Source organism: Pseudomonas sp. Pseusp16, assembly GCF_047324915.1.
Classification (GTDB): Bacteria; Pseudomonadota; Gammaproteobacteria; order Pseudomonadales; family Pseudomonadaceae; genus Aquipseudomonas; species Aquipseudomonas fluorescens_CD.
Genome location: NZ_CP168522.1, coordinates 5,118,908 through 5,176,578, shown reverse-complemented (window position 1 = coordinate 5,176,578; position 57,671 = coordinate 5,118,908). Strand labels below are relative to the sequence as shown.

Genomic DNA, 57,671 nt, shown 5'->3' with positions numbered 1-57,671 from the left:
AAGTTGAAGAAACGCTGCGGGTGGAACGGCCGGCGAGCCCGGTAAGCGCTGGAAGCAATGCCGTATTCTTCGGTTTCCGGCACGTGTTCGCCGCGCAGTTCCTGCAACCATCCCGGTGCCTGGGCCGCCTTTTCGAAGTCAAAACGACCAGTGTTTAGAATCTTATTCAAAGGGATTTCGCCCATTGCCATCGGAATGATTTCCGCTTGGGCGTTGAGCCGTTGAAGTATGGCGATCAGTTCCTCGCGTTCGTGGCTGCTGATCAAGTCGACCTTGCTGAGCAAAATCACATCGGCGAACTCGACCTGCTCAATCAACAGATCGGTGATCGAACGCTCGTCTTCTTCTCCAAGTGTTTCGCCTCGGGAGGCCAGGCTTTCGGCAGCCTGGTAATCGAGCAGGAAGTTCATGCCATCGACCACCGTGACCATGGTGTCCAGACGTGCGATGTCGTTGAGGCTCTGCCCGTTTTCATCGCGGAAGGTGAAGGTTTCCGCCACCGGCAGCGGTTCTGAAATACCGGTGGACTCGATCAGCAGATAGTCGAAGCGACCTTCCCTGGCGAGCTGACTCACTTCCTCCAGCAAATCTTCACGTAACGTACAGCAAATACACCCGTTACTCATTTCCACCAACCGTTCTTCAGCCCGATTAAGACTGACATCACGCTGGACTTCGGTGCCATCGACGTTGATTTCGCTCATATCGTTGACGATGACTGCAACCCGCAAACCATCGCGATTACGTAGTATGTAATTAAGAAGTGTACTTTTTCCGGCACCAAGAAAGCCGGAGAGAACGGTCACGGGGAGTCGATTGGACATCTGCATATTCCTCACAGGGATGCCCGGTCGCTGTGCCGGGCCTACATAATGTTATACTGTAACGATTAAAATAGACCATCCCCTCTTGCTCAGTAGGGCAAAGGACAGGATGCTGAACGCCGCTCCCCTCGTGAGAAAGCTCATGCGCAACGCCCTTAAACCCGCATTGATAACGCTGTCCCTGCTGGTGGCTGCCGACGCGATGGCCCAGGTCCCGAGCCTGGCCAGGTGCACTCGTAGCGCCAACCTGTTGGCCTGCGTGGATGCGGATGGCAACGCCTACAGCGTCAACACCGCCGGAAGCACGATCTATCTGCGTGGGTTCGAAACGGCCGGCAAACGCTATTGGGTGCAGACCAACAGCCGCTACGGCCAGTTCACGTTCTTCACCGGTATCGCTTCCGATGGCGAGGCGTGGGTTGGCTACAACCAGCGCGTCGGCTGGACCACGATCAACCGGTTTTCCAGCTCCGGCGGCAGCAGCGCCAAGTTCACCTGCAGCCGGATCGCTGGGTGTTAGGCCAGCCTGCTCCACGCGCCTCTGATGCAACGTGGTGATACCCGCCAGGCTGCCAAGTACGGTACTGCCCTGGGCCAACGACTGAGATCACCGCTGAGGCTGGTGCCACGGTGGTCGATGAAGACCTGTTCATGAAAAAGGCATCGTCGATTTAATTGTTATACTATAACATGTCAAATCAACTCCCACGATGGACCTGCTCATGAATGCGCTGACTCTGCCGGATATCGCCACGCAGGCCTCACGCCAAGCCCTGCCACTGGAGTGGGTGGGCATGTGCGGCATTGCTCTTCCTGTTTTGTTTGATGGCCAACGATTGAATGCAAAGGCCGATGCCGGCGTGAGTCTCGACGACGGCAATGCGCGCGGCATTCACATGTCACGGCTCTATCTGGCACTTGAACTGTTGGAGCAGGAAAGCCTTTCACCGGCCTTATTGCGCCGGGTTTTGCAGCGCTTTCTTGAGAGTCATGAAGGGCTGTCCAGCAGCGCTCACTTAACCATTCACGCCGATGTGCTGCTGAAAAGACCGGCGCTGATCAGCCCACTGGCGGGCTGGAAAAGTTATCCGGTGAGCATCGAAGCGCGTTTGAAAAATGCGATGTTCCACGTGGAACTAAAAATCGACCTGCTTTATTCCTCAACCTGTCCGTGTTCTGCGGCCCTTTCTCGACAGCTGATTCAGCAGCAATTCGTCGATGATTTCGCCAACAAACCGCTGCAACACGCTGACGTTTTGGCGTGGCTCGGCTCCACCAACGGCATCGTCGCCACACCTCACAGCCAACGCAGCAGCGCAAAGTTACGCGTACGGCTGGCTGATTTTCTGGATGAGTTGCCTCTGATCGCCGTCATCAACGACGCCGAAGCCGCACTCGGCACAGCCGTTCAAACAGCGGTAAAACGCGCCGACGAACAGGCCTTCGCCCTGGCCAACGGTCAGAACCTGATGTTCTGCGAAGACGCCGCACGCCGTTTGAATCTGGCCCTGAAGCGTTCTACGGGCATTAACGCCTTCCACATTCGCGTGATCCACGCCGAAAGCCTGCACGCCCATGACGCCGTAGCGGAAAGCCGATTCAACTGGGAGGCAGCATGATTGGTTGCCAATCCTTGCGTTGGGGCGCACCGGGACAGCCACTCACGCCGGCGCTGGACTTCGAACTGCCGAAGGGCAGCCTGACCGCCATCATCGGTGCGAACGGGTCCGGTAAAAGCAGCCTGTTGAAGGTCATCGCCGGCCTGCAGAAACCCTTGGCTGGAAAAGTACGGCTGGGTGTTCCACGCAGGGGCGGTGTGTCGTTCCTGCCTCAGCAACAACACCTGGACAGACAATTCCCGATCAGCCTTCAGGCATTGGTCGCTGCCGGTTTCTGGGGCAACAGACAATCAGCGGAAATCCGCAGCCAACGACTGAAAGCCGCCCTCGAAAACTGGTGCCTGAACGGCCTCGAAGATTGCCCCCTGATGGCCCTTTCCGGCGGTGAGTTGCAACGCGCCCTGCTCGCCCGATTGAGCCTGACCGAAGCGCCCTTGCTGTTGCTCGACGAACCCCACGCGGCCCTCGATGAACGCGGCCAGGCATTGCTCTGGAAGCACATACATCAGTGGCACTTCGAAGGCCGGACGCTGGTGGTTGTGTGCCACGACCTCGCCGCTGTCCGCGAGCACATCCCACACACATTGCTGATCAAAGGCAGCGGTTGTGTATTCGGCCCGAGCTCCGAACTGATCCGCCAACAACCTCAATCGCAGGTGGCCTGATGATCGCTGCAACGCATCTCTGGCAACCGTTCCACGAGTTCGTCTTCATGCGTCGGGCGTTGCTCGGTGGTTTGCTCCTGGCGTGCAGCACGGCGCCCTTGGGCGTGTTTCTGATCCTCAGACGCATGAGCCTGATCGGCGATGCCGTCGCCCACGGCATCCTTCCCGGTGCGGCACTGGGCTTCTGGTTTGCCGGATTGAGCCTCCCGGCGTTGACCATCGGTGGCCTCGGTGCCGGCCTGAGTATGGCGGGCCTCGCTGCCTGGATTACCCGACGCACCGGCCTGCGAGAGGATGCCAGCCTCGCGGCGATTTACCCGATTTCCCTGGCCAGTGGCGTGTTGATTCTCGGCATTGCCGGCAAACGCCTGGACCTGTTGCACCTGCTGTTTGGCTCGGCGCTGGCGGTCGATGGCCCCACTTTGACCGGCATGCTTTGGGTCTCGGGCCTGAGTCTGATGGCCATGGCATTGATCTACAGACCGCTGCTGCTCGACACCCTCGACCCACTTTTTCTGCAAACCGTCAGCCGACTTGGCCCACTGGCCCACGGCGTGTTCCTGACACTGGTGGTGTTGAATCTGGTCATTGGTTTTCAGGCGATCGGCGCATTGATGGTGGTCGGCTTGATGATGTTGCCTGCCGCTGCAGCGCGTTTCTGGAGTCGCCGTTTGCCGGTACTGATCGTCGTCGCCGCTTTGCTCGGCAGCCTCTCGGTGTGGCTCGGCCTGTTGATCTCGTTCTACTACTCGCTGCCCAGTGGCCCGGCAATCGTGTTGGTCGCAGGCGCTGGGTATCTGTTGTCCGTGGTATTCGGACCGGTGCACGGCTTGCTGCGCCGCCCGCCTTTGCTCACATCCCAATGAGGTGTTATCCGATGCGCGCTTTACTCGTGCTGCTCAGTTTGATGGTGTCGATGTCGCTGTCTGCTGCTGAAAAACTTCAGGTGGTCACCAGCTTCAGCATCCTTGCCGACATGACCCGTCAGATCGGCAAGGATCACATTCAGATCACCAACATGGTCGGCCCGGACGCGGATGCCCACACGTACGAGCCGACACCGGACGACGCCAAAGCGCTGCTCAAAGCCAGGCTCATCATCAAGAACGGCTTGGGTTTCGAACCCTGGCTGGATCGTCTGGTGACCAGCACCGAGACCCGGGCACCGGTCATCAGCGCGAGCCACGGTGTCATTCCGCGTAGCCTGGATGAAGACGGTGAAACCGTTCCCGACCCGCATGCCTGGCATAACCTGGCAAACACCGAACTGTACATCGCCAACATCACCAAGGCGCTGATCGCCGCTGACCCGGCGAACACCGCCGACTATGAACGCAACAGCCAGGCGTATCTGAAACAGGTCTACGCCCTGCTCGCCGAAGCCAAGGCCAAACTCGGTTCATTGCCAGCGGGCAACCGCAAGATCGTGACGTCCCATGACGCCTTCGGTTATCTCGGCCAAGCCTACGGCATCGAGTTCATGGCACCTCAAGGCCTGTCCACCGAGCGCGAACCTTCGGCCGCCGAGGTGGCCGCACTGATCACCCAGATTCGTCAGGCCAAGGTCAAGGCGGTGTTCATGGAAAACATCAAGGACGCCCGCCTGCTCAAGCAGATCGCCGATGAAAGCGGTGCGCAGATCGGCGGCACGCTGTACTCCGATGCCCTTGCGGCGAGCGGCCCGGCCAGCACCTTCACCGGGTTGTTCGAGTACAACCTCAACACCCTGTACAACGCGTTGAGCAAGCCATGATCCGCAAGAACCCTTCCGGCGATTTACCGCTGATTGCCGAGTCTGCCTACGTCGACAAAACGGCAATCATCTGCGGCAAAGTGGTGATCGGCGAGAACGTGTTCGTCGGCCCCTACGCGGTGATACGCGCTGACGAAGTCGATGACTCGGGCGACATGCAGCCGATCACCATCGGCGCCAATTCGAACATCCAGGACGGCGTGGTGATCCATTCAAAATCCGGTGCGGCGGTGACCATTGGCGAATTCAGTTCCATCGCCCACCGCTCGATCGTGCATGGCCCCTGCACCGTCGGCAATCGAGTGTTCATAGGCTTCAACAGCGTGCTGTTCAACTGCGTGGTCGGTGACGGTTGCGTGGTACGGCACAACTCGGTGGTCGACGGGCGTGACCTGCCTGCGGCCTTCTACGTGCCTTCCACCACGCGGATCGGTCCCAACACCGACCTCTCGCAATATCCGCCGGTGAGCGTCAGTGCCTCGGAGTTTTCCGAAGACGTGGCGCGCACAAACGTCGATCTGGTGCGGGGCTACAAAGCCCTGCAAAACGAGTTCTGACCATGAACAGCGTACTGATTCGCAATGCCCGCGTTGCTGGAACTGGTCGCGGAACAGATTTTGCCGATCACCACACTGGAGGCCAAAACCAGCCATCGTGTCAGTACAAATTGCCTGGCACGACAAACGTCTTAATGACAGAACCCCTACGGTTTATGCGATAACGCTCGTTAGAAGCACCAGAGTACGCCGACCATGATCCAGATCACCCTGCCCGATGGTTCATTGCGTGAGTACGACCAGCCGCTGTCCGTGCACGAGGTGGCCGCCAGCATCGGCCCCGAACTGGCCAGCGCAGCCGTAGCGGGCCGAGTCGATGGTGTACTGGTGGACTGCGAATACATGATCGAGGCGGATGCCCGGGTCAGCATTGTCACCCCCCGGGAGCCGGACGGCCTGGAGATCCTGCGGCGCTCCTGTGCATTGATGCTGGCCATGGCGGTCAAGCAACTCCACCCCCATGCGCAAATGCGCGCGGGAAAGGAATTGGGCGACGGTTTCTTTTACGAGTTTTCAGTCGAGCGACCGCTGACCCCGGCAGACCTGCCCCTCATCGAAACGCGCATGCAGTCACTGGCAGCGACCAATCACTCGATCCGCCGTCGGCCGCCGCGCGAAGAGGTGCCGCTATACCGCCTGGGGGACACCGAATACCAGAGCCATGGACCGCATGTCCCCACCACCAAAGTCTTGCAGGCGTTTGCCCTCGATCACATCAGCGGAACGTTGCAACAACGGATCTACGGCACATGCTGGTCCAGCCACCAGGAACTGCAGCACTGGCGCGTTCCACCCCACGTGGTCGTCGTGAGCATGGATGACCGCCAGGCGACTTATGCACAAGCGGTGACCGAATCCTTGCGCCAACGGGGTGTGCGTGCCAAGGCCGACCTGCGTAACGAAAAAGTCCGCTACAAGATTCGCCAGCACAGCCAGACCGTGCCGTACCTGGTGGTGGTTGGCGAAAAAGAACAGGCCGGGGGGTTTGTCAGTGTGCGCAGTCGTACGGGGGAGGATTTTGGCCGGATGGCCGTCGAGGCGGCGTGTGAATGGTTGAGTCGGCCGGGGATCTAGGGAGGCTGGATGGACGCTTTCGTCGGATCGCCGCCCGGAGCAAGCCCGCTCCCACACTGGATCTGTGGTGTTCACAAAACCAATGTGTGGGCTTGCTCGCGAAGACGATCCGACGAAGCTTTTAGGCTCTTGGCTTCACCGTGCCGCAGTCCTGACCCAACCAGACGGCGCGGGATTCGAGGCTACCTTTCTGCTGAATGCCGGTGGCGTTGAACGTCCCGTTGACCTTGGTGGTGAATTCGCGATCACTGACGAATGTCGCCACGCCGGCACCCTGGGCTCTCGGGCAACTGAAGCGGAATTTCCACTGATTGCCGGAGCGGTCGGTGATTTCCTGCTTGCAGCCCGACTGCGGATCGGTCAACGGAATGTTATCGGTCCTGACCTGCTCTGGGGTCAGGCACGCCCGGATCCCTTTGCCCCCCATGGTGATGCCCTGCTTTTCCAGCTGTGCGCGCTGCTCAGGGGTCATCTGGCTCTGAAGCTGACCCAGGATCAATTGCAGGTCCGGCATATTCTGCTCATCGACCTTCATGTTGCTCGTGGTCAGCTCCCACAATCCTGGTTGCAGCATTTGCGCGTGAGCCGCCACAGGAAGTGCCAAACCCAGTGCCATGGCCAAACCCAGCAGACGAACGTTCATCGAGTAACTCCTGATCAGTTGTGGCCGTTAGACGTCGGCCACGCGCTTCGGTTCATGGGTCAATTAATTAGCGACATTCTGCACGGAACATGGTCTGTTAAGCACTGAATCTCCAGGAGCAAGGCAGCCCCCATGGATTATTTCGGACCGCATATTTTCGGTTATACCATCGCCCTGCTGCACTCGCTGGGCATGATCGCGGCCATACACGCGGTGTTGACCGTCCGTACCGCCCAAGGCTCGATCGCCTGGGCCCTGTCGCTGTTTTTCATCCCTTACTTCACGCTGATCCCGTACCTGGTGTTCGGCCGCAGCACCTTTGATGGTTACATCAAGGCCCGGCGACAGGCCAACGAGGAAATGCGCAAGGCCGTCTCCGAACTCAACTGGCGCCCCTGGGTGGAAGAAGCACTCACCGCCCGCGCTTCGGCCGCATACGCCTCACTCAGAGCAATGCCCAAGCTCGGAACCATGCCTTGCCTGGCCAATAACGAGATGCGCCTGTTGATCAACGGTCAGTCGACATTCGAGGCCATTTTCGATGCCATCAGCCGGGCGAAGGAAGCCGTGCTGATCCAGTTCTTCATCGTTCACGACGACCGGCTCGGCCAACGCCTGCAATCCCTGCTGTTGAAGAAAGCCGCCGAAGGCGTGGCGATTTACCTGCTATATGACCGAATCGGCAGCCACTCCCTGCCCCACGGCTACGTGCAGGCCTTGCGTGATGGCGGGGTCGAGGTCAAAGCCTTCGCCACCCGAAGTGGCTGGCTCAACCGCTTTCAGGTGAACTTTCGCAACCACCGCAAGATCGTGGTGGTGGACGGCATTCTCGGCTTCGTCGGCGGGCACAACGTCGGTGACGAATACATGGGCGAGAAGCCGCCCCTGGCCCCTTGGCGCGATACCCACGTACAAGTGCGCGGGCCAGTGGTGGCGTGCATGCAGGAGTCTTTCGCCGAAGACTGGTTCTGGGCGGCTCGTGCATTGCCGCCGCTGATCCTGCCCGAGGTTTATCCGGAAGGCGGTGTGCTGTGCCAGTTACTCGCCAGCGGCCCGGCCGATGCCTGCGAAACCTGCTCATTGTTCTTTGTCGAGGCCATCCACGCGGCGACCGAGCGGGTCTGGATTACCAGCCCGTATTTCATCCCCGACGAAGCCGTGTTCGCGGCGTTGCGCCTGGCGGTACTGCGCGGAGTGGATGTGCGCCTGCTGTTACCGTCCCGGCCCGACCACCGAATCGTCTACGCTGCCTCCAGCCTCTACGCCTTCGAAGCAGTGCGCGCCGGTGTGCGGGTATTCCGTTACGAACCCGGGTTCCTGCACCAGAAAGTGGTGTTGATCGACAGCGAAATCAGCGCCATCGGCAGCGCCAACATGGACAACCGTTCGTTCCGGCTGAATTTCGAAGTGATGTTGCTGACCGTCGACAGCGCGTTCGCCGCCGAGGTGGAACAGATGCTCAACGATGACTTTGCCAACGCCCACGAAATCGCCAAAGAAGAAAGCCGGGAGACCCACCGCGTCCAACAGCTCGGCATGCGGGTCGCCCGGCTTATTTCACCGATTCTCTAGAGGTAGATATCGTCCCGGGTCCATGGCAGTTCATGACTGCCATCGGCGTGGGCCTTCACGGCGAGAATCTGGTGCAGGTTGATCCAGCCGCGGGCGAACGCGTAAGCGCAACCGGCCAGGTAGAGCCGCCAGATGCGCAGGACTTGTTCCGGTACGAGTCTGGAGGCCGCTTCGAGGTTGTCTTCCAGGCGTTCGCTCCAGTGATCGAGCGTGCGCGCGTAGTGCAGGCGCAAGCTCTCGACGTCAACGATTTCCAGCCCGGCCTCACTGATCTCGGCAGAGATCATCGACAGGTGTGGCAGCTCGCCATTGGGGAACACATATTTTCCAATGAAGTCACCGGCACCGCGTCCGACCGGACGGCCATCGGTGTATTTGGCGGTGATCCCGTGGTTCATCACCAGGCCGCCGTCTTTCACCGCGCCGAACAGGGTCTTGCAGTACTCGGCAAGATTGGCGTGGCCGACGTGTTCGAACATGCCGACGCTGACCACTTTATCGAAACGGCCATCCTGCGGCAGATCGCGATAGTCGAGCAGTTGCAGTTCGACCAGGTCCTCCAGGCCTTCCGCTTTTACGCGTTCCCGGGCCAGGGCCAACTGCTCCTTGCTGAGGGTGATACCGAACACTTTCGCGCCAAATTCTCGCGCCGCGTAACGCGCCAATCCGCCCCAACCGCAACCCACATCCAGCAGATATTCGCCGGGTTGCAGGCGCAGTTTGCGGCACAAATGACGGAATTTAGCCTGCTGGGCCTGCTCGAGGCTTTCGCTGCCAGTCTCGAAGTAAGCGCAGGAATACGCCATGTCGCTGTCGAGCCACAGCTGATAGAACGCGTTGGAAAGGTCGTAGTGGTAGGAAATCGCCTTGGCATCCATCTCTTTGTCGTGGGCGCTACGAACCGGCTGATTGTCGTCGCCTTCATCCAGCAACGCCTGGCTCCATTCATCGCAGACGCGGATCACATCGCTGATGGAGCCTTCAAGCTCAAGTTTGCCTTCGACAAATGCAGCGCCAAGGGCGTCCAGGCTTGGATGGGTAAACTGGGTGACCATTTGTGGGTCCTTGACCACAATCGTGACACTGGGCGTCGGCCCCAGATTGAATTCATGGCCATCCCAGAGTCTCAGGCGAAGCGGTAATTGCAGATTCTGTAAGGCCGGTGGAAGATGCGCGAGCATGGAGAATCCCCCTTGTTTCAGACGTCTAAACAGAGGGTAGACCATCTTTGAAAAATAGCTGGCTATCTAATTAATAGCCGTTTTCAATGATTCGCGACGCCTACACCTGCCGCCGCGAACGCACAAAATGATGTGCCCTCATCTTCAATGACTACGAACCGCGCGCACAGTTCTAAAAAATTGAAGTCCTCGCGACTACCCGGTTTAGAGCAATCGCCTTCAGGCTTCGTCCTTGAGTTTGAGCAGTGGCTCCTGGAACCGCAGCAAACGACCGGCATTGCCCAACACCAACAGGGTGCTGAGGTTATGCAGCAACGCCGCAATCATCGCCCCGGCAGCGCCAAGCCAGCCGAACGCGGCGAAGGCCACGATCGCCAGGGTCCAGCCCAGTCCGATGATTACATTCACCTGCAACGTCTGACGGCACTGACGACTCAGACGCACACAGGTGCCGAGGCGGCGCAAGTCACTGCCGATCAGCACGATGTCCGCCGATGCCAGGGCGATGTCTGCGCCACCGGCGCCCATGGCCACACCGACCACACCGGCCTTGAGGGCCAGTGAGTCGTTGATGCCATCGCCGACCACCATTGGCCGAAAGCCGCTATCGATCTCCTTGAGCACGCGGTTGAGTTTGTCTTCGGGCAGCGCCTGCGCTTCGACGTCACTGATCCCGACATCCCGGGCGAGCGTTTGCGCGACGCTGTGTCGGTCACCGGTGAGCAACAACTGACGGCCCAACCCCAGGTCACGCAACTCGCTCAAGGCAAACTGCGCCTCGGGTTTAACGCTGTCTGCCAGCAACAGCCACGCGAGGAACTCACCGTTGAGTGCCAGCCCAGCAATCGGGCCGTCATGATCGGGAACCGTTGTTGTGCTGATGCCCAGTTGCGCGAACAACTCTGGCCGGCCGAGTGCCGCTTCGCCCTGCCCGGTCATCGCCACCACGCCCAGGCCTTGGCGCTCATGAATGTCGGAAAGCAGCAGGAAATGCTCCTGGGTCACCAGCCCCGCCAACGCACGGCTGACCGGGTGACTGCTGGCCGAGCCGAGGCTGGCAGCCAGCTTCAGGACATGGCTGCGATCCTCAAGCGGACTGTCGATGGATTGCAGGCGCAAGGTGCCGAAGGTCAGCGTGCCGGTTTTATCGACCACCAGGGAGGTGAGGTCCGCCAACTCTTCAAGGAACGCGGAACTGCGGATCAAAATCCCGTGACGTGCCGCCACTGCCACCCCGGCAATCGCCGTGGCCGGTGCCGACAACACCAGAGCGCAAGGACAGGCCGCGACCAACACCGCGAGCATCGCTTGAGCGTTGTTGGTAATGAACCAGGTCACGGCGGCCAGCAGCAACACCAGTACCATATAGCTGCCGGCGTAACGCTCCAGCAGACGAGTGATCGGCGGCTTCGAACGCTCGGCGTTTTGCATCAGGGCGATGACTTTGCCGAGGGTCGATTCCTGGCCGGTGCGGGTCACTTCGATACGCAGCAGGCCGTCGAGGTTGATCGCGCCACCGAACACCGACATGCCGACGCCCGCCTCCATCGGTACCGATTCGCCGGTAATGGAGGCGGTGTCCAGACTGGCCTGCCCGGATAGCACCCGGCCATCCGCCGGCACCCGGTCCCCGGCGCGCACCTCGACCAGATCACCAGCCTTGAGCGTGCCGTTGTCGACTTCGATGATGGAGCCATCCGCCTGCACCTTGCGCGCGTGGCTGCGGGTCAGTTTGCCGAGGGCGTGAATCGCCTCCTGGGAGCCGATCACGCTGCGCTCTTCCAGCACGTGGCCGAAAATCATGATGATCGGCAACAACGCTGCGGTCAGCAGATCGCCGGTGGCCCAGGCACCCAGCATGGCCAGGGCAATCAATTGATCGGTGATGCCGTGCAGGCTCGGATAACGCAAGCTGTACCAGGCCGAGCGCATGACCGGCACGGCGACCAGCAACGAGGCAAAACCCAGCAGCAGCTGGCTGACACCAGTCTGCTCCGGCGCCAGCCATCGCCAGATCAGGCCCAGCGCAAGCAGGCCCAAGGCGAGCATGGCCAGGGTCAACTGGCGCGCGGCGCTACGTTGTTCTGCCGAAGACAACATGCTCGGCGCGGTGGCGGTTTGAGCGGTCATTGTGCTGCTCCCTGAATGATCAGGCGGGAATCGTCTTGGGGATCGACAGTCGTGACCGAGCCGGCCTGGCCGAGAATTTTCGGCATCCGCTCGCGATAAATGCGCAGCAGCATTTGCGGGTCAGTCCCCTGCTGTTGTGCCTTGGCCAGGCTCAACACCGTGGCGGTATCAGCCGAGGCTTTGGCCAGTCGTTCGCTCGCCTGGGCATGGGCTACCTGCAGTGTACGGTCGGCTTGCTCGTTGGCGGTCTGCGTCAACTTCTCGGCTTCGGTGCGCGCATTGGCGACGGCCTTATCGGCTTGCTGGCTGGCCGTGAGTACCGCGTTGAAGGCGTTCACCGCAGGGCTGGGCAAACTCGATTGCACATCCACCCGCGCCACTTCGATCCCCAAGCCTTGCCCTGTTGCGGTGAATTCGGCCAGCCGTTGATTGATGCCCTGCACCAGATCACCACGCAAGCGCTCGCGTCGCTCCGCTGCCTGGCTATCGGCGCCGATCAATTCCGGACGAGCGACCAGAATGGTGTCCAGATCCCGGGCGGCCGTAAGCGCCACCGCGCTACGGGTCACCAGACGATCCAGAGCCGGCAACACGTGTTCGCCCTGAAGCACGAACGCATAAGGCTCGGTGACTTTGTAAAAAACCCGCACATCGAGTTGCACCACTCCGGCATCACCGGTTAACAGATAGCCGGAGCCTGCGAGGGCATCGCTGATGGGCGTGGCAAAACTGGCCACGCGATCTGCCTGCATCGCGGCACCACTGCGCAACAGACTGTCCACTCGCCGCTCGATCACCCGATCCGCCGCCGGCAACAAAATTACCTGTTCGAACGGTTGCGGCCAGGCCAATAACAGCCCGGCATTCTGAATGCGATCCAGCGCGCCAAAATGCAAAACCACGGCGCGATTTTGTGGATCGATCTGCCGCACATTGGAAAACGCCCACGCCAACGCCGCCAACACCGTCACCGCGTACAGGGCAATAAACGCCAATCGCCCGGCCTGAATCCAGGGGCTGCTCAACTCATTTGTTCCACGTGGAACCAAACTCATGGCTGCGATCCGGACTTGTTGTCGAGGCTCGGCGGACCGTCAACCAACACCCGGAACGGGGCGGCGTCGGTGCGCAGAATCAGCTTGGTTCCCGGCGTCACCATCGTGCCCAAGGTATCGAGCGAGCGCAGCAGATTGTAGAGCTGCGGCGACCCAGCATAGGCACGACCATAAATCTGCGCCGCTTCGACCCGTGATTGCGCTTCGATATCCGCCGCTTTAACCGTGGCATCGGCCTGCACAATTCGCGCATCACGCTCGGCGGCGGAACGAATTTGTGCGGCTTCACGCTTTCCGATGGCCGTGCGTTCGGTGGCGATGGTTTCACGCTCGGCGCGCATCCTGTCGACAGTCGCGGTGAGCGTCACCGAAGGCAGCGTCAATCGTTCGATACCGACCTGCAACACGCGCACGCCATAAGTGGTGAGCAGTTGCTGATCGATCTGCTTGCGCAGTTGTGCTTCGAAATCGGCGATGCGCACCTGGCTGGCATCGGTATTCACCAAATTCGCCAGATCAAAACTGCTGGCGGTGGTTTCCAGTGCGGAGCCGACAAAGGTACGAATCTGCCGCGCGGCTTCATCGGGCTGGTTCTGCACCGCACGCATGAAGCGTTGCACGTTGTCTGGATCGCCCTGTACCTGCCACGCCACGTAAGCCTGGACGATGATGCGCAAACCGTCCCGGGTACCGACATCCTGCAAACCGCTGGACGTGGTGCGCAGCCGCAGATCCACCGGGATCGCCGCCTCGAACGGTGCCGGCCAACGCCAGCCCAGCCCTGGTTCCAGCAAGACGCGTGAAGGGTTGCCGAAGCGTGTGATCACCGTGGCCTCACCTGAACGCACCTGCACCAGGCTTGCGGCAGCGACCGCAAACGCCACTAGCAATGCAGCCCACCCCATGCGACGCCAAGGGAATGGACCGGCCTCCTGCGGATCGCCGTGGTGATGATGGTGATGGCCGTGGTGGTGATGCCCGCCATGGCCGTGATCGTGGCCAGCGTGGTCATCGTGATCGTGAGTATGGGACTGGCTCAATTGGCAGCTCCTGGCTGAGCGGTTTTACGCGACGGCGCAGGGTCAACCGGCAGCGTGAACGTACGGAGGTCGATGGTCGGCGCATTGCTACTGCCGCCCAGACGATGATCGAGAACCAGCAACTTGGCATTGGCCAAACCCTGGGACAACTGACTGAAATATTGCTCCAGCACAAAAGCCTGACCAGCGCTGGCGTAGGCTTTCTGTTCGGCGTTGAATTTCAGGTCTGCCGCTTGGGCGCCAGCATTGATTTCACGGGCACTGGCCGTCGCCTGATCGCGGGCGATGCTGGCCTGCAACTGCGCCTGATTGGTGGCCTCGGCAGCGGCACCGCGCTCCCGGGCGATCAACGCTTGTGCACCAATCTGCGCCGCTTGCACGCCGTGATAGGCGTTGGCTGCACCGGCCGGCGGGTGAATTGCCTCGACCACCGTGGCGAGAATTTCCACGCCGCTGTCGAGCTTTTGCAAGTCAGCCTGGACGGCGCGGCCGATTTCTTCGGCCAGCCCTACCCTGTCCTCGCCAAGCAAACCGTCGAGGGTGCGCGAGGCGAAATCGTGAACCAGGATTCGGCTGGCGGTGCTGCGGATCAACATCGGCACATCGGCACTGTTATAGGTCGCGGCCAACGCCGCCTCATCGCTGAGACCAATGCGATAGACGAAGCGCACGTCCATGTTGACGATCTGAAAGCTCTGTTTGTCGGCTCGGCTGCTGGCGATCACCTGGGATTTGTCGTTCACGTGGCTGGCGTCCCACAAGCGGTTGGCAATCGCCGGAGCCGGGCCTTCGGCGGGGTCAGCCTGAGCGGGGGCCGAGGTTTCGCCAACACTGGTGGCCAGTTCGTGAACCACGCCATTCTCGATGTTCAATACGCGGCCCAATGGCCACGGCAAACCCATATGCAAACCTGGGCCAAACACCTCAACTGGCTTGCCGAATCGCTCGTAGATGCCACGTCCTTGCAGTGCAATTTCGTGAATCCCGGTCAGCGACCAGCCAACCAGCGAAACCACCGCCAGCACCGGCAGGAACGCCCGGCGCATATAAGTGAAAGCCCAGATCTGCCGCAGATCGATGCCGAAGCGGTTATGCAATTCGTGCTGCAACGCCAGCAATGGCTGCGGTGGCCAGCGCAGCATGTCAGCGACAAAACTGCGCGCCAGCAGCTGCGGCTCAAGACCTTCGCGGCGCGGGCTGAACAACGACAAAACCGCGCGCAGCAACAGTTCTGCCGCCACCAGCCCCGGCAGCAGTCCGATCAACACCGCCAGGCGTACAGGCCATACCGAGGTTTCATCGGCAAACAGCAGACAAAAAGCACCGAGCACCAGGCTGATGATCACCACACGAATCAATTGAGCCAACGTGGCGGCTTCAGGCCATTGCGCGGTGTTTTCCTGCGCCAGATGACGCTCCATCACCAACAGGCCGAAGGCCAACAGCAAGGAGCACGCGGCACCGACGGTGGCCGCCAGGCCCAGTGCTGCCGGGGGTAACGCAAGGTTCCAGGCCTGTTCGACGCCCAATACCGCCAACAATGCCCAACCGCCAAGCCACAGCGTCGGCGCGCCGATTTGCCCGAGCAAGTGCCGGGATTGCTGGCCGATCCGGTCCAGCAAGCGTTCATACCACCCGGCAGGGGCGGCAGGTTCGTCGACAACGACCACCGGCACCACGGGATTCATGGCGCGGGCACGCCACTGGGCCACCCACCAGGCCGATTGCGCACCCGCCATCAACACGACAAACGCCATGCTCAGGTTCAGCAGCAACGCTGGCCACAATGTTTGCGACGTAAACAGCCCGGCAAAAAGCGCCAGCAGCACACCCACCGTCGCGAGTACGCCCGCACCGATGGCGAACTGGCGCAAACGCCGCCCTTGAATGAACGCCTGCTGAAAGCGCGGCAACCCGGCTAACGGCGTTTCATCAACATCGAGATCGACTTGCATACCACCCCAGAGTGTCTTCGTTTACATGGCAATTCGTTACGATATAACGAAAATGGTGAAATTTCCGTATTCAAGCGCGCTATCTAAAAATGCCCAACCTGTCGCTTACCTGAAGCCTTGACCGAAATGCTGCAGAACGCACATATTACGTTCGTAATTTTATTCAGGAACTACTTTTACCGATCTCTTTCCCTTTCGATCCAGGAGTACATCCATGAGCACTTATGACGTCGTGATACTCGGCGGTGGCCCCGGCGGTTACAACGCGGCGATCCGCGCCGGACAACTGGGTCTGAAAGCTGCCTGCGTGGAAGGACGCGCCACACTCGGCGGCACCTGCCTGAACGTCGGCTGCATGCCATCCAAGGCGTTGCTGCATGCCTCCGAACTGTACGACGCGGCCATGGGCGCAGAATTCGCCAATCTGGGGATCGAGGTCAAACCCGTGCTCAACCTCGCCCAGATGATGAAGCAAAAGGATGAAAGCGTTACCGGGCTGACCAAGGGCATCGAGTTTCTTTTCCGCAAAAACAAAGTCGACTGGATCAGAGGCTGGGGCCACATCGACGGACCGGGCAAAGTCACGGTGACCGATAGTGCCGGCGGCAAGACCGAACTGAGCGCCAGGGACATCATCATCGCCACCGGTTCCGAGCCCACTCCCCTGCCTGGCGTGGACATCGATAACAAACGCATCCTCGACTCCACCGGTGCCCTCGCGCTGACCGAGGTGCCCAAGCATCTGGTGGTGATCGGCGCCGGCGTGATCGGCCTGGAGCTGGGTTCGGTATGGCGGCGCCTTGGGGCGCAGGTAACGGTGGTCGAGTTTCTCGACCGGATCTGCCCCGGTGTGGATATCGAAGCCGGTAAAACCCTGCAGCGCTCCCTGAGCAAACAAGGCTTGAGTTTCAAACTGAGTTCAAAAGTGACCAGCGCCACCACCTCCGCCACCGGCGTGCAGCTCAGCATCGAGCCTGCCGCGGGCGGTGCCGCCGAATTGCTTGAAGCCGATTACGTGCTGGTGGCCATCGGGCGCCGACCTTATACAAAAGGCCTGGGCCTGGAGAACGTCGGCCTCGCCACGGACAAGCGCGGCATGCTCGCCAACAAGGGGCATCGCACCGAAGCCGTCGGGGTCTGGGTGATTGGTGACGTGACCTCCGGCCCCATGCTCGCCCACAAGGCCGAGGACGAAGCCATGGCCTGCGTCGAGCAGATGGTCGGCAAGGCTGGCGAGGTCAATTACAACCTGATCCCCAGTGTGGTTTACACCAAACCGGAGCTGGCCAGCGTCGGCAAGACCGAAGAGCAACTCAAGGCTGAAGGCCGGGCGTACAAGGTCGGCAAGTTTCCCTTTACCGCCAACAGTCGGGCGAAGATCAACCACGAAACCGAAGGCTTCGCCAAAGTGCTGGCCGATGAGCGCACCGACGAAGTCCTCGGTGTGCATCTGGTCGGCCCGAGCGTCAGTGAAATGATTGGTGAGTATTGCGTGGCCATGGAGTTCAGTGCCTCGGCCGAGGACATCGCCCTGACCTGCCACCCACACCCGACCCGCTCCGAGGCCTTGCGTCAGGCGGCGATGAATGTGGAGGGGATGGCGACACAGATGTAAGACTTGAAGAGTTGCAGTGACTGATTTATCGCCTTCGCGAGCAAGCCCGCTCCCACAGGTACAGCGTAAACCTTGTGGGAGCAGGCTTGCTCGCGAAGGAAGGCAACTCGGTCTAAAGCGGCAAATGCTCCAACGGCAACGCCCCCGGCGCCTTCACCGTGTGAATCGCAAAGTTGCTGCGGATGTCGCTCACACTCGGCAGCTTCAACAAGCGCCCGGTGAGAAACCGGTCATAGGCACGCAAGTCCGGCACCACCACCTGCAGCAGAAAATCCGACTCCCCTGACACCAAAAACGCCGAAATGACCTCGGGCAATGCCGTCACCGCCAGGCGAAAGGCTTCGGCTTGTTCGTCGTTATGACGCTCGACCTTGACCCCGACAAACACCGTCAGCCCCAACCCCACCTCATCGCGATCCAGATTGGCCTGGTAGCCGCGAATAACCCCCGCCTCTTCAAGCATCCGCACCCGGCGCAGGCAAGGCGATGCAGACAGGCCGATCTCGTCTGCCAGTTGCACATTGCTCAGGCGGCCATCCCGTTGCAGCGCGGCGAGAATCTTGCGGTCGTAGGCATCGAGTTTCATGGTTTGGCAGATCCTGATGGTTCAAGTGTGAATACATGGCAGATTATGCCAATACAGAAACCGAAAGAAGCTAACAACGCAAGCACCTGCCCCGCCCTCCAGCCCTAGACTGGCACGACCGAATCGACAACGAATGGGGTGCAACATGCAGGGGCTCTGGCTGTTTTTCATGGCGCTGGCGGTGGTCTATCTGTTGCCGGGGCCTGACATGATCCTGCTGTTGCAGACCGGTGCCCGCCAAGGCAAAGGCGCCGCGCTGGCGACGGCCGTGGGGTTGGGCATCGCCCGGGGTTGCCATGTGGCATTGGCGGCGCTGGGGCTGGCGGCACTGTTCAAGGCTGCGCCCTGGACCTTCGATGTGGTGCGCCTGGCAGGCGCCGCGTACTTGCTGTGGATCGGCATTCAATGCCTGCGAACCACGATGCTGCCGAGCTTGACCAGCGCCGACACAACCGGCGAAAAACCGCGCTGGGGCGCAGCCATTCGACGCGGACTGCTGACCAACCTGCTCAACCCCAAGGCACTGTTGTTCTGTTCGGTACTGCTACCGCAATTCATCAACCCACAGGCCGGGCCGGTGCTCGGGCAATTTGCGACGTTGGGCGTGGTGCTGGTCGGTGTCGGTTTTCTGTTCGACAGCGCCTACGCCCTGGTTGGTGCAGCGCTCGGCCGTTGGCTGCAACGCAGCCCCTCAGCCCAGCGCCTGCAACAATGGTTGTTCGGCAGCCTGTTGATTGGTTTCGCCGTCCGGCTGACCTTTGTGCAACAGGCTTGAACCTCACTGCGCCTTGCGGCGGCGATTGAACAACAACAGCGCGGCTGCCGCGACCACCAGTACGCCACCGACCTGTAACGGCGTCTTGTACGGGCGCAAGGCCGAACGCGTAGCGTCGGTGACTTGGGTCACGTAGCGCTTGTCGGCGTTCTCGAAGTCGGGATACGGACACTGGTGGCCGAAATCGGCGGCCCATTCCACGTAAGGCCCTTCTTTGACATAGCGCTGATAAATCGCACTTTGCTCCTCGAGGCTGCTGTTCCACCCCGACGCCTCGCACAGCACCGCCGCAAACGCCTGGCTGGTGTGAGGCAAGTTATCCGCCGCCTTGCTCGCCAACGCCGTGGCCACGAAGCGATAGTGGTAACGCTGATCAGGCCGGGCAGCGCTGGCCTGCTGACGCTTCACTTCGTCATCGGCCACCAAAGGACCGACCTTGAGTTCGGCGTTTTCGAGAACGTAGTTACCGCCGAACGTGGCGTAATCCGGCGCCATTTCATAGCCCAGAATGTCCATGCCCCACTCGCGCGCCGTCCAGGCTGCATTGAACAGCGCTGCGGCGCGACGGGTCGGCCACCAGGCCGAATCAGCCGCCAGACGCTGCTCGCCATACAGCTTGGCCTTGTGCCGCAAGCCGTCATTGTCGAAGTAAGCCAGCGCTTGCTCGTAATGCCCTTCGCGCAACAAACGCCGCCCCAACAAATTGCGCAGGCTCGCCGCCACCGGCAAGGGCACGTAGTTGTCGCGGTCCTGCTGGCTGAGCGGCGGCGGAGCCGGCACTTGGGTGTCGACGTAGTGCTTGAGTTCTTCGAGGGTCAACACGCGCTCGGCCACGGTGGCGGCGTCGAACCAGTAAATGCTTTGGCTGCGATATAACTGATCGAAGGCCTGCAGGTAATCCCCGCGTTGCAAGGCCAGGATCGCACTTTCACCCTCGACACGGCATTTGGGCTGCAGTGTTTCGTAATCGAAGTCCGGGGTCCGTCGCTCGCCCCAGGACTCATTCTGCGGAAAGGCCTGGGCCGCTTTGGCATAGGCTGCGGCGGCCGCGGTTTTATCGCCCTCGCGCACCGCCAGTTTTGCCCGCAGCCACCAGGCCAAACCGCCATCGCCGGCATGTTCGAGGAAAGCCTTGGCACTGGCGTAATCGCCCTGTTGATAATTCATCGCCGCCAGGCGGTCGGCGTTTTCGAGACTGCCACGGGTGCTGTTTTGCAGCAGCTTGATCATCTTCTGTTCATTGGCGGGTTGCTCACCGAACGACCAGCCCAACCGGCTGATCAGCGATGCGGTCACCAATTGCTGCACGGGCTGGCCCTTGAGCAACTCGGCCACTTGATCATCCGGCAGCGTCATCAAGTCCGTCATCAACAGCTTCAGCGAGTCGTAGCCCACCGTGGAGCCGTGCAGATTTTGCGTGGCGTACAGCTCGATGGCGCGGTTCCAGTCGCCGGCGGTGCGCACCACCCGGGCTTCTTCGCCAAGGCTGGCGACACCCAGTTCCAGTGGATCGCTGAAGCCGTCGATGCTCAGTTGCCGGGTTTGCTCAAAGGCCTTGCGGGATTGTTCGAGCAGATCCGGACCCGCATTGGCTTCGGCGCTCATGGCGAACAACGCGCGCCCCAGCGAGTAAGCCGCCCAGGTGCTGCGCGAAGCCCGTTGTTCTGCGGGCAAGGCCAGCACTTGCTTGAAATACCCGGCGGCCAGGGCCGTATCACCCGCGCCAAATGCCACGGCGCCCGCCAGGTACAACCCGAGCTCGGGCGGCAGTTGCGCCCCTTCGGTTTCAACCTGACGGGCATTGGTCAGGCTGCGCAGGTGTTTCACCAACACTTGTTGCTCAGCGGAAAGTCCCGCCTGCTCGGCCTGATCCCGCTGCGCTGCAAGGTCAGGTTCATCGCTGTAGTGGGAGCCAGCGGTGACGTTCTTCAATCCTTTGATGGCGTGGCCGAGGCGGTTGATTTCGAAGCCGAAGTTGCCTTCCGGCAGTTCCGTCAGCGACTGACCTCGGTTGTCCAGCAGACGCATGGGAAAGTCCGGGCCGCACGCCAGCGCCGAACCCAGCGGCAGGCTGAGGCTCAGGCAAAGCAAATGACGCGGCCAGTTACGGGTGAACATTCGAACCTCCTTGATCAATGTGTGCGCAGCGAGCCCAACCAATGGCACGCTGTCCGCCGGCCGGTATTCGACCGTCGCGCAAGCGGGTGAAGGTAAGCAGATCCGGACGCTGTTGCAACGCGTAACCGGCCAGGGCATCAGCCCCCTCACAAGCACTGACGGCCAGTGTCAGGCGTTCGGGCCAGGCGCTGTCGAGATTGCCCTGGTTGCTGATGCCGATGTCATAGAGGCCATTGTCGGCGGAGAGTTTCAGCGTCAATCGACTGTCGAGGACATCACCGCGAGCCACGGCGCGCAAGGTGGTCAGACTCCAGGCCCGACGGTCGTTGGCCAATGGCAGGCGAAACCAGATCAGGCCCGCCAGATGCTTCGGAGGATCGACCCGCAGTTCGCTGCCGAGGGTGCGCAATGACTGCGGATCGGCCAGTAATTCCCGGCGCAGGCCTTCGCGTTCCACGCTCACTTCGCTTTCCACAACAGGCGCGCCACCCGCCGACGGCAGCAACGCCACGCCATAGGCCGGCAGCGCCAGATAGAAAGGTTTTGTCGTAACGCGGCTCCAGGCCTTCGCCCATTGCCGGGCCTGATCGGCATCAAACAAACCGCGACGCGGATCGCTCACCGCATGCACCTGCAACACGCTGCTGTCGACTGTGGATAACAACGCTGGAAGTTCGCGACTGTCGAGCCAGGACGGCAATGCGGTGATGCTCAGCGGCAGCGAAGTCGGCAACGCTTCACGCAAATGCGCAAGAAATTCGCGGTACGCCGGTAGCCGGGCATTACCCGCATCATGGTCGATTTCCACGCCGGCGAGGTTCAACCCTTGTCCCTGCCAATCGCTGATCACCTGGCGGATTTGCGCTGTAATTTCTTCCTGATCCAGCGCCTTGAGTTGCCCATCCAGGCGAACCACCGCAATCACTGGCCGGCCGTCGCGCTTGAGCAACTGCGAATCCACTCGGGCTCGGCTCCAGCCCGCCTTGGGGAAGGCCTGCAAGGCCAGCACCCGCAACGTCGAAAAGTCTGCACGGCTGTCCCTGAGGGCGGCGTCGTGGGCCGGCGTCCACTGCCGCTGCCAGACGTAGAGTTGCTGATCCAGCGGCGGTGCTTCCTGTCTTTCGCAACCGGTGGTCAGCGCCAGCGCCATCAGCAAGGCGATCGAGCGAGTGAAAAAAACCATTAAAACGCCTGTTCCTGAAATGCAGAAAGGGCCTGTGCGGCCCTTGTTGGTTCTGCCCCTACCCTACCCAGCCATCGACCGACGGGCAATGTTCGCCTGCAATCCTCCTTCAGATATCGAGCACCAGCGGCTGCGTTCCCTGCGCCGGAATCGCACAGCAAATCAGCACTTGTCCGTCATCCGGTACTTCCGCTGGCGGCAGTGGGTAATGCACCTGACCGCTGATCAAGCGCGTCTTGCAGGTGCCGCATGAGCCGCCGCGACAACTGAATTCCGGACGCAGGCCACGGCTTTCCGCCAACTCCAGCAAGCTGCCGCCCTCCGGCTGCCAGCGCGCTTCCTTGGCCGAGCGTTGGAACACCACGGGTATGGACGTGGTAGCGGCTGGCGGTTGCTCGATGACCACTGCATCGGGGTCCGGGCGCCGGCGCAAGGTGGACGGGCCGAAGGTTTCGGCGTGAATCCGCGAATCGCGAATGTCCAGTTCGCGCAGGCCGTCGTACAGCGCCTGGGTAAAACTTCCGGGGCCACAGACGACAAAATCCGGCTGATCGTAGTCCTCGATTGTCAACAGTTCCTTGAGCAGCTCGACGTCGATCCGTCCACGGAGGTCGAAGTCCTCTCCTTGCTTCGCCTCGGCTTCCGGTTGGCTGAGCAACCGCACTACCCGCACCGCGTCACCGGCGTCTTCGAGCAAGCGATCCAGTTCACGGTGAAACGGTTGGTCGGCCAGCGTGCGCGAACTCTGGATAAACCATGTCGGGCGGATACGGCGGGTGCGCAATCCCTGGTAAACCACCTCCCGCAGCATCGACAACAGCGGTGTGATGCCCACCCCGGCCGCCAGCAACACCAATGGCCGACGCTCATGGGGCGCCACGGTGAAATGCCCTTGCGGCGCCCGCGCCTCCAACAGGTCGCCGACACGAATCTGCTCATGCAAATGCGTAGACACCCGCCCGTCACGCTTCACGCTGATGCGGAAAAAATCATCGGACGGTGCGCTCGATAAACTGTACGTGCGAATGTGCACGTCACCGTCAATGTTGAAGCGCAGGGGCAAATGCTGCCCGGCCTGAAACAGTGGCAACCCGGCTCCGTCAGCGGGCTCCAGGTAAATCGAGCGAATGTTGTGGCTTTGCGCTTCAATCCGCACCACCCGCAACGGCCGCCATTGATCGCCCAGGGCCTTCGCCTGCAAACGCGCCGTGGCCTGCTCCCATGTACCCGTGAGCAAACTGGTGGGTGACACGCCGTCGAAGCGCCAGCGCAACGCCAGGGCGGCCGGGCGCCGTACGACTTGCTCGACATCGATTGTCCACAGACGCTCGGCTCCCTGGAACGCCTCTACCTGCGGGCCCTCCAGGATGATTTCGGTCCGCCCGCTGAGCTGCAGCAAATCACCGCTATTGAAATCGATGAATAACAACCCGGCCCGGGGGTTGAGCAGCAGGTTGCCCAAGGTGTTGAAATGCAGGTTGCCGGCGAAGTCCGGAATGGTCAGGCGATTGCCTTCCACGTGTACAAAACCGCTCTGGCCGCCACGGTGAGATACATCCACCGAGCGCTCGCCATCGACATCCACATAACTGGCAACGAAGAACGTGTCCGCTTCGGCGATCGTGGCCATGGCCGCGTCATCCAGTTCACTGAAATGTTGCGCGATACGCGTCGAAGGGTCGGCCAGTGGCACCGAGTGAAACTGGCGCAACTGAATGTACTGCGGGCAATTGCCGAAGGACTGATCCACCGTCACCGCGAAACCATCGGTTGTCAGGGCACGAACATGCCCATTGATGCGGTTGCGACGGCGGGTATGCAACTCGATGCCCAACAGGCCGATCGCCGAGCCGTCGCTCAACTGCGCAGGATCATCAAGGGCAGGCAGGCTGTGAAATTGCAGCAGGCCCGGTTCTGGTGATTGTGCGAAACCGGGCTGGCCTTCAAGGATACTGGCCCACGGATGACCGTCGGCATCCACCGCTCCGTACAGCATGAACGGCAATTGCTGATAGAACGTGCGGTGCTGATCCGGCATCTCGCTGCGAATCACCTTGCGACCGAACGCCTCCATTCGCTCGGCAACGCCCACATGGGCCTGCAATTGTTTCTCGCCGGCATGCCAGGGTGAACGGTCCATACGGCTTCTCCCCTGCGCCACTGGCGCAGAACGGGGCGGCCCGGCAATTCCGGGCCGCGGGCATCAGGCAGTTTTTTGCAAACCGGCGATGGTGCGCGGCATGCCGACAAAACCTGGCAGGGCTTCGATGCGGGCCAGCCAGGCGCGAATGTTGGCGTACTCGTCCAGCGACACATTGCCCTCCGGCGCATGGGCGATGTAGCTGTAGGCCGCGACGTCGGCCACCGTCGGCTCGCTGCCAGCCAGATACGGCGTATCGGCCAGTTCGTGATCGATCACTTTGAGCACGGTGTGGGCGTAGGCAATCACTTCTTCAGCGTTGTAAGGCGCGCCAAACACCGTGATCAGTCTTGCCCGGGCAGGACCGAAGGCAATCGGACCGGCAGCCACCGACAACCAGCGCTGGACCTTGGCGGCGCCCACCGGATCAGTCGGCAGCCAGCGACCGTTGCCGTACTTTTGCGCCAGATAAACCAGGATCGCGTTCGAGTCGGCCAGCACCACGCCCTGGTCATCAATCACCGGAACCTGGCCGAAAGCGTTGAGCGCCAGGAACGCCGATTGCTTGTGTTCGCCCTTGGCGAGGTCAACGAAGATCAACTCGGTCGGCAATTTCAGCAGGGACAGCATCAGCTCGACACGATGAGCGTGGCCGGAACGTGGGAAGTTGTAGAGTTTGATCGCTTGCATGGTCGACACCTCGGGTGAGTGGTGCTGTTCAGGGGAAAGATGGGTCGTATCTTCTACCCTCAACCAAAACAACAGAATCACCAGCAAACGCAATCCATTATTTCACCGGGTGAAATAACTCAACGCTTGAGCGCCGGATGCTCGCGCAGCGTGTTCACCGCAAAGTCAACAAAACTGCGCACCCGGGCCGGTGCTTTACGTCCGCCCTGATAGACCACATGGATGGGTAACGGCGGCAGTTCGAAGTCCGCCAGAATGATTTCCAGCTCTCCGGCAGCCACTTTGCTCGCGACTTGATAAGACAGCACCCGCGTGAAGCCCAACCCCAGGCTGGCTGCCGTGATGGCTGCCTGATTCGCCGTCACCACCAGCCGCGGTTCAGCCCGCACGCTCAAGGTTTCGCCGTCCTCCATGAATGGCCAACTCCGCAACTGGCCTATGGCCGATGTCGCGATGATCGGCGCCTGGGCCAGTTCCTGCGGATGTCTGGGCCGACCATGACTGGCGAGAAACTGTGGCGAGGCGCAGATCACCCGCCGCACGTCCCCCACACGGATCGCATGCTGATTGCTGTCAGGAAGTTCGCCAATGCGGATGGCCACATCGACGCCCTCCTCGACCACGCTCACGATCCGGTCCACCAGCAGCGCGTTGATGCAGACTTCGGGGAATTGCGTCAGGTAACTCACCATCAGCGGCGTGACAAACAGTTCGCCAAACAAAACCGGGGCGGTAATGGTCAGTTGCCCACGTGGATGGATGTGGCTGCCTGCAGCCGAGTCCTCGGCTTCCTGCACCTCGGCGAGAATTCTCCGACAGTCCTCCAGATATCGCTGACCAGCCTCACTCAAATACACGCTGCGCGTCGTGCGCGTAAGCAGTTGGGTGCCAATGCGCTTCTCCAGCGCCGCCACCGCTCGGGTGACACTGGCCGCCGACAGACCCAAACGCCGCGCCGCCGCCGAAAAACCCTGTTCCTGGGCGACGGCAGCGAAGACCTGCATTTCCTGGAAGCGGTCCATGGGCATGTCCTCATTTCAGATAGATAAATCGCAATCGAAGGCCGGAATGTTAAGCGCAGGCGTTCAACCATTTAGTTGGGCACCCGACCATCAAGTAAATCAATGGGCTACTGCACTCTAGCGCCTCCACTGTAAAAACGAAGCGTGTCACAAACCTCAAAGAGCGGCCTGGGGATTATTGATAATTATTGAGGATTATTTTCTTGCGACGGCAGCGACAGTTCGCAATTATCCGGCCCAGCCCGCTGCAACGACTAATGCCTGACAGGGAAAAAGCGCCATTGGCTCGGCTCCCCACGCGTTTCCAGGCAAGGGCTCGTCAGCGGACTCCATCCACTGCAGCGCAATTCCAGCCTGTGCAAACAGGCGGAATATACGACTGCTCCTATACTACAAGCCACCCTGTTACCTATTGAGTCTTAGTAGGTACCTCGTTGAATTTTCCCTACGTGAAATACGGCGTTAGTTGATAACGCCTGGACAGCGGCCCATCGATTCTGCTTTCAAGATTCGCCGAGTAGGGAAGAGTGAACTTCAACTAGCTGGCTAACCTGGTGACAACGCAGGGAGTTCGAAAATGTTGCGCACAAACATTTCCGCAAGAGCACTGTCCGGTGGTTTGCTCGATGTACTGATACGCGCCGGGCTGATTACTGTGCTGGTGCTGTTTTGCTTCCAGATCTTCCACCCATTCCTCAACCTCATGCTCTGGGCGATGATACTGGCCATCACCCTGTATCCGCTGCATGCACTCATCAAGCGCAAGCTGGTCAACAAGGACGGGCATGCCGCCACCCTGATCGTGGTGGTCGCCCTGGCCTTGCTGATGGTGCCGATCTACCTGCTGGGCACTTCGATCAGTGAGTCGGTACAAGGTACTTTGGCGATCCTCAAGTCCGATACGCTGCAGGTGCCGCTCCCCAGCGAAAAAATCGCTTCCCTGCCGCTCATTGGCAAGCCGCTCTATGGCTACTGGATGCAAGCCGCCACCGATATGGGCAGCGTGCTGATGAAACTGATGCCGTACATCAAGTCCGTCGGCCTGACCTTGTTGGGCAAAATGGCCGACGTTGGCGTGGGCTTCCTGTTGTTCATCGGTGCGCTGATCATTGCCGGTGTGCTCATGGCCTATGGCGAAAACGGCGAAAGAAGCGCACTGGCCATCACCTCGCGCCTTTCCGGACCTGAGCGCGGCCCACGCATCACCGAGCTATGCACGGCAACCATCCGCGCGGTCGCCCAAGGCGTGGTGGGCATCGCGTTTATCCAGATGCTGCTGGTGGGCGTGGGCTTCGTGCTCATGGGCGTCCCCGGTGCCGGCCTGCTGGCGATGGTTGCGCTGCTGATGGGGATCATGCAATTGCCAGTGCTGTTGGTGACCCTTCCGGTGATCGCCTATGTCTTCGCCACCGAAGGGACCAGCCTGGCCACCATCGTGTTTTGCATCTACAGCCTGATTGCCGGGATGGCCGACAACGTCCTCAAGCCATTGATGCTGGGTCGTGGCGTCGATGTCCCGATGCCGGTGATTCTGATTGGTGCGCTGGGCGGCATGGTGAGTGGCGGCTTCATCGGTTTGTTCATCGGGCCGGTTGCGCTGGCGGTGGGCTACCAACTGTTCTGGCAATGGGTCCAGGACCAACCGTCTGCCGAGTTACAGAACGAGGCACCGCAAATCGAGGCAATCGACGATCAGCGTCCCCTCTGAGGAGTTTGCGCTTGATGCCACGCCCTGCTCGCATCAGCCGGCTGCTGATCTGCGGGACCGTCGTCCTGGGGGGCTGCGTGCAACTGGGTCCGGATTTCCAGTCACCGGCCCAGCCCTGGGTCGAACACTGGAACAGCCCGGCCCTGGAAATCGCCGGGCAAAAACGCCCACAACCGGATAGCCGCCAATGGTGGCATGTGTTCGACGACCCGGTCCTGGACCACTTGATTGCCGAAGCCGATGCCCACAACGCCGACCTGCAGGTCGCTGGCCTGCGGGTCATGGAGTCCCGCGCGCAATTGGGCATTGCCCTGAGTGGACGCTACCCGCAATTGCAGCAGGCCAGCGCCGACAGCCTGTACGTGAACCGTCGGCAATCGGGCGGGGCCAACCCTCAGGACACGCATTTCTGGCAATACAGTGCCGGCTTCGATATCGGTTGGGAGCTGGATTTCTGGGGGCGCTTCAGCCGCGCCATCGAGTCAGCCGACGCGTCCTGGTTTGCCGCCCAGGCCAACTACGAAAATGTCCTGGTGCTGTTGCACGCGCAACTGGCGCAAACCTACTACGCACTGCGCACCGCCGAGGCGCGCCTGCAGATCGCCCGCAGTAACGCCACCTTGCAAAAACGCAGCTACGAGATCACCGAGCGCCTGTTTAAAAGCGGGGCCGAAGCCGAACTCGATCTGCAACAGGCCAAGACCCAGTACCTGGGCACCCTGAGCACCATCCCGGATTTCGAGAGTCAGGTGGCGAGCTTGCGCAACGCGTTGTCCACCCTGATCGGCCAGCCACCCGGCTCGATCCCTGACCTGGATCGCAACACCGGCCTGGTACCACTGCTCGACACCGCGGTCTTGCAGGATGTACCGGCCAACCTGCTGGTGCGGCGCCCCGATGTTCGCGCTGCCGAGCTGCAAGTGGCGGCGCAATCGGCGTTGATCGGTGTGGCCGAGACCGATCTGTACCCATCCATCAGCCTGCTGGGCAGCATCGTCTGGTCCGCCAGCTCGCTCAACGGTGCATCCAATACCCTCGACCTGGTGGCTGGCCCCAGCCTGCGCTGGGACATCTTCGACCATGGCCGGATCACCAACAACGTCCGCGTGCAGGATGCGCGCTTGCAGCAGTTGATCGTTATCTACCAGGACAGCGTGCGCCAGGCGGCACGCGAGGCGGACGACGCCGCGACCGGCCTGATCAAGGCACTGGAGCGCGACCGGATCCTCAGCGATGCCTCGGTGGCCGCCGAACGTTCGGTGACCCTGGCCAATGCCCAATACCGCGAAGGCTATTCGGACTTCCAGCGCGTGCTGGATGCCCAGCGCGCCCTGTTTGCCCAACAGGATATCTACCTGGTCAACCGTGGCACCGCCGTCAACAGCTTGATCGCCCTGTACAAGGCCCTGGGCGGCGGTTGGTACAGCGACCAGCCGATGCTCGACCCGGCCACCCGCAAACAGATGCAACAACGGACCGATTGGGGCGATCTGCTCGACGAACCGAAGGAAAGTGCCCATGAATGACAGCCAACAACCGGTCGAGAACGCCTCGGTACCTGCCGCTGACCCGGCCAGAAAAGCGATCAACTGGGTCGTGCTGCTGATCATCCTGAGCCTGGTCTGGTACCTGATGGCCGACCGTTACACGCCCTACACGCAACAGGCACGGGTACAGGCCTTCATTGTGCCGGTGGCGGCTGAGGTTTCCGGCCGGGTGACCCAGGTGCACGTGCGCAACAACCAGGACGTCAAGGCCGGCGAATTGCTGTTTGAAGTCAATCCGGAGCAGTACCGGATTGCCGTCGATCGCGCCCGCGCCGACCTCGAATCGACCCGTCGCCAGGTAGGCGCCAACACTGCCGGTGTCGAGTCCAAGCAAGCGTCACTGCGCGCGTCCCAGGCCAATGAGCTCAAGGCACGCCAGGACATCCAGCGGCTCGAACGCCTGTACCGCGAAGATCCGGGCACCATCTCGCTGCGACGCCTGGAAATATCCCGCGCCACCCTGGAAGAGTCCATCAGCCAGGTCGCCGCGGCCAAGGCCGAAGTGCAACGTGCACGCGAACAACAGGGTGGCAACGAAGCAGAGAACGCCCAGTTGCTCAGCGCCGCCAGCAACCTTGAAAAAGCCGAGCTGGACTTGAGCAATACAAAGGTTCACGCGCGTTCGGCCGGCCTGATCACCGATTTGCGCACCGATGTCGGCCAGTTCGCCTCCGCCGGTGCACCGGTGATGACCCTGATCGCCATCCACGATGTGTGGATCAGCGCCGACATGACTGAAAACAACCTGGGAAGTGTCCAGCCCGGAACTCCTGTGTCCATCGTCCTCGACGCCCTGCCGGGGAGAATATTCAAAGGCCATGTACGCAGCGTCGGCTATGGCGTCGAAGTCGGTCAGAGCACCCAGCCGGGCAGCCTGCCGAAAGTGGAGAACAGCCGCGATTGGCTGCGTCCTGCCCAGCGCTTTCCGGTCATCATCGAGTTCGAACCGGGTGAGCTGACCAGTCCACAGGGCATCCGTGCCGGCGGCCAGGCCGAAGTCATGGCGTTCCCGAGTGAAGGTAACCCGCTGAACCTCCTGGGTCGCCTGTTCCTGCGCCTGATGAGCTGGATGTCCTATGCGTATTGAGCGCCCGGCCCTTGTTCAGCGCGCCCTGCGCCTTGGCTTCGGCACGGCGCTGTGCCTGGCGGCGAGCTTCGGCCTGGCCTTGCCTATCCCGTTCCTCGCGCCGATGCTGGCGTTGATGATGCTGGCAGCGATGAACCGACCGTTGCCGTTCAAGGCCAGCCTGGGTCTGATCCTGATCCTGTTGCTGACCACCGGGAGCGGCCTGCTGCTCATTCCCCTGCTGCGTTACTACCCGTTCAGTGGCGTGCTGCTGGTCGGACTGTGTCTGTTCCTGGCATTCGGTTATGGCCTGCGCGGCGGCAACCCGCTGGTGGCGACTTTCCTGGTGGTGGGCCTGACATTGATCAGTGCGGCCGGAACCGCTGAATTCGCCCTGGCGCTTGAGGTGATCGTGGCCCTGGTCAAAGGCCTGTTCCTGGCAGTCTCGACGCTGACCGTCAGCCATTGGCTGTTTCCCGACCCCGCCAGTGCTCCAGCGGCCAAACCCGGCCCGAGCCTTACTCCAGCCGAAAGCGGTTGGCTGGCGCTGCGTGCCACGCTGGTGGTGCTGCCGACTTTCCTGCTGGCCATGGTCGACCCGGCCAGTTACCTGCCGATCATCATGAAAGCCGTCAGCCTCGGCCAACAAAGCTGCGCGACCAGTGCCCGCACCGCCGGCCAGGAATTGCTCGGCTCGACCCTGCTCGGTGGCCTGATGGCGATTGTTTTCTGGTGCGCGCTGAGCCTGTTCGTCAACCTGTGGATGTTTTTTCTGTGGATGTTGCTGTTCGGCCTGCTGGTGGCCAGAAAACTCTACGGCCTGGCCCGGACCCGGCAGCCGCCTGGGTTCTGGCTCAACAGTCTGGCGACCCTGATCATCCTGCTCGGCCAATCGGTACAGGACAGTGCGGCGGGCAAGGATGTCTACACCGCCTTCGCCATCCGCATGGGCCTGTTCATTCTGGTGACCTTGTACGCCTGCGCCATGGTGCATTTGCTCGACACGCGGCGGCAACGGCGCATTATTTCCGCCTAGAAAAAGAAAAACCCCCTGAAAAGGGGGTTTTTCATTGTGGATAACTTATTCCACGGTGACCGACTTCGCCAGGTTACGCGGCTGGTCAACGTCGGTGCCTTTGAGTACGGCAACGTAGTACGACAGCAGCTGCAGCGGGATGGTGTAGAGAATCGGCGACAGGATGTCGTGGATGTGCGGCATGTGCACCACGTGGGTGCCTTCACCGTTGGTCATGCCGGCTTTCTCGTCAGCGAAGACGATCAACTGGCCACCGCGGGCGCGGACTTCCTGGAGGTTGGACTTCAACTTCTCCAGCAGTTCGTTGTTCGGCGCCACGGTCACCACTGGCATGTCGTTATCCACAAGCGCCAACGGGCCGTGTTTCAGCTCGCCGGCCGGATAGGCTTCAGCGTGGATGTAGGAGATTTCCTTGAGCTTGAGTGCCCCTTCCATCGCTACCGGGAACTGCGCGCCACGGCCGAGGAACAGCGTGTGGTGTTTCTCGGCGAACAGTTCGGAGATTTTTTCCACGGTGCTGTCCATGGCCAGCGCCTCGCCCAGACGGGTTGGCAAACGACGCAGTTCTTCGACCAGCGTCGCTTCGACGCCTTTGTCCAGGGTGCCACGAACCTGGCCCAGGGAAAGCGTCAGCAACAACAGGCCAACCAATTGCGTGGTGAAAGCTTTGGTAGATGCCACACCGATTTCGCGACCAGCCTGGGTCAACAGGGTCAGATCCGATTCACGCACCAGCGAGCTGATGCCGACGTTGCAGATCGCCAGGCTGGCGAGGTAACCCAGCTCCTTGGCGTTGCGCAGCGCGGCCAGGGTGTCGGCGGTTTCACCGGACTGGGAAATGGTCACGAACAAGGTGTCTGGCTGCACCACCACCTTGCGGTAGCGGAATTCGCTGGCGACTTCGACCTGGCACGGAATGCCGGCCAGCTCTTCAAGCCAGTAACGCGCGACCATGCCTGCGTGGTAGCTGGTGCCACACGCAACGATCTGTACGTTACGCACTTTGGCGAACAGCTCGGCCGCCTGTGGGCCGAATGCCTGTACCAGCACTTGGTTCTGGCTCAGGCGACCTTCCAGGGTGCGCTGCACCACGGACGGTTGCTCGTGGATTTCCTTGAGCATGAAGTGGCGGAACTCGCCCTTTTCAGCGGCTTCGGCGCCGTCGCGATATTGCACGGCTTCGCGCTCGACGGCCTTGCCGTCAACGTCCCAGATCTGCACGCTGTCGCGGCGGATTTCAGCGATATCGCCTTCTTCCAGGTACATGAAACGGTCGGTGACTTGACGCAGGGCCAACTGGTCGGACGCCAGGAAGTTTTCCCCCATACCCAGGCCGATCACCAGGGGGCTGCCGCTGCGGGCTGCAACCAGGCGATCCGGTTGCTGCGCGCTGATCACTGCCAGGCCGTAAGCACCGTGCAACTCTTTGACGGTCGCCTTGAGGGCCACGGTCAGGTCGCGCAGATCCTTGAGTTTGTGGTTCAGCAGGTGCGCAATGACTTCGGTGTCGGTGTCCGAGGTGAACACGTAACCCAGGGCCTTGAGTTGTTCACGCAGGGCTTCGTGGTTTTCGATGATGCCGTTGTGCACCACTGACAGGTCACCGGAGAAATGCGGGTGTGCATTGCGTTCGCACGGTGCACCGTGGGTGGCCCAGCGCGTGTGGGCGATGCCCAGACGACCGACCAGCGGCTCGGTGGTCAATGCCTGCTCCAGCTCACTGACCTTGCCCGGGCGACGCAGGCGCTCGAGTTTTTCATCGTTGGTGTAGACCGCCACGCCAGCGCTGTCATACCCACGGTATTCGAGGCGTTTCAGGCCTTCGACGAGGATGGCGGTGATGTTACGTTCTGCGACTGCGCCGACAATTCCACACATGCTATTTCTCCTGACTGACAGCCGCGCAAATCAAAGTGATGCCGCGGGCCTGAATCTGATCGCGAGCCTCAAGTGGCAGGCGTTCATCGGTAATAAGGGTATGGACGCTGCTCCAGGGCAGTTCCAGGTTGGGAATCTTGCGGCCGATCTTGTCGGCCTCCACCATCACGACCACTTCGCGGGCGACTTCGGCCATGACCCGGCTCAGTCCGAGCAGTTCGTTGAAGGTGGTTGTACCGCGAAGCAGATCGATGCCATCGGCGCCGATAAACAGCTGGTCGAAATCGTAGGAGCGTAGTACCTGCTCGGCGACCTGCCCCTGAAAGGACTCGGAATGCGGGTCCCAGGTGCCACCGGTCATCAACAGCACCGGTTCGTGCTCAAGTTCGCTCAGGGCATTGGCGACGTGCAGCGAGTTGGTCATCACCACCAGACCGGGTTGCTGCCCGAGTTCCGGGATCATGGAGGCGGTGGTGCTGCCACTGTCGATAATGATGCGCGCATGCTCGCGAATCCGCGCGACGGCGGCACGGGCGATGGCTTGTTTGTACTTGGAAACCGGCTGACCGAGGTCGGCCACCAGTTCCTGAGGCATGGTGATCGCCCCGCCGTAACGACGCAGCAACAGACCATTGCTTTCAAGTGCCGCCAGATCCTTGCGGATCGTAACTTCCGACGTTTCGAAGCGCTTGGCCAACTCATCCACACTGACTTCGCCCTGCTGATTGAGCAAGGCGAGGATGTTGTGACGACGTTGAGGTGTGTTGCGCTTCGACATGAGCTGGTAAGTTTCGATTCGAAAGATAGCGGAAGCAATCAAAACCTATCAGCGAAACTTCGTCAAGCGCAATGCGATAAAAAGAGCTGTGGATAACCCTTTGTAGGAGCGAGCTTGCTCGCGATGGACTTAAGGACGCTGCTTTTGTTCAGACTGACCTCGTCATCGTTGACGTCCATCGCGAGCAAGCTCGCTCCTACACAAGGGAGTTGTGGATAACTCAGCCCTTCTTGATCTTCTCCGGCCGCTTCCAGCCATCGATGTTCTTCTGGCGAGCGCGCCCAATCGCCAACTGGGACTTATCCACAGTCGAGGTAATGGTCGAACCGGCCGCTGTGGTAGCACCGGACTGGATATCCACAGGCGCTACCAACGAGTTGTTGGAACCAATGAACACATCCTCGCCCAACACGGTTTTCCACTTGTTGGCGCCGTCGTAGTTGCAGGTGATGGTGCCGGCACCGATGTTGGTGCGCGCGCCCACTTCGGCATCGCCCAGGTAAGTCAGGTGACCGGCCTTGGCGCCTTCGCCGAGGTGGGCGTTTTTCAGCTCGACGAAGTTACCCACATGCGCGCGGGCTTCGAGCACTGTACCTGGACGCAGACGAGCGAACGGACCGGCATCGCTGGCTTCACCCAGAATGGCACCTTCGATATGGCTGTTGGCCTTGATGACCACGCCTTTGCGCAGGGTACTGTCCTTGATCACGCAGTTCGGGCCGATTACCACGTCATCCTCAATGACGACCTTGCCTTCGAGAATCACGTTGATGTCGATGAGTACGTCGCGCCCGACCGTGACTTCACCACGAATGTCAAAACGAGCCGGATCGCGCAGCGTCACACCTTGAGCCATCAAACGGCGACCGGCGCGCAATTGATAATGCCGCTCCAGTTCGGAAAGCTGCTTGCGGTCGTTGGCGCCCTGCACTTCCATGGCGTCGTGCGGTTGCTCGGTGGCCACCACCAGACCATCGCTCACTGCCATAGCAATGATATCAGTCAGGTAGTACTCACCCTGGGCGTTGTTGTTGGAGAGACGGCTCATCCAGTCGCCAAGGCGGGCAAAAGGCAGCGCCAGAATGCCGGTATTGCCTTCGGTGATCTGGCGTTCGGCGTCATTGGCATCTTTCTGTTCGACGATGGCCGCAACCTTGCCAGCGGCATCACGAACAATACGGCCGTAACCGGTCGGGTCATCCAGTTCGACGGTCAGCAAGCCCAACTGCTGCGGCCCCACCTGCTTGAGCAGGCGCTGCAGGGTTTCGACTTCGATCAACGGCACATCGCCGTAGAGCACCAGCACGGTGTCGGACTGAATGAACGGCACTGCCTGAGCAACGGCGTGACCGGTGCCCAGCTGTTTATCCTGCAGGACGAAGTTCAGGTCATCCGCCGCCAGGCGTTCGCGTACGGCATCGGCGCCATGGCCGATCACCACATGAATGCGCTGTGGATCAAGTTGCCGGGCGCTGTGGATAACATGACCGAGCATGGAGTTGCCGGCAATCGGGTGCAAAACTTTCGGCAAAGCAGAACGCATACGCGTGCCTTGGCCAGCAGCGAGAATAACGATTTCGAGAGACATGACTGGCTACCAATCCTGGGTGGTCAGCGGCTGCGACCGGGTTGTAAAAATCGGAAAAGAAAAAAGGGTAGCCGAGGCTACCCTTTTTAATCAATCACACAACAAGAGCGGCCTTAGTGGCCGAACTTTTTGCGGATCTGCTGGACGGTGCGCAGCTGAGCTGCAGCCTCGGCCAGACGTGCGGCAGCAGAACCGTAATCGAATTCCGCGCCTCGCTCATGCAGGGCTTTCTCGGCAGCCTTAACGGCTTCCAAAGCTGCGGCTTCGTCCAGGTCGGCAGCACGTTGCACGGTGTCGGCAAGAACCTTGACCATGTTCGGCTGAACCTCGAGGAAACCACCGGAGATGTAATACACCTCCTCTTCCCCGCCCTGCTTGACCAGGCGGATCGGACCTGGCTTCAGATTAGTGATCAGCGGCGCGTGACCCAGGGCGATACCAAGATCACCCAGTGCACCGTGCGCAATCACCATCTCGACCAGACCGGAAAAGATTTCTCCTTCCGCGCTGACGATATCGCAATGGACTGTCATAGCCATCTGATTGCCTCAACCTAAATTAGCGCCCGTTGCCGGGCGCCGGGATTACAGTTTCTTGGCTTTCTCGATCGCTTCTTCGATGCCGCCAACCATGTAGAACGCTTGTTCTGGCAGGTGGTCGTAGTCACCGTTGAGGATGCCTTTGAAGCCAGCAATGGTGTCTTTCAGGGAAACGTATTTACCCGATGCACCGGTGAAGACTTCAGCCACGAAGAACGGCTGCGACAAGAAACGCTGGATCTTACGAGCACGGTTTACCAACTGCTTGTCGGCTTCCGACAGCTCGTCCATACCCAGGATCGCAATGATGTCCTTCAGTTCTTTGTAACGCTGCAGCACGTACTGAACACCGCGAGCGGTTTCGTAGTGGTCGTTGCCGATCACGTTCGGGTCCAGCTGACGCGAAGTCGAGTCCAGTGGGTCTACCGCCGGGTAGATACCCAGGGAAGCGATGTCACGGGACAGAACGACGGTGGCGTCCAAGTGAGCAAACGTGGTCGCTGGCGACGGGTCAGTCAAGTCGTCCGCTGGTACGTATACGGCCTGGATCGAAGTAATCGAACCTTGCTTGGTCGAAGTGATGCGCTCTTGCAGCACGCCCATCTCTTCAGCCAGGGTCGGCTGGTAACCTACTGCCGAAGGCATACGGCCCAGCAGTGCGGATACTTCGGTACCGGCCAGGGTGTAACGATAGATGTTGTCGACGAACAGCAGAACGTCGTTACCTTCGTCACGGAACTTCTCGGCCATGGTCAGGCCAGTCAGGGCTACGCGCAGACGGTTTCCCGGCGGCTCGTTCATCTGACCGTAAACCAGTGCCACTTTGTCCAGAACGTTGGAGTCCTTCATCTCGTGGTAGAAGTCGTTACCCTCACGAGTACGCTCACCCACACCGGCGAACACGGAATAACCGCTGTGCTCGATGGCGATGTTACGGATCAGTTCCATCATGTTTACGGTTTTGCCTACACCGGCACCACCGAACAGACCGACTTTACCGCCCTTGGCGAACGGGCAAACCAGGTCGATAACCTTGATGCCGGTTTCCAGCAGGTCGTTGCCGCCCGCTTGTTCAGCGAAGGATGGCGCAGGACGGTGAATGCCCCAGCGCTCTTCGGTGTCGATTGGACCAGCTTCGTCAATCGGGTTGCCCAGTACGTCCATGATCCGGCCCAGGGTCGCTTTACCGACCGGTACGGAGATGGCAGCGCCAGAGTCGACAACGTCCAGACCGCGCTTCAAGCCTTCGGTGGAACCCATCGCAATGGTACGAACTACGCCGTCGCCCAGCTGTTGCTGAACTTCCAGGGTAGTGTCCGCGCCTTGTACTTTCAGCGCGTTGTAGATGCTCGGTACGCTGTCGCGTGGAAATTCCACGTCGATAACGGCGCCGATGATTTGAACGATACGTCCGCTACTCATAGCTGGATCCTCTGAATATTTGAACCGTTAAACCGCGGCAGCGCCGCCGACGATTTCCGAGATCTCTTGGGTGATCGCAGCCTGACGCGCCTTGTTGTAGACCAGCTGCAAATCGCTGATCAAATCACCGGCGTTGTCGGTAGCGTTCTTCATCGCGATCATCCGCGCAGCTTGCTCAGCCGCGTTGTTCTCGACCACCGCCTGGTAGACCTGCGACTCCACGTAACGGACCATCAAGCCGTCGAGCAGCTCCTTGGCATCCGGTTCGTAGAGATAGTCCCAGTGGTGCTTGAGTTCTTGATCCGGGGTTGCCACCAGTGGAATCAACTGCTCCACGGTAGGCTGTTGTGTCATGGTGTTGATGAACTTGTTGGACACCACGGACAGGCGGTCAATACGGCCGTCCAGGTAGGCATCCAGCATCACCTTGACGCTGCCGATCAGATCATTGATCGACGGCTCTTCACCCAGGTGGCTGATAGCTGCAACGACGTTACCGCCGAAGTTGCGGAAGAAAGCCGCACCCTTGCTACCAACTACACACAGATCGATCTCGACGCCGTTTTCGCGGTTTACCGCCATGTCCTTGACCAAAGCCTTGAACAGGTTGGTGTTCAAGCCACCACACAGACCACGGTCACTGCTCACTACGACATAACCGACGCGCTTTACTTCACGGTCGATCATGAACGGGTGGCGATATTCCGGGTTAGCGTTGGCCAGATGGCCAATAACCTGGCGGATGCGCTCCGCATAAGGACGGCTAGCAGCCATGCGCATTTGTGCCTTGCGCATTTTGCTGACCGCCACTTTTTCCATGGCGCTGGTAATCTTTTGCGTGCTTTTGATGCTCGCAATCTTACTGCGAATCTCTTTTGCGCCTGCCATGTAACACCTATCAGGTTAGCAAGCGGGAGCCTTGCGACTCCCGCTGCGGCTTACCAGGTTTGGGTGGCCTTGAACTTCTCGATACCGGCTTTCAGGCCGCCATCGATTTCGTCATTGAAGTCACCCTTCACGTTGATCTTCGCCATCAATTCGGCGTGATCGCGGTTGAAGTAAGCAATCAGCGCTTGCTCGAAGCTGCCGACTTTGGTGATTTCAACGTCAGTCAGGAACCCACGCTCAGCGGCATACAGCGACAGCGACATGTCGGCGATCGACATTGGCGCGTATTGCTTCTGCTTCATCAGCTCGGTAACGCGCTGACCATGCTCAAGTTGCTTACGGGTCGCTTCGTCCAGGTCAGAAGCGAACTGGGCGAATGCCGCCAGTTCACGGTACTGAGCCAGAGCGGTACGGATACCACCGGACAGCTTCTTGATGATCTTGGTCTGAGCGGCACCACCCACACGGGATACCGAAACACCGGCGTTCACTGCAGGACGGATGCCCGAGTTGAACATGGCCGATTCCAGGAAGATCTGACCGTCGGTGATGGAAATCACGTTGGTCGGAACGAACGCGGAAACGTCGCCAGCCTGGGTTTCGATGATCGGCAGTGCGGTCAGGGAACCGGTTTTGCCGGTCACTGCGCCGTTGGTGAACTTCTCTACGTACTCTTCCGAAACGCGGGATGCGCGCTCCAGCAGACGGGAGTGGAGATAGAACACGTCGCCTGGGTAAGCTTCACGGCCTGGTGGACGGCGCAGCAGCAGGGAGATCTGGCGGTAAGCCACTGCTTGCTTGGACAGATCGTCATAAACGATCAGCGCGTCTTCACCGCGGTCGCGGAAGAATTCACCCATGGTGCAACCGGCATACGGTGCCAGGTATTGCAGCGCAGGAGATTCCGAAGCACTGGCAGCCACGATGATCGTGTTTTTCAGTGCGCCGTTTTCTTCCAGCTTGCGAACCACGTTGGCGATGGTCGATTGCTTCTGACCGATGGCTACGTAGACGCAGAAAATGCCGCTGTCTTTCTGGTTGATGATCGCGTCGATCGCCAGAGCGGTTTTACCGATCTGACGGTCACCGATGATCAGCTCACGCTGGCCACGGCCGACAGGGATCATGGCATCGACAGCCTTGTAGCCAGTCTGTACAGGCTGGTCTACCGACTTACGCCAGATCACGCCTGGAGCAACTTTCTCGACCGCGTCGGTCTGGGTGTTGTTCAGCGGACCTTTGCCGTCAACCGGGTTACCCAGTGCATCGACTACGCGACCCAGCAGTTCCTTACCAACCGGAACTTCCAGGATACGGCCGGTGCACTTGGCGCTCATGCCTTCAGCCAGAGACTGGTATGCGCCCAAAATAACGGCACCTACGGAGTCTTGCTCCAGGTTGAGGGCCATACCGTAGACGCCGCCCGGAAACTCGATCATCTCGCCGGACATAACGTCGGCCAGACCGTGAATCCGCACGATGCCGTCAGATACGCTGACGACAGTGCCTTCGTTACGGGCTTGGGAGGTCACATCGAGATTGTCGATGCGGCCCTTGATAATTTCACTTATTTCGGAAGGATTGAGTTGCTGCATTGCTCTGCTGCCCCTTCAAACTCAAGATTTCAATGCTTCGGCAAGTTTCGCGATTTTGCCGCGAATCGAGCCATCGATAACCAGGTCGCCGGCGCGGATGACAACACCCCCAATAAGGGATGAATCTTCCTCGACTTGCAGGCGCACTTCCCGGTTGAGTCGTGCACTGAGAACCTTGGCGAGTTTGTCTTGCTGTTCTTGGTTCAATGCGAAAGCACTGGTCACTTCTACGTCTACCGATTTCTCTTGCTCGGCCTTGTACAGGTCGAACAGAGCGGCGATCTCCGGCAGAAGCAGGAGGCGCTCGTTTTCGGCAACAACGTGGATGAAATTCTGTGCCTTGGCATCGAACTTGTCGCCGCACACGTCAATGAACGTGGCGGCCTTTTCTGCGCTCGTCAGTCGCGGGGCCTTGAGCACGCTCTGCATGGTGTCGTCTTCCGACACCGCTGCAGCCAGGCCGAGCATGGCTGACCAATTGGCCAGTTGCTGGTGGGCCTGAGCGTGCTCGAAGGCCGCCTTAGCGTAAGGTCGGGCCAACGTGGTCAGTTCTGCCATGATCGCCCTCGCTTAGATTTCAGCAGCCAGTTGGTTAACCAGCTCTGCGTGCGCGTTTTGATCGATTGCCTTGCCCAGGATCTTCGAAGCACCGCCAACGGCCAGGCTACCCACTTGGGCGCGCAGCGCGTCTTTGACGCTGTTCAGTTCCTGTTCGATCTCGGCCTGAGCCTGAGCCTTCACACGGTCAGCTTCGACGCGAGCCTGTTCACGGGCTTCGTCGACAATCTGGGTACCGCGTTTCTTGGCTTGCTCGATGATTTCAGCTGCCTGAGCTTTCGCTTCGCGCAGTTGCTGACCCGCTTTCTCTTGGGCCAACTCCAGGTCGCGAGCTGCTCGGCTGGCAGCGTCCAGACCATCAGCGATCTTCTTTTGACGTTCGTGCAGTGCCGTGATGACCGGAGGCCATACGAACTTCATGCAGAACAGTACAAAAATCAGGAACGCAACGGACTGGCCAATCAGGGTCGCATTAATGTTCACGCCAACACCTCGCAGTTACGTTGTCCATCACACCAAATTACCCGGAAGATCCGAGTAATTAGCCAGCGATTTGACCAACGAACGGGTTCGCAAAGGTGAAGAACAGAGCGATACCAACACCGATCATGGTTACGGCGTCGAGCAGACCGGCAACGATGAACATTTTAACTTGCAGCATTGGAACCATTTCTGGCTGACGCGCTGCGCCTTCCAGGAACTTGCCGCCCAGCAGGCCGAAACCAATTGCGGTACCCAGTGCGCCCAGGCCGATCAACAGTGCAACAGCGATAGCGGTTAGACCAACTACAGTTTCCATCTTTCCTCCCGACTTTTACGTCGTATGGTTTAGGTTTTTTTAATTTAAAGCGGTAAAACAAATCGTTTCAGAGGCCCCGTTAAGAGCCCCCTCCCGTTTAGCGGGGAGGGACATCAGACTAGTCGAAACTGGTCTTAATGGTTTTCTTCGTGTGCCATCGACAGGTAGACGATGGTCAGCATCATGAAGATGAACGCCTGCAGGGTGATGATCAGGATGTGGAACACAGCCCACGCCCACTGCAGAACAACGCCCAGGCCGCTGAGCCAGAGCAGACCGCTGCCGAACATCACAGCAATCAGAATGAAGACCAGCTCACCGGCATACATGTTGCCGAACAGACGCAGAGCCAGGGAGATCGGCTTGGCGATCAGGGTCACGAATTCCAGCAGGAAGTTCACCGGGATCAGCAGGGCTTGAACGAAGATGTTCTTGCTGCCGAACGGGTGCAGGGTCAGCTCGCCGATGAAGCCGCCGAGGCCCTTGATCTTGATGCTGTAGAAAATGATCAGCGCGAACACCGTGAAGGCCATGGCCAGGGTAGCGTTCGGGTCGGTGGTCGACACGGCGCGGAACGGGATGTGGTGGTCGCCGGAGATCAGGATGGCCAGCTGAGGAATCCAGTCGACCGGTACCAGGTCGACGGCGTTCATCAGGAACACCCAGACGAAGATGGTCAGTGCCAGCGGTGCAATCACCGGGCTACGGCCATGGAAGCTGTCTTTCACGCTGCCATCGACGAATTCGACCAAAACTTCAACGAAGTTCTGCAAAGCACCTGGCTGACCGGAAGTCGCTTTCTTGGCCGCCATGCGGAAAAGAAGAACGAAGATCAGACCCAATGCGATCGACCAGCCGAGAGTATCGACGTGGAAAGCCCAGAAGCCCATTTCCTTGGCTTCTGCTGCGGTGTGGGCAAAGCCCCAGCCGCCGGTAGGGTGCTGACCGAAGGTCAGGTTCTGCAAGTGGTGCTGGATATAGCCCGAAGCGGTTGTTTCTGCCATGGTTGCCTCAAACGCCCTAAGGTCTCGAAAGTCTTGTTCTCATCAGCAGGGGAGCGAACCAGCTGACCAGTTGGGTCAGCACGAAGACGCCGAATACAGCTAGCGGCGCCAATGGCTTCACACCTGCGAACGTCAATGCAAAAAGCACCGCCGTCAAAATCAGTTTGCCCGCCTCGCCGGCATAAAATGACCGGACGATGGCTTGAGCTGCCCGGGCGCCGGAAAACCGAAATGCCCTGTGAGCGAAATAAACATTGGGAAGCAAGGCTATCAGGCCTCCGCAAAGTCCCGAGTACCCGGCAACGACTCCATACCGTTGCCAGAGCGCCAAAGCGGCAATGAGCAGAACGACAAATTGAGCCATTAACACCGGAAAAACTGCCAGGCGATGGAATGGCAAGCGGTTTGGCGTGCGGGTTTCCATCACTTTTACTCTCCAATGGCCGGCTGCCGAAATTCAATAACTTGGCATAATTTGTGCCGACAAAATGCGCGCAGAGTATAGGGGCGGTTCGGCCCCTATTCAACTGTCAGGTAGTGATTTCCGATTGCGCGCTACATGAGGAAATGTTTCAGCGAATATGTGCGAGTACACCTTGTAGTTCATCCAGGGAGTTATATCCAATCACTAACTGCCCTTTACCCTTCTTACCGTGGCGAATCTGCACCGCAGAGCCTAGGCGCTCGGCCAGGCGCTGTTCGAGACGGGCGATATCCGGGTCTGGTTTTGCCGGTTCGACAGGCTCCGGTTTGCCACTCAACCACTGGCGGACGAGTGCCTCGGTTTGGCGCACGGTCAGCCCGCGTGCGACAACATGTCGCGCCCCTTCAACCTGTTGATTGTCCGGCAAACCGAGCAAAGCACGGGCATGACCCATTTCCAGGTCGCCGTGGGACAACATGGTCTTGATGACTTCCGGCAAGGAAATCAGGCGCAGCAGGTTGGCCACGGTCACCCGGGACTTGCCCACGGCTTCTGCAACCTGTTGCTGGGTCAGCTGGAATTCCTGCTGCAAGCGCTGCAGGGCTACCGCTTCTTCAATCGGATTCAGGTCTTCGCGCTGGATGTTCTCGATCAGGGCGATGGCGATCGCGGTTTCATCGGGTACGTCGCGCACCATCGCCGGGATGGTTTCCTTCCCGGCTTGCTGGCTGGCGCGCCAGCGGCGTTCACCGGCAATGATTTCAAAACGGCCGCTGCCGATCGGGCGAACCACGATGGGCTGCATGACGCCCTGGGCCTTGATCGACTGCGCCAGCTCCTCGAGCGCCTGTGGGTCCATGTCACGTCGCGGCTGGTATTTGCCGCGCTGGAGCAGATCCAGGGGAAGGTGTTGCAGCTCACGCTGATCGGCTTGCGCCGCTTGTTCTTCCAGCGAGCTGACAGTCGGACCACTCAACAGAGCATCCAGTCCACGTCCGAGACCTCGTTTCTTGACGGCCATGGGGATTCCTTAAGTTGCCTGAGCTGCGGCGATGCGTGAGTTTTTTCGTTGACGACGAACCATTTCGCCCGCCAATGCCAGATAGGCAACGGCGCCTCGCGATGCTTTGTCGTACGCCAGCGCCGGCATGCCGTAGCTTGGTGCTTCGGCCAGACGGATGTTGCGCGGAATGACGGTGTCGTAGAGCTGCTCGCCGAAGTGTTCCTTGAGCTGCGCCGAGACATCGTTCATCAGGCTCAGGCGCGGGTCGTACATCGTACGCAACAGGCCTTCGACCTTGAGGTTCGGGTTCAGCAGTTCAGCGATACGCTTGATGTTATCCACAAGGTCGCTCAAGCCTTCGAGTGCGAAGTACTCGCACTGCATGGGGATAATTACCCCGTCGGCGGCAACCAGTGCATTGAGGGTCAGCATCGACAGCGACGGCGGGCAGTCGATCAGGATGTAATCGTAGTTTTCCCGGATCGGCGCCAGCGCGCTGCGCAGACGGCTTTCCTTCATCTGCATTTCCAGCAGCACCACTTCGGCCGCGGTGAGGTCGCGGTTGGCCGGCAACAACTGGTAACCACCGTGTTCAGAGAAGTGCATGGCCTGGGCCAGATCACATTCGCCGATCAGCAGGTCGTAGACCGAGTTTTCCAGGCCATGTTTATCCACACCGCTACCCATGGTGGCGTTGCCCTGTGGATCAAGGTCGATCAACAGCACCCGGCGCTTGGTCGCGACCAGGGATGCTGCGAGGTTGATGCAGGTGGTGGTTTTACCCACGCCACCCTTTTGGTTCGCTATCGCGAATACCTTAGCCATTCTTGCTTGTGTTCCCAATCATGCCGTGCGGCGCAGTATCAGCAGATGGCGTTGGCCTTGGCAACCAGGTACGGCCAGGGCGTGTTCGCTATCGAGGTGGAAGTCTGCCGGCAATGCTACCAGCTCATCGGCCGGATGAACGCCCTTCATTGCCAGCCAGCGTGTTTCGTTATCGCCGAGGTGGCGAGTCCAGTTGCTGAAGTTTTCCATGCTGCTGAACGCACGGGAAATGATCCCGTTGAATGGCTGGGCAGGCTGGAACGCTTCGACGCGACTGTGGATAACTTGCAGGTTATCCAGTTTGAGTTCGAGTTTGACCTGAGTCAGAAAGCGGGTTTTCTTGCCGTTGCTATCCAGGCATGTCACCTGGGAATCTGGAAACAGGATGGCCAGCGGGATGCCAGGCATGCCGCCGCCGCTGCCGACGTCGAGCCAGCGTCCGTTTTCGATGAATGACATCACGCTCAGACTGTCGAGCAGATGACGGGACACCATTTCGTCCGGATCACGCACGGCGGTGAGGTTGTAAGCCTTGTTCCATTTGATCAACAGGGCCAGATAACCCAGCAATTGCGCGTGCTGGGCTTCTGTCAGCGTGACGCCAAGCTGGCGGGCACCTGTGGATAACTCTTCTGCATGTTGCGAAGTGACCAACGAACTCAAGCGCTTTGCTCCAACTGACGGCCCGCGCCGCGTTTTTTCAAATGAATCATCAACAGCGAAATGGCTGCCGGCGTTACGCCCGGGATACGCGAGGCCTGGCCCAAAGTCTCTGGACGGGTCGCACCGAGCTTGCTCTGGATCTCTTTGGAGAGACCGGAAATATTCGTGTAATCGATATCCACAGGCAGTTTGGTGTCCTCGCTGGCTCGCAAGCGGGCGATTTCGTCCTGTTGACGATCGATGTAACCGGCGTACTTGGTCTTGATCTCGACCTGCTCGGCAACCTGTGGATCTTCTGCCCCGCCACCGGTCACTTCGATCAGACCAGCGTAGTCGATTTCCGGACGGCTCAAGAGATTGAGCAGGTTGTATTCGTGAGTCAGCGGCGTGCCGAATTTTTCGGAGATGGCATCGCCTTGTTCTGTACCTGGGCGAACCCAGGTGCTTTTCAGACGCTGCTCTTCCAGTTCGATGCTTTCGCGTTTTTTGCAGAAAGCCGCCCAGCGCACGTCATCCACCAGGCCCAGTTCGCGGCCTTTTTCGGTCAGGCGCAGGTCGGCGTTGTCTTCACGCAGGATCAGACGGTATTCGGCACGGGACGTGAACATCCGGTACGGCTCTTGGGTACCGAGGGTAATCAGGTCGTCGACCAATACGCCGATGTAGGCCTCGTCGCGACGCGGGCACCAGGCTTCTTTGCCCTGTGCACGCAGTGCAGCGTTGGTTCCGGCCAGCAGACCCTGGGCACCGGCTTCTTCGTAACCGGTGGTGCCGTTGATTTGCCCGGCGAAGAACAGGCCGCCGATGACTTTGGTTTCCAGACTGTACTTCAGGTCACGCGGGTCGAAGTAGTCGTACTCGATGGCGTAGCCCGGTCGCACGATGTGTGCGTTTTCCATGCCGCGAATCGATTGCACGATCTGCAGTTGCACGTCGAACGGCAGGGATGTGGATATCCCGTTCGGATACAGCTCGTTTGTCGTCAGGCCTTCCGGTTCGATGAAGACCTGGTGGCTTTGCTTGTCGGCAAAGCGATGGATCTTGTCTTCGATTGACGGGCAGTAACGCGGGCCGATGCCTTCGATCTCACCGGCAGCGGAATACATCGGCGAACGGTCGAGGTTCGCGGCGATGATTTCGTGGGTGCGCGCATTCGTGTGGGTAATCCAGCAACTGACCTGCTGTGGATGCTGTTCCTTGTTGCCCATGAACGACATCACCGGGATCGGCGTATCGCCCGGTTGTTCGGTCATCACCGAGAAATCCACAGACCGGCTGTCGATACGCGGCGGAGTACCGGTTTTCAAACGACCCACACGCAATGGCAGCTCACGCAGACGGTGAGCCAGAGCTATCGATGGTGGATCACCGGCGCGACCGCCAGAAAAATTCTGCAAACCGATGTGGATAAGTCCACCGAGGAACGTGCCGGTGGTCAACACCACCGAATCCGCGAGGAACCGCAGGCCCATTTGGGTGACAACACCACGGACTTGTTCCTGCTCGACGATCAGATCGTCTGCAGCCTGTTGAAATATCCACAGGTTCGGCTGGTTTTCCAGGATTTCGCGGACAGCGGCCTTGTACAGAACCCGGTCTGCCTGTGCGCGGGTTGCTCGCACAGCGGGGCCTTTACGGCTGTTCAACACGCGAAACTGGATACCGCCTTTATCGGTAGCGATGGCCATCGCGCCACCGAGGGCGTCGATTTCCTTGACCAGGTGGCTTTTGCCGATCCCGCCAATGGCCGGGTTGCAACTCATGGCACCGAGGGTTTCCACGTTATGCGTCAGCAACAGGGTTTTAACCCCCATACGTGCTGAGGCCAGTGCTGCCTCGGTACCGGCATGACCGCCGCCGATGACGATCACTTCAAAACGGGAAGGGAAATCCACCACGCACCTCGTGCCTGCTTAAGTAGGTAATTCAGGAATAGTTTGAGCTCAGGTTTTCGGACCTGGTCGACAAGTATAGGGACTTCGCCCTTCCTAAAGAACCCTTTGCACAAAATTTAACCAGCTGTGGAAAAGTCGGAGTTATAGAAATTAAAAAGAGAGAAATTTATTAAATCTTTGTTTTTATGTTTATTTCTATGCACATGCCTTTCTGTGGATAGATTAACACAGCCCTTTGTTTTCAATGTGTACAGAGATTCAAAACCCTGTGTTCATGTGCCAATGAGGCCCTTGGATAACCGGTGTAAGCCTGTGGATGAAAGGGGCTGTTATCCACAGAGGCGGTTATGTTCAGTTTTCGGGCCCTGTTATCAACTGACCTTAGCGGTGGTTATTCACAGGGCTTAATCCACAGAAAAGCCCCGTTTGCGCGAAATTCAGGTGCAGGAATTCCGCTCAGGCAGACAAAGTCCGCCCAGCACTGGAAGGTTTATTCAGAAAAGGAGGGAGCAGACAGGCGCGAATGGCCTGTCTGTGAACAACTGGAGGGCTACTTGCCGATGCAGAAGCTGGAGAAAATCCGCCCCAACAGATCGTCAGAGCTGAAGGCGCCGGTGATTTCTCCCAGGGATTGCTGAGCCTGGCGCAAATCCTCGGCCAACAATTCGCCAGCACCAGCCAGGGTCAATTGGGCGCGACCATGTTCGAGAGCGGCACTGGCATGACCTAGCGCCTCCAAGTGTCGCCGGCGAGCACTGAAACTGCTTTCGGACGTTTGTTCGTAGCCCATGCAGGCCTTCAGGTGATCGCGCAGCAGCTCCAGGCCGACACCACCGGACTTGGCGCTCAGGCTGATGGTGACGTGGCCATCGTCGCTGACCTCCAGGGCAATGGCTTCGCCCGTAAGGTCGGCCTTATTGCGGATCAGGGTCACTTTCGCGGGATCTGGACGGATTTCGAGAAATTCCGGCCAGAGTGCGAACGGATCGAGGGCTTCCGGTGCCGTGGCGTCGACCACCAGCAGCACCCGATCCGCTTCGCCGATGGCTTTCAAGGCTCGCTCGACGCCGATTTTTTCCACATGGTCATCGGTATCGCGCAGACCGGCGGTATCCACCACGTGCAGCGGCATGCCATCGATGTGGATATGTTCCCGAAGCACATCCCGGGTGGTGCCGGCGATTTCGGTCACGATCGCCGCCTCACGCCCGGCCAGTGCATTGAGCAGGCTGGATTTACCGGCATTCGGACGACCGGCAATGACCACGGTCATACCGTCTCGCAGCAAGGCGCCCTGCCCGGCTTCGCGCATGACGGTGGATAACTCGTCGCGCACTTTGTCGAGCATGCTCAGGACGTGGCCATCGGCGAGGAAGTCGATTTCCTCTTCCGGGAAGTCGATGGCCGCTTCGACATAGATTCGAAGGCCGATCAGTTGCTCGGTGAGGTTATGCACACGTGATGAAAAAGCCCCCTGCAGGGAGCGCAATGCGTTTCGCGCAGCCTGGGTGGAACTGGCTTCAATCAGGTCGGCAATCGCCTCGGCCTGAGCAAGGTCCAGTTTGTCATTGAGGAAGGCGCGCTCACTGAATTCCCCCGGTCGGGCGAGACGGCAACCCAGTTCCAGGCAGCGCTTGAGCAACATATCCAGAACGATCGGGCCGCCATGACCCTGGAGTTCCAGCACATCTTCGCCGGTGAACGAGTTTGGCCCAGGAAAATACAGTGCGATGCCCTGATCCAGCACCTCGTCGTTTTCACTGAGAAACGGGCCATAGTGGGCAAATCGCGGCTTGAGCTCGCGACCACTGAAGGCCTTGGCTGCAACGCTGGCCAACGGCCCGGAAATACGCACGATGCCTACACCACCGCGACCTTGAGCGGTGGCGACGGCGGCGATGGTTTCACGAGGAACGCTCATAAACCGGTATCCAGACAAAAGTGACAGATAGCAAAACGCCCCACTAGGGGGCGTTTTGAGTGGTTATCCACAGTGTAAATCAGGCAGCTGCTTTGGTAGCCGCTTCGATCTTGCGTGTGATGTACCACTGTTGGGCGATCGACAGGCAGTTGTTCACTACCCAGTACAGCACCAGGCCCGCCGGGAACCACAGGAAGAAGAAGGTGAAGATGATTGGCATCAGCTTCATGACCTTGGCCTGCATCGGATCCGGTGGAGTCGGGTTCAGCTGCTGCTGGATGAACATGGTTGCACCCATGATGATCGGCAGAATGAAGAACGGATCCTTGATCGACAGGTCAGTAATCCACAGCATGAACGGCGCCTGACGCATCTCGACGCTTTCCAGCAGAACCCAGTACAGCGAGAGGAAAACCGGCATCTGCACGAGGATTGGCAAGCAACCACCCAGCGGATTGATCTTCTCTTTCTTGTACAACTCCATCATGGCTTGCGACATTTTCTGCCGGTCATCACCATGTTGCTCTTTCAGCGCGGCCAGTTTCGGTGCCACTGCACGCATGCGCGCCATGGATTTGTAGCTGGCAGCCGACAGCGGGAAGAAGATCCCTTTGATCAGCATGGTCAGGAAGATGATCGACCAGCCCCAGTTACCCACAATGGCGTGGATGTGTTGCAGCAACCAGAAGATCGGTTGGGCGATAAACCACAGAATGCCGTAGTCGACCGTCAGTTCCAGGCCTGGGGATAACTGTTTCAGCACGGCCTGGCTTTTCGGACCGGCGTACAGAACAGCGCTGGTCTCTGCCTTGGCACCCGGTGCAACACTCATCGATGGGCCGGTGTAGCCAATGATGTAGTTGCCTTTGCTGTCTTTACGGGTCTGGACGACGTTGTTTTCGCCCTTGGCCGGAATCCATGCGGTCACGAAGTAGTGCTGCAACCAGGCAACCCAACCGCCGGTGACGGTTTCTTTGAGCGGTGCCTTGTCCATGTCCTTCATGGACACTTTCTTGTACGGCTCCGAACTTGTCCACAGGGCAGCGCCCAGGTAAGTCGCGGTGCCGGTAGCCGTGGTCGACGAAGGATCGGCGCTGGAGTCACGCTTCAACTGGGCGAACATCGCACCAGTCCAGGGCTGGGCGCTCTGGTTATCGATCAGGTAGGAAACGGTTACGTCGTACAGGCCGCGTTTCAGGGTGAAACGCTTGATGTAGTTGACGCCGTCCTTGCTGAACTTCAGGTCCACGACCAATTGGTCCTGACCGTCAGCCAGTTGAAAAACCTTCTTCTCCGCGGAGTAAACCGGGCGACCGGCCGGACTGGCATCCGGACCGTTGCTGCCGATCAGGCCACTTTGCGCCAGATAAGTACGTTCGCCGCCGTTATCGAACAGCTGGAACGGAATTTCCGGGTGATCCTGACGACGCGGATACAGCGGCAGGGTCAGTTGGGCAACATCGCCACCTTGTGGGTCGATAGCCAGGTCCAGTACATCCGTTTTGATCTGGATGAGGTCCTTGCTCACAGCTACCGGCGTTTCGGCAGGTGCGCTGGTGTCGCTTGCAGCACGTGGAATGTCGTCACTGGCGGAAGCGTTGGAGCCAGAAGCCGTATCCGGCAGGCCCGATGCAGTCGTATTGGTGGCAACATTCTGAGTCGGCAGGGCAGCCTGGCCATAGTCCTGGTTCCATTTAAGAACCATAACGTAGGACACGATTGCCAGGGCGACGATCAGGATCGTGCGTTTGATATCCATGATTACTCGGCCATCGAAGAAGAACGGGAGGTAGGGATAGGTGGAACCGGGTCATAACCACCGGGATTCCACGGATGACAGCGACCTAAACGACGAAAGGTCAGCCAGCCACCGCGAAGAAGGCCATGATTTTCGATGGCTTCTAACGCGTAGCAGGAACAACTGGGGTAGAAACGACAGTGACTGGCCATCAGAGGACTAATGGCATAGCGATAAAACTGGATCGGAACGAGTGCCAGTTTACGCATCTGGACTGTCTACCCCTACAGTTTCGGTTTTGACTGCTGGTACCGGCGAACTGCGAGCCAGACGTTTCCAGAGTTTGCCGAAATGCTGAATCAATTCGGGGTTTTCTACGTCACCCAAACCTTTGCGCGCGACGATAACGATGTCCCAACCGACCAGTGAATCCTGGTTCAGGCGAAACGATTCGCGCATCAGACGTTTGAGGCGATTGCGCTCGACGGAGAGCTTTACGCTCTTTTTCCCGATAACCAACCCGAGACGGGGGTGATCAAGATCGTTGTTGCGCGCAAGGAGCAGGAGATTTTTCCCCGGAACCTTGCCGGTAGGGGAGTCAAAGACTGCCTTGAAATGCCGGGGGGTAAGCAGACGCTTTTCCCGACTGAAGTCCTGACTCACCTCCAGTGCCGGCTTATCAAACTGCCAGACGCGCACGACCTTTGGCGCGACGACGCGACAGGACTGCGCGGCCGTTCTTGGTAGCCATGCGAGCACGGAAACCGTGGGTACGAGCGCGTTTGATAGTGCTTGGTTGGAAAGTACGTTTCATTGTCGTGTTACCTGGTTCGTCCACAACGGGCCGGAATGGCCCCCGTTTTAAGAGACCGGGGATTCTAGAGAAAGCAAGCCTTCAGGTCAATTTCCAACCAGCGTTTCCTTATAAATAGATCTCCAGACGTTTTGCGCTGAACGAACCGTCGGCAAATATAAAAATAAGAAAGGAAAGTATTTAAAGCTTTTCTGTAAAGCTTATAAAAGCTAGGCTCGCGCCCTTCTGTGGATAAGTCGATTCAGGCCATGTTTTACCTACTGTACAGAGAATGACAACTACAGTGGAAAACGGTGTTCAGCCTGTGCTGCGCTGTCGGATAACCTGTGTGTGGAAGGCTGGTTTATCCACAGGCTGGTTATCCACCGAGTTTCGCCCCCACTTGTGCAATGACTTTAACCCCGGTTATCCACAGAGCTTATGCACAGACCACTGGTCGTCTTTTTTGCGTATAACACGGCGATTCTTCTTGGCCGATGAACCACCTACGTGTGGATAAGTCGGCGTCTGGTCGCTACAATGGCCGCTTGTTTTTGCCTCACCGGCTTTCAACTTAGGGGATATCCGTGTCAGTGGAACTTTGGCAGCAGTGCGTGGAGCTTCTGCGCGATGAGCTGCCTGCCCAACAATTCAACACTTGGATCCGTCCACTACAGGTCGAAGCCGAAGGCGACGAGTTGCGTGTGTATGCACCCAATCGTTTTGTTCTGGACTGGGTCAACGAAAAGTACCTGGGGCGTGTTCTCGAATTGCTCGATGAGCACGGCAATGGCATGACGCCTGCGCTTTCCTTATTAATAGGCAGCAAACGCAGTTCGGCACCTCGTGCCGCGCCAAATGCTCCACTGGCTGCCGCGGCTTCCCAAGCCCAGGCTGCCCAAGCGCCCGCCAGTCCGCCACCGCCAGCACCTGCCGCGACTTCGACCAAGCGTGCCACGCAAAAAGTGGCCGAGGTCACCGAGGAAGAACCTTCCCGTGACAGCTTCGACCCGATGGCCGGCGCCAGTTCGCAACAGGCTCCGGTTCGTGCCGAGCAACGTACCGTGCAGGTCGAAGGTGCGCTCAAGCACACCAGTTACCTGAACCGCACCTTTACCTTCGAGAATTTCGTTGAAGGTAAATCCAACCAGTTGGCGCGCGCCGCCGCCTGGCAGGTGGCAGACAATCCCAAGCATGGTTACAACCCGCTCTTCCTTTATGGAGGCGTCGGCCTGGGTAAAACCCACTTGATGCACGCTGTGGGTAACCACCTGTTAAAGAAGAACCCGAATGCCAAGGTGGTGTACCTGCATTCCGAGCGTTTCGTGGCGGACATGGTCAAGGCCCTGCAACTGAACGCGATCAACGAGTTCAAGCGCTTCTACCGTTCGGTGGATGCGTTGCTGATCGATGACATTCAGTTCTTCGCCCGCAAGGAGCGTTCCCAGGAAGAGTTTTTCCACACCTTCAACGCGCTGCTCGAAGGTGGCCAGCAGGTCATTCTCACCAGTGACCGCTACCCGAAGGAAATCGAAGGCCTTGAAGAACGCCTCAAATCCCGCTTTGGCTGGGGCCTGACCGTAGCGGTCGAGCCACCGGAGCTGGAAACCCGCGTGGCGATCCTGATGAAAAAGGCCGATCAGGCAAAGGTCGAGCTGCCTCACGACGCCGCGTTCTTCATTGCCCAACGTATTCGCTCCAACGTCCGTGAGCTGGAAGGCGCGCTCAAACGCGTGATCGCCCACTCGCACTTCATGGGCCGCGATATCACCATCGAGCTGATTCGCGAATCCCTGAAGGACTTGTTGGCGTTGCAGGATAAACTGGTCTCTGTGGATAACATTCAGCGCACCGTCGCCGAGTACTACAAGATCAAGATCTCCGACTTGCTGTCCAAACGCCGTTCGCGTTCGGTCGCTCGTCCGCGACAGGTCGCCATGGCGTTGTCCAAGGAACTGACCAACCACAGCCTGCCGGAAATCGGCGATGTGTTTGGCGGTCGCGACCATACGACGGTTTTGCACGCATGCCGCAAGATCAACGAACTTAAGGAATCCGACGCGGACATCCGCGAGGACTACAAGAACCTGCTGCGTACGCTGACCACTTGATGAACACCAGCGCAGCTAATTAAGGCAAGGGACTAGACCATGCATTTCACCATTCAACGCGAAGCCCTGTTGAAACCCCTGCAACTGGTCGCAGGCGTCGTTGAGCGCCGACAGACCTTGCCGGTGCTCTCCAACGTGCTGCTGGTTGTCGAAGGCCAGCAATTGTCGCTGACCGGTACCGACCTGGAAGTCGAGCTGGTCGGTCGTGTTCAACTCGAAGAGCCGGCGGATCCGGGTTCCATCACTGTGCCGGCGCGCAAGTTGATGGATATCTGCAAAAGCCTGCCGAACGATGCGCTGATCGACATCAAGGTCGATGAGCAGAAGCTCGTGGTCAAGGCCGGCCGTAGCCGCTTCACCCTGTCGACTCTGCCGGCCAACGATTTCCCTACCGTGGAAGAAGGCCCGGGTTCGCTGACCTGCAGCCTGGAGCAAAGCAAACTGCGTCGCCTGATCGAGCGCACCAGCTTCGCCATGGCCCAGCAGGACGTGCGTTACTACCTCAACGGCATGCTGCTGGAAGTCTCTGCCGGCGTGATCCGTGCCGTAGCCACCGACGGTCACCGTCTGGCCATGTGCTCGATGCAGGCAGATATCGGCCAGCCGGATCGTCACCAGGTCATCGTGCCGCGCAAAGGTATCCTCGAACTGGCGCGCCTGCTCACCGAGCCGGACGGCAATGTCAGCATCGTGCTGGGTCAGCACCACATCCGTGCCACCACCGGTGAATTCACCTTCACCTCCAAGCTGGTCGACGGCAAATTCCCGGACTACGAACGCGTTCTGCCGAAAGGCGGCGACAAGCTGGTTCTTGGCGATCGCCAGGCTCTGCGCGAAGCGTTCAGCCGTACCGCGATTCTGTCCAACGAAAAATACCGTGGTATCCGTCTGCAACTGGCCAGTGGTCAGCTGAAGATCCAGGCGAACAACCCGGAGCAGGAAGAAGCGGAAGAAGAAGTGGGCGTTGAATACAACGGTGGCTCTCTGGAAATCGGCTTCAACGTGAGCTACCTGCTCGACGTACTGGGCGTGATGACCACCGAGCAGGTTCGTCTGATCCTGTCCGACTCCAACAGCAGCGCGCTGGTGCAGGAATCGGATAACGACGACTCGGCCTACGTTGTCATGCCGATGCGTCTGTAATCATGCTCAGCAGAAGCTAGATGTCCTTAAGTCGCGTCTCGGTCACCGCGGTGCGCAATCTGCACCCGGTGACCTTCTCCCCCTCCCCCCGCATCAATATTCTTTACGGCGCCAACGGCAGCGGCAAAACCAGTGTTCTGGAAGCCATCCATCTGCTGGGGCTTGCCCGTTCGTTTCGCAGCACCCGCCTGTTGCCGGTCATTCAATACGAACAGCTTGCCTGTACGGTCTTTGGCCAGGTTGAACTGGCAGAGGGCGGGCAAAGTGCCTTGGGAATTTCCCGGGATCGCCAAGGCGAATTCCAGATCCGTATCGATGGGCAGAATGCGCGTAGCGCCGCGCAACTGGCAGAGATCCTGCCACTGCAACTGATCAATCCGGACAGCTTTCGATTGCTGGAAGGTGCGCCGAAGATTCGCCGACAGTTTCTCGACTGGGGCGTGTTCCACGTGGAACCGCGCTTCATGTCAACCTGGCAGCGCTTGCAGAAGGCCCTGCGCCAGAGAAACTCTTGGCTGCGGCATGGTACACTTGACGCCGTTTCGCAAGCGGTTTGGGACAGGGAACTGTGTCAGGCCAGCGCTGAAATTGATGAATACCGCCGCGCTTATATCAAAGCCTTGAAACCAGTCTTTGAACAAACCTTGAGCGAACTGGTTGAGCTTGAAGGCTTGACGCTCAGCTATTACCGCGGCTGGGACAAGGACCGTGAACTGAGCGCTGTGCTTGCCGGGTCTCTTCAGCGAGACCAGCAAATGGGGCATACCCAGGCCGGACCACAACGTGCTGATTTGCGTCTCAGACTGGGCGCGCACAACGCCGCGGACATCTTGTCCCGTGGCCAGCAGAAGTTGGTGGTTTGCGCATTACGGATTGCCCAGGGGCACCTGGTCAGCCAGGCTCGACGCGGTCAGTGTATTTATCTGGTGGATGACTTGCCGTCCGAGCTGGACGAGCACCACCGTCGCGCGCTTTGCCGCTTGTTGGAAGACTTACGCTGCCAGGTATTTATCACCTGTGTAGATCACGAATTATTGAGGGAAGGCTGGCAGACGGAAACGCCAGTTGCTCTGTTCCACGTGGAACAGGGCCGTATCACCCAGACCCACGACCATCGGGAGTGAAGGCATTGAGCGAAGAAAATACGTACGACTCAACGAGCATTAAAGTGCTGAAAGGCCTGGATGCCGTACGCAAACGTCCCGGTATGTATATTGGTGATACCGACGATGGCAGCGGCCTGCACCACATGGTGTTCGAGGTGGTCGACAACTCGATCGACGAAGCGCTCGCCGGCTACTGCGACGACATCAGCATCATCATCCACCCGGATGAGTCCATCACCGTTCGCGACAACGGCCGTGGCATCCCGGTAGACGTACACAAAGAAGAAGGCGTTTCGGCAGCCGAGGTCATCATGACCGTGCTGCACGCCGGCGGTAAATTCGACGACAACTCCTACAAGGTTTCCGGCGGTCTGCACGGTGTGGGTGTGTCGGTAGTTAACGCCCTGTCGGAAGAGCTGGTCCTGACCGTTCGCCGTAGCGGCAAGATCTGGGAACAGACTTACGTCCACGGTGTTCCGCAAGAACCGATGAAAATCGTTGGCGACAGCGAAACCACCGGTACACAGATCCACTTCAAGGCTTCGAGCGAAACCTTCAAGAACATCCACTTCAGTTGGGACATCCTGGCCAAGCGGATTCGTGAGCTGTCCTTCCTCAACTCCGGTGTCGGTATCGTCCTCAAGGACGAGCGCAGCGGCAAGGAAGAGCTGTTCAAATACGAAGGCGGCCTGCGTGCGTTCGTTGAATACCTGAACACCAACAAGACCCCGGTCAACCAGGTGTTCCACTTCAACATCCAGCGTGAAGACGGCATCGGCGTGGAAATCGCCCTGCAGTGGAACGACAGCTTCAACGAGAACCTGTTGTGCTTTACCAACAACATTCCGCAGCGCGACGGCGGTACTCACCTGGTAGGTTTCCGTTCCGCGCTGACGCGTAACCTGAACACCTACATCGAAGCCGAAGGCCTGGCGAAGAAGCACAAGGTCGCCACCACCGGTGACGACGCCCGTGAAGGCCTGACCGCGATCATTTCGGTGAAAGTGCCGGATCCGAAGTTCAGCTCCCAGACCAAAGACAAGCTGGTGTCTTCCGAAGTGAAGACCGCGGTCGAACAGGAAATGGGCAAGTACTTCTCCGACTTCCTGCTGGAAAACCCGAACGAAGCCAAGCTGGTCGTCGGCAAGATGATCGATGCGGCCCGTGCCCGTGAAGCGGCACGTAAGGCCCGCGAGATGACCCGTCGCAAGGGCGCGCTGGACATCGCCGGCCTGCCGGGCAAACTGGCCGACTGCCAGGAAAAGGACCCTGCCCTGTCCGAACTGTACCTCGTGGAAGGTGACTCCGCGGGCGGCTCTGCCAAGCAGGGACGTAACCGCAAGACCCAGGCGATTCTGCCCCTCAAGGGTAAAATCCTGAACGTCGAGAAGGCACGCTTCGACAAGATGATCTCTTCCCAGGAAGTGGGCACCTTGATCACTGCGC

52 protein-coding genes (2 of these 52 running past the window's edge) are annotated in these 57,671 nt (G+C 59.4%); 18 read left to right on the top strand and 34 right to left on the bottom strand.

From position 1 onward, the window contains the following. A protein-coding gene (gene zigA, locus ACEN8Q_RS23410) for a zinc metallochaperone GTPase ZigA (protein ID WP_413703805.1) crosses the window boundary here: on the bottom strand, positions 1 to 824 show its 5' portion. 382 nt of this gene lie to the left of the window's left edge; only the first 824 of its 1,206 coding nucleotides appear in the window; it begins with the start codon at positions 822 to 824; the stop codon falls past the left edge of the window. Positions 825 to 966: 142 nt separating this feature from the next. Between zigA and ACEN8Q_RS23405 the strand changes: the two genes are divergently transcribed. From ACEN8Q_RS23405 to ACEN8Q_RS23375, 7 genes are all read left to right on the top strand, one after another. Next, positions 967 to 1,344 carry a glutamine synthetase gene (locus tag ACEN8Q_RS23405; protein ID WP_413422886.1) on the top strand — a complete coding sequence of 126 codons (378 nt, stop codon included), beginning with the start codon at positions 967 to 969 and terminating at the stop codon, positions 1,342 to 1,344. Between the two features lie 202 nt (positions 1,345 to 1,546). Beyond that, positions 1,547 to 2,443, top strand: a complete 897-nt coding sequence (folE2, locus tag ACEN8Q_RS23400) for a GTP cyclohydrolase FolE2 (RefSeq protein WP_413422888.1) — start codon at positions 1,547 to 1,549, stop codon at positions 2,441 to 2,443. Then, positions 2,440 to 3,108: a metal ABC transporter ATP-binding protein gene (locus ACEN8Q_RS23395; protein ID WP_413703804.1), complete on the top strand. Its 669-nt coding sequence runs from the start codon at positions 2,440 to 2,442 to the stop codon at positions 3,106 to 3,108. The genes folE2 and ACEN8Q_RS23395 overlap by 4 nt, the downstream gene beginning before the upstream one ends. Then, positions 3,108 to 3,974, top strand: a complete 867-nt coding sequence (locus tag ACEN8Q_RS23390; RefSeq protein ID WP_413703803.1) for a metal ABC transporter permease — start codon at positions 3,108 to 3,110, stop codon at positions 3,972 to 3,974. The genes ACEN8Q_RS23395 and ACEN8Q_RS23390 overlap by 1 nt, the downstream gene beginning before the upstream one ends. Before the next feature lie 11 nt (positions 3,975 to 3,985). Further along, positions 3,986 to 4,861 (top strand): metal ABC transporter substrate-binding protein, encoded by an 876-nt coding sequence (locus ACEN8Q_RS23385; RefSeq protein ID WP_413422894.1) that lies wholly within the window; start codon positions 3,986 to 3,988, stop codon positions 4,859 to 4,861. After that, the gene (locus tag ACEN8Q_RS23380; RefSeq protein ID WP_008018335.1) at positions 4,858 to 5,418 is read left to right on the top strand and encodes a carbonate dehydratase; all 561 of its coding nucleotides are present in this window, start codon (positions 4,858 to 4,860) and stop codon (positions 5,416 to 5,418) included. Before ACEN8Q_RS23385 ends, ACEN8Q_RS23380 begins: the two co-directional genes overlap by 4 nt. Before the next feature lie 195 nt (positions 5,419 to 5,613). Beyond that, positions 5,614 to 6,492 (top strand): His/Gly/Thr/Pro-type tRNA ligase C-terminal domain-containing protein, encoded by an 879-nt coding sequence (locus tag ACEN8Q_RS23375; RefSeq protein WP_413703802.1) that lies wholly within the window; start codon positions 5,614 to 5,616, stop codon positions 6,490 to 6,492. Between the two features lie 121 nt (positions 6,493 to 6,613). Here ACEN8Q_RS23375 and ACEN8Q_RS23370 read toward each other — a convergent pair whose 3' ends face one another. Further along, complete coding sequence (locus tag ACEN8Q_RS23370) at positions 6,614 to 7,135, bottom strand: DUF3617 domain-containing protein (protein WP_413422899.1); 522 nt, start codon at positions 7,133 to 7,135, stop codon at positions 6,614 to 6,616. Positions 7,136 to 7,267: 132 nt separating this feature from the next. On the opposite strand from ACEN8Q_RS23370, the gene cls reads away from it, so the two are divergent. Beyond that, the gene (cls, locus tag ACEN8Q_RS23365) at positions 7,268 to 8,707 is read left to right on the top strand and encodes a cardiolipin synthase (RefSeq protein WP_413422901.1); all 1,440 of its coding nucleotides are present in this window, start codon (positions 7,268 to 7,270) and stop codon (positions 8,705 to 8,707) included. Here the strand turns inward: cls and cfaB are convergent. The 5 genes from cfaB to hflK (ACEN8Q_RS23340) form a co-directional block, all read right to left on the bottom strand. Then, on the bottom strand, positions 8,704 to 9,888 hold the full coding sequence (cfaB, locus tag ACEN8Q_RS23360; protein ID WP_413422903.1) for a C17 cyclopropane fatty acid synthase CfaB: 1,185 nt from the start codon (positions 9,886 to 9,888) through the stop codon (positions 8,704 to 8,706). The genes cls and cfaB overlap by 4 nt on opposite strands. Positions 9,889 to 10,107: 219 nt before the next feature. Continuing rightward, positions 10,108 to 12,018, bottom strand: a complete 1,911-nt coding sequence (locus ACEN8Q_RS23355) for a cation-translocating P-type ATPase (RefSeq protein ID WP_413703801.1) — start codon at positions 12,016 to 12,018, stop codon at positions 10,108 to 10,110. After that, the gene (hflK, locus tag ACEN8Q_RS23350) at positions 12,015 to 13,073 is read right to left on the bottom strand and encodes a protease modulator HflK (protein WP_413703800.1); all 1,059 of its coding nucleotides are present in this window, start codon (positions 13,071 to 13,073) and stop codon (positions 12,015 to 12,017) included. The genes ACEN8Q_RS23355 and hflK (ACEN8Q_RS23350) overlap by 4 nt, the downstream gene beginning before the upstream one ends. Continuing rightward, on the bottom strand, positions 13,070 to 14,113 hold the full coding sequence (gene hflC, locus ACEN8Q_RS23345; protein ID WP_413703799.1) for a protease modulator HflC: 1,044 nt from the start codon (positions 14,111 to 14,113) through the stop codon (positions 13,070 to 13,072). The genes hflK (ACEN8Q_RS23350) and hflC overlap by 4 nt, the downstream gene beginning before the upstream one ends. Beyond that, on the bottom strand, positions 14,110 to 16,068 hold the full coding sequence (hflK, locus tag ACEN8Q_RS23340; protein WP_413703798.1) for a protease modulator HflK: 1,959 nt from the start codon (positions 16,066 to 16,068) through the stop codon (positions 14,110 to 14,112). The genes hflC and hflK (ACEN8Q_RS23340) overlap by 4 nt, the downstream gene beginning before the upstream one ends. Before the next feature lie 214 nt (positions 16,069 to 16,282). On the opposite strand from hflK (ACEN8Q_RS23340), the gene lpdA reads away from it, so the two are divergent. Continuing rightward, positions 16,283 to 17,683 carry a dihydrolipoyl dehydrogenase gene (gene lpdA, locus ACEN8Q_RS23335; RefSeq protein WP_413422913.1) on the top strand — a complete coding sequence of 467 codons (1,401 nt, stop codon included), beginning with the start codon at positions 16,283 to 16,285 and terminating at the stop codon, positions 17,681 to 17,683. 112 nt (positions 17,684 to 17,795) lie between these two features. Here the strand turns inward: lpdA and ACEN8Q_RS23330 are convergent, their stop codons facing one another. Next, complete coding sequence (locus ACEN8Q_RS23330; protein ID WP_413703797.1) at positions 17,796 to 18,269, bottom strand: Lrp/AsnC family transcriptional regulator; 474 nt, start codon at positions 18,267 to 18,269, stop codon at positions 17,796 to 17,798. Positions 18,270 to 18,414: 145 nt separating this feature from the next. Here ACEN8Q_RS23330 and ACEN8Q_RS23325 point away from each other — a divergent pair, with 145 nt between their 5' ends. Continuing rightward, complete coding sequence (locus tag ACEN8Q_RS23325; RefSeq protein ID WP_413422916.1) at positions 18,415 to 19,044, top strand: LysE family translocator; 630 nt, start codon at positions 18,415 to 18,417, stop codon at positions 19,042 to 19,044. Positions 19,045 to 19,047: 3 nt separating this feature from the next. Here ACEN8Q_RS23325 and ACEN8Q_RS23320 read toward each other — a convergent pair whose 3' ends face one another. The 5 genes from ACEN8Q_RS23320 to ACEN8Q_RS23300 form a co-directional block, all read right to left on the bottom strand. After that, a complete protein-coding gene (locus ACEN8Q_RS23320; protein ID WP_413703796.1) occupies positions 19,048 to 21,162 on the bottom strand; it encodes a hypothetical protein in 2,115 nt (704 codons plus the stop codon). After that, a complete protein-coding gene (locus tag ACEN8Q_RS23315) occupies positions 21,149 to 22,345 on the bottom strand; it encodes a DUF3142 domain-containing protein (protein ID WP_413703795.1) in 1,197 nt (398 codons plus the stop codon). Before ACEN8Q_RS23315 ends, ACEN8Q_RS23320 begins: the two co-directional genes overlap by 14 nt. Before the next feature lie 109 nt (positions 22,346 to 22,454). Beyond that, a complete protein-coding gene (locus ACEN8Q_RS23310) occupies positions 22,455 to 24,485 on the bottom strand; it encodes a pyridoxamine 5'-phosphate oxidase family protein (RefSeq protein WP_413422922.1) in 2,031 nt (676 codons plus the stop codon). Positions 24,486 to 24,548: 63 nt separating this feature from the next. Beyond that, positions 24,549 to 25,175: a glutathione S-transferase family protein gene (locus tag ACEN8Q_RS23305; RefSeq protein WP_413422924.1), complete on the bottom strand. Its 627-nt coding sequence runs from the start codon at positions 25,173 to 25,175 to the stop codon at positions 24,549 to 24,551. A 119-nt stretch (positions 25,176 to 25,294) separates the two neighbouring features. After that, complete coding sequence (locus ACEN8Q_RS23300) at positions 25,295 to 26,197, bottom strand: LysR family transcriptional regulator (protein ID WP_413422926.1); 903 nt, start codon at positions 26,195 to 26,197, stop codon at positions 25,295 to 25,297. Between the two features lie 577 nt (positions 26,198 to 26,774). On the opposite strand from ACEN8Q_RS23300, the gene ACEN8Q_RS23295 reads away from it, so the two are divergent. Genes ACEN8Q_RS23295 through ACEN8Q_RS23280 form a run of 4 tightly spaced genes read left to right on the top strand, consistent with a single transcriptional unit; the run spans position 26,775 to position 31,554 of the window. Then, complete coding sequence (locus ACEN8Q_RS23295) at positions 26,775 to 27,905, top strand: AI-2E family transporter (protein ID WP_413703794.1); 1,131 nt, start codon at positions 26,775 to 26,777, stop codon at positions 27,903 to 27,905. Positions 27,906 to 27,919: 14 nt separating this feature from the next. Continuing rightward, positions 27,920 to 29,431, top strand: coding sequence for an efflux transporter outer membrane subunit (locus ACEN8Q_RS23290; protein WP_413703793.1), 1,512 nt, complete (start codon positions 27,920 to 27,922; stop codon positions 29,429 to 29,431). After that, on the top strand, positions 29,424 to 30,539 hold the full coding sequence (locus tag ACEN8Q_RS23285; protein ID WP_413422932.1) for an HlyD family secretion protein: 1,116 nt from the start codon (positions 29,424 to 29,426) through the stop codon (positions 30,537 to 30,539). The genes ACEN8Q_RS23290 and ACEN8Q_RS23285 overlap by 8 nt, the downstream gene beginning before the upstream one ends. After that, positions 30,529 to 31,554, top strand: coding sequence for a DUF2955 domain-containing protein (locus tag ACEN8Q_RS23280; protein WP_413422934.1), 1,026 nt, complete (start codon positions 30,529 to 30,531; stop codon positions 31,552 to 31,554). Before ACEN8Q_RS23285 ends, ACEN8Q_RS23280 begins: the two co-directional genes overlap by 11 nt. 45 nt (positions 31,555 to 31,599) lie before the next feature. Here the strand turns inward: ACEN8Q_RS23280 and glmS are convergent, their stop codons facing one another. The 21 genes from glmS to rpmH form a co-directional block, all read right to left on the bottom strand. Next, entirely contained in the window at positions 31,600 to 33,432 is a 1,833-nt protein-coding gene (gene glmS, locus ACEN8Q_RS23275; RefSeq protein WP_413422936.1) for a glutamine--fructose-6-phosphate transaminase (isomerizing), read from the bottom strand. A gap of 1 nt (position 33,433) precedes the next feature. Next, positions 33,434 to 34,210 (bottom strand): DeoR family transcriptional regulator, encoded by a 777-nt coding sequence (locus tag ACEN8Q_RS23270; RefSeq protein WP_413422938.1) that lies wholly within the window; start codon positions 34,208 to 34,210, stop codon positions 33,434 to 33,436. Positions 34,211 to 34,430: 220 nt separating this feature from the next. Then, a complete protein-coding gene (glmU, locus tag ACEN8Q_RS23265) occupies positions 34,431 to 35,798 on the bottom strand; it encodes a bifunctional UDP-N-acetylglucosamine diphosphorylase/glucosamine-1-phosphate N-acetyltransferase GlmU (RefSeq protein WP_413422940.1) in 1,368 nt (455 codons plus the stop codon). Positions 35,799 to 35,911: 113 nt separating this feature from the next. Further along, complete coding sequence (locus ACEN8Q_RS23260; RefSeq protein ID WP_007985046.1) at positions 35,912 to 36,337, bottom strand: F0F1 ATP synthase subunit epsilon; 426 nt, start codon at positions 36,335 to 36,337, stop codon at positions 35,912 to 35,914. A gap of 45 nt (positions 36,338 to 36,382) precedes the next feature. Further along, positions 36,383 to 37,759: a F0F1 ATP synthase subunit beta gene (gene atpD / locus ACEN8Q_RS23255; RefSeq protein ID WP_008018365.1), complete on the bottom strand. Its 1,377-nt coding sequence runs from the start codon at positions 37,757 to 37,759 to the stop codon at positions 36,383 to 36,385. Positions 37,760 to 37,786: 27 nt separating this feature from the next. After that, entirely contained in the window at positions 37,787 to 38,647 is an 861-nt protein-coding gene (gene atpG / locus ACEN8Q_RS23250) for a F0F1 ATP synthase subunit gamma (RefSeq protein ID WP_007934344.1), read from the bottom strand. Between the two features lie 50 nt (positions 38,648 to 38,697). Next, complete coding sequence (gene atpA, locus ACEN8Q_RS23245; RefSeq protein ID WP_413422942.1) at positions 38,698 to 40,242, bottom strand: F0F1 ATP synthase subunit alpha; 1,545 nt, start codon at positions 40,240 to 40,242, stop codon at positions 38,698 to 38,700. 21 nt (positions 40,243 to 40,263) lie between these two features. Next, positions 40,264 to 40,800, bottom strand: a complete 537-nt coding sequence (locus tag ACEN8Q_RS23240) for a F0F1 ATP synthase subunit delta (protein ID WP_008018367.1) — start codon at positions 40,798 to 40,800, stop codon at positions 40,264 to 40,266. 12 nt (positions 40,801 to 40,812) lie between these two features. Then, on the bottom strand, positions 40,813 to 41,283 hold the full coding sequence (locus ACEN8Q_RS23235) for a F0F1 ATP synthase subunit B (RefSeq protein ID WP_007969903.1): 471 nt from the start codon (positions 41,281 to 41,283) through the stop codon (positions 40,813 to 40,815). Positions 41,284 to 41,341: 58 nt separating this feature from the next. Further along, positions 41,342 to 41,599 carry a F0F1 ATP synthase subunit C gene (atpE, locus tag ACEN8Q_RS23230; RefSeq protein WP_003097235.1) on the bottom strand — a complete coding sequence of 86 codons (258 nt, stop codon included), beginning with the start codon at positions 41,597 to 41,599 and terminating at the stop codon, positions 41,342 to 41,344. Positions 41,600 to 41,733: 134 nt separating this feature from the next. Then, entirely contained in the window at positions 41,734 to 42,603 is an 870-nt protein-coding gene (atpB, locus tag ACEN8Q_RS23225; protein ID WP_008018368.1) for a F0F1 ATP synthase subunit A, read from the bottom strand. Between the two features lie 16 nt (positions 42,604 to 42,619). Then, positions 42,620 to 43,027, bottom strand: a complete 408-nt coding sequence (locus ACEN8Q_RS23220; protein WP_007985054.1) for a F0F1 ATP synthase subunit I — start codon at positions 43,025 to 43,027, stop codon at positions 42,620 to 42,622. Between the two features lie 148 nt (positions 43,028 to 43,175). Then, positions 43,176 to 44,048, bottom strand: coding sequence for a ParB/RepB/Spo0J family partition protein (locus tag ACEN8Q_RS23215; protein ID WP_057397318.1), 873 nt, complete (start codon positions 44,046 to 44,048; stop codon positions 43,176 to 43,178). A gap of 9 nt (positions 44,049 to 44,057) precedes the next feature. Next, positions 44,058 to 44,855 (bottom strand): ParA family protein, encoded by a 798-nt coding sequence (locus tag ACEN8Q_RS23210; protein WP_007969897.1) that lies wholly within the window; start codon positions 44,853 to 44,855, stop codon positions 44,058 to 44,060. 18 nt (positions 44,856 to 44,873) lie between these two features. Beyond that, entirely contained in the window at positions 44,874 to 45,518 is a 645-nt protein-coding gene (gene rsmG, locus ACEN8Q_RS23205) for a 16S rRNA (guanine(527)-N(7))-methyltransferase RsmG (RefSeq protein ID WP_413703792.1), read from the bottom strand. After that, a complete protein-coding gene (gene mnmG / locus ACEN8Q_RS23200; RefSeq protein WP_413422947.1) occupies positions 45,515 to 47,413 on the bottom strand; it encodes a tRNA uridine-5-carboxymethylaminomethyl(34) synthesis enzyme MnmG in 1,899 nt (632 codons plus the stop codon). The genes rsmG and mnmG overlap by 4 nt, the downstream gene beginning before the upstream one ends. 550 nt (positions 47,414 to 47,963) lie before the next feature. Continuing rightward, positions 47,964 to 49,334, bottom strand: coding sequence for a tRNA uridine-5-carboxymethylaminomethyl(34) synthesis GTPase MnmE (gene mnmE, locus ACEN8Q_RS23195; protein ID WP_413422949.1), 1,371 nt, complete (start codon positions 49,332 to 49,334; stop codon positions 47,964 to 47,966). Positions 49,335 to 49,413: 79 nt separating this feature from the next. Continuing rightward, complete coding sequence (yidC, locus tag ACEN8Q_RS23190) at positions 49,414 to 51,093, bottom strand: membrane protein insertase YidC (protein ID WP_413422951.1); 1,680 nt, start codon at positions 51,091 to 51,093, stop codon at positions 49,414 to 49,416. A gap of 2 nt (positions 51,094 to 51,095) precedes the next feature. Next, positions 51,096 to 51,341 (bottom strand): membrane protein insertion efficiency factor YidD, encoded by a 246-nt coding sequence (gene yidD / locus ACEN8Q_RS23185; RefSeq protein ID WP_010207715.1) that lies wholly within the window; start codon positions 51,339 to 51,341, stop codon positions 51,096 to 51,098. Then, positions 51,334 to 51,735 carry a ribonuclease P protein component gene (gene rnpA, locus ACEN8Q_RS23180; RefSeq protein ID WP_015097448.1) on the bottom strand — a complete coding sequence of 134 codons (402 nt, stop codon included), beginning with the start codon at positions 51,733 to 51,735 and terminating at the stop codon, positions 51,334 to 51,336. Before rnpA ends, yidD begins: the two co-directional genes overlap by 8 nt. A 16-nt stretch (positions 51,736 to 51,751) precedes the next feature. Then, entirely contained in the window at positions 51,752 to 51,886 is a 135-nt protein-coding gene (rpmH, locus tag ACEN8Q_RS23175) for a 50S ribosomal protein L34 (RefSeq protein ID WP_003213577.1), read from the bottom strand. 566 nt (positions 51,887 to 52,452) lie between these two features. Here rpmH and dnaA point away from each other — a divergent pair. The 4 genes in view from dnaA to gyrB are tightly spaced (at most 39 nt apart) and all read left to right on the top strand, a layout consistent with a single transcriptional unit that may run on beyond the window. Next, positions 52,453 to 53,976 (top strand): chromosomal replication initiator protein DnaA, encoded by a 1,524-nt coding sequence (dnaA, locus tag ACEN8Q_RS23170; RefSeq protein WP_413703791.1) that lies wholly within the window; start codon positions 52,453 to 52,455, stop codon positions 53,974 to 53,976. 39 nt (positions 53,977 to 54,015) lie between these two features. Continuing rightward, positions 54,016 to 55,119 (top strand): DNA polymerase III subunit beta, encoded by a 1,104-nt coding sequence (dnaN, locus tag ACEN8Q_RS23165; RefSeq protein WP_007969885.1) that lies wholly within the window; start codon positions 54,016 to 54,018, stop codon positions 55,117 to 55,119. A 20-nt stretch (positions 55,120 to 55,139) separates the two neighbouring features. Beyond that, positions 55,140 to 56,243, top strand: a complete 1,104-nt coding sequence (gene recF / locus ACEN8Q_RS23160; RefSeq protein ID WP_095943030.1) for a DNA replication/repair protein RecF — start codon at positions 55,140 to 55,142, stop codon at positions 56,241 to 56,243. 5 nt (positions 56,244 to 56,248) lie between these two features. Next, on the top strand, positions 56,249 to 57,671 hold the 5' portion of the coding sequence (gene gyrB, locus ACEN8Q_RS23155) for a DNA topoisomerase (ATP-hydrolyzing) subunit B (RefSeq protein ID WP_111283364.1). It continues 995 nt past the right edge of the window; only the first 1,423 of its 2,418 coding nucleotides appear in the window; its start codon is at positions 56,249 to 56,251; the stop codon falls past the right edge of the window.

Coding starts and splice junctions, on each gene's coding strand:
- ACEN8Q_RS23405 (WP_413422886.1), top strand. CDS start 967: ATGCGCAACGCCCTTAAACCCGCATTGATAACGCTGTCCCTGCTGGTG.
- folE2 (WP_413422888.1), top strand. CDS start 1,547: ATGAATGCGCTGACTCTGCCGGATATCGCCACGCAGGCCTCACGCCAA.
- ACEN8Q_RS23395 (WP_413703804.1), top strand. CDS start 2,440: ATGATTGGTTGCCAATCCTTGCGTTGGGGCGCACCGGGACAGCCACTC.
- ACEN8Q_RS23390 (WP_413703803.1), top strand. CDS start 3,108: ATGATCGCTGCAACGCATCTCTGGCAACCGTTCCACGAGTTCGTCTTC.
- ACEN8Q_RS23385 (WP_413422894.1), top strand. CDS start 3,986: ATGCGCGCTTTACTCGTGCTGCTCAGTTTGATGGTGTCGATGTCGCTG.
- ACEN8Q_RS23380 (WP_008018335.1), top strand. CDS start 4,858: ATGATCCGCAAGAACCCTTCCGGCGATTTACCGCTGATTGCCGAGTCT.
- ACEN8Q_RS23375 (WP_413703802.1), top strand. CDS start 5,614: ATGATCCAGATCACCCTGCCCGATGGTTCATTGCGTGAGTACGACCAG.
- ACEN8Q_RS23370 (WP_413422899.1), bottom strand. CDS start 7,135: ATGAACGTTCGTCTGCTGGGTTTGGCCATGGCACTGGGTTTGGCACTT.
- cls (WP_413422901.1), top strand. CDS start 7,268: ATGGATTATTTCGGACCGCATATTTTCGGTTATACCATCGCCCTGCTG.
- cfaB (WP_413422903.1), bottom strand. CDS start 9,888: ATGCTCGCGCATCTTCCACCGGCCTTACAGAATCTGCAATTACCGCTT.
- ACEN8Q_RS23355 (WP_413703801.1), bottom strand. CDS start 12,018: ATGACCGCTCAAACCGCCACCGCGCCGAGCATGTTGTCTTCGGCAGAA.
- hflK (WP_413703800.1), bottom strand. CDS start 13,073: ATGAGTTTGGTTCCACGTGGAACAAATGAGTTGAGCAGCCCCTGGATT.
- hflK (WP_413703798.1), bottom strand. CDS start 16,068: ATGCAAGTCGATCTCGATGTTGATGAAACGCCGTTAGCCGGGTTGCCG.
- lpdA (WP_413422913.1), top strand. CDS start 16,283: ATGAGCACTTATGACGTCGTGATACTCGGCGGTGGCCCCGGCGGTTAC.
- ACEN8Q_RS23330 (WP_413703797.1), bottom strand. CDS start 18,269: ATGAAACTCGATGCCTACGACCGCAAGATTCTCGCCGCGCTGCAACGG.
- ACEN8Q_RS23325 (WP_413422916.1), top strand. CDS start 18,415: ATGCAGGGGCTCTGGCTGTTTTTCATGGCGCTGGCGGTGGTCTATCTG.
- ACEN8Q_RS23320 (WP_413703796.1), bottom strand. CDS start 21,162: ATGTTCACCCGTAACTGGCCGCGTCATTTGCTTTGCCTGAGCCTCAGC.
- ACEN8Q_RS23315 (WP_413703795.1), bottom strand. CDS start 22,345: ATGGTTTTTTTCACTCGCTCGATCGCCTTGCTGATGGCGCTGGCGCTG.
- ACEN8Q_RS23310 (WP_413422922.1), bottom strand. CDS start 24,485: ATGGACCGTTCACCCTGGCATGCCGGCGAGAAACAATTGCAGGCCCAT.
- ACEN8Q_RS23305 (WP_413422924.1), bottom strand. CDS start 25,175: ATGCAAGCGATCAAACTCTACAACTTCCCACGTTCCGGCCACGCTCAT.
- ACEN8Q_RS23300 (WP_413422926.1), bottom strand. CDS start 26,197: ATGGACCGCTTCCAGGAAATGCAGGTCTTCGCTGCCGTCGCCCAGGAA.
- ACEN8Q_RS23295 (WP_413703794.1), top strand. CDS start 26,775: ATGTTGCGCACAAACATTTCCGCAAGAGCACTGTCCGGTGGTTTGCTC.
- ACEN8Q_RS23290 (WP_413703793.1), top strand. CDS start 27,920: ATGCCACGCCCTGCTCGCATCAGCCGGCTGCTGATCTGCGGGACCGTC.
- ACEN8Q_RS23285 (WP_413422932.1), top strand. CDS start 29,424: ATGAATGACAGCCAACAACCGGTCGAGAACGCCTCGGTACCTGCCGCT.
- ACEN8Q_RS23280 (WP_413422934.1), top strand. CDS start 30,529: ATGCGTATTGAGCGCCCGGCCCTTGTTCAGCGCGCCCTGCGCCTTGGC.
- glmS (WP_413422936.1), bottom strand. CDS start 33,432: ATGTGTGGAATTGTCGGCGCAGTCGCAGAACGTAACATCACCGCCATC.
- ACEN8Q_RS23270 (WP_413422938.1), bottom strand. CDS start 34,210: ATGTCGAAGCGCAACACACCTCAACGTCGTCACAACATCCTCGCCTTG.
- glmU (WP_413422940.1), bottom strand. CDS start 35,798: ATGTCTCTCGAAATCGTTATTCTCGCTGCTGGCCAAGGCACGCGTATG.
- ACEN8Q_RS23260 (WP_007985046.1), bottom strand. CDS start 36,337: ATGGCTATGACAGTCCATTGCGATATCGTCAGCGCGGAAGGAGAAATC.
- atpD (WP_008018365.1), bottom strand. CDS start 37,759: ATGAGTAGCGGACGTATCGTTCAAATCATCGGCGCCGTTATCGACGTG.
- atpG (WP_007934344.1), bottom strand. CDS start 38,647: ATGGCAGGCGCAAAAGAGATTCGCAGTAAGATTGCGAGCATCAAAAGC.
- atpA (WP_413422942.1), bottom strand. CDS start 40,242: ATGCAGCAACTCAATCCTTCCGAAATAAGTGAAATTATCAAGGGCCGC.
- ACEN8Q_RS23240 (WP_008018367.1), bottom strand. CDS start 40,800: ATGGCAGAACTGACCACGTTGGCCCGACCTTACGCTAAGGCGGCCTTC.
- atpE (WP_003097235.1), bottom strand. CDS start 41,599: ATGGAAACTGTAGTTGGTCTAACCGCTATCGCTGTTGCACTGTTGATC.
- atpB (WP_008018368.1), bottom strand. CDS start 42,603: ATGGCAGAAACAACCGCTTCGGGCTATATCCAGCACCACTTGCAGAAC.
- ACEN8Q_RS23220 (WP_007985054.1), bottom strand. CDS start 43,027: ATGGAAACCCGCACGCCAAACCGCTTGCCATTCCATCGCCTGGCAGTT.
- ACEN8Q_RS23215 (WP_057397318.1), bottom strand. CDS start 44,048: ATGGCCGTCAAGAAACGAGGTCTCGGACGTGGACTGGATGCTCTGTTG.
- ACEN8Q_RS23210 (WP_007969897.1), bottom strand. CDS start 44,855: ATGGCTAAGGTATTCGCGATAGCGAACCAAAAGGGTGGCGTGGGTAAA.
- mnmE (WP_413422949.1), bottom strand. CDS start 49,334: ATGAGCGTTCCTCGTGAAACCATCGCCGCCGTCGCCACCGCTCAAGGT.
- yidC (WP_413422951.1), bottom strand. CDS start 51,093: ATGGATATCAAACGCACGATCCTGATCGTCGCCCTGGCAATCGTGTCC.
- yidD (WP_010207715.1), bottom strand. CDS start 51,341: ATGCGTAAACTGGCACTCGTTCCGATCCAGTTTTATCGCTATGCCATT.
- rpmH (WP_003213577.1), bottom strand. CDS start 51,886: ATGAAACGTACTTTCCAACCAAGCACTATCAAACGCGCTCGTACCCAC.
- dnaN (WP_007969885.1), top strand. CDS start 54,016: ATGCATTTCACCATTCAACGCGAAGCCCTGTTGAAACCCCTGCAACTG.
- recF (WP_095943030.1), top strand. CDS start 55,140: ATGTCCTTAAGTCGCGTCTCGGTCACCGCGGTGCGCAATCTGCACCCG.